Origin of the sequence: Pseudovibrio sp. Ad26 (genome assembly GCF_001623285.1) — a bacterium.
GTDB lineage: Bacteria > Pseudomonadota > Alphaproteobacteria > Rhizobiales > Stappiaceae > Pseudovibrio > Pseudovibrio ascidiaceicola.
Map to the genome: position 1 here is coordinate 1 of NZ_LMCE01000046.1, position 50,382 is coordinate 50,382.

The window sequence follows — 50,382 nt, forward strand, 5'->3', positions numbered from 1 at the left end:
GCACCGTGGAGCTTGCTGGAACTGTAATGCCTTTATGCTGCAGATAAGCGCAGATCTTTCGAGCGCCCCAAGCCGGGTAAGTATCACGTACTGATAAAACCCTCTGCTCCACCTCCTGTGGTGAACGCCCAGGGGACGTTCTGGGCCGGCGAGAGAGATCATTCAAGTCTTCTCCCGCACGCCACCGCCTCAGCCATTTATAGCCTGTTTGTGGGCTGATACCGAACCGGCGACACAAGGCACGCCGATTAGCATTGTCCTGATCTGCAAGTCGGACAAACTCTTCTCGAAGTTTCATTGTTGAACACTCTTGCCAAGGCATCCCGGTCCCTCCCTGAATGCCATGTTAATGTGTCAACCATCTCTCCGAACACCTGTCACCTATGTCTCCGGTATGTACACCCAGAGACCGGTCTGCCTGAGGGGACGTTCTGGGCGTGGGGGCTGGGAAATCAGGCCCTCATAGTGATCCCGGAATGGAATACGATTGTCATCCACCAATCAGACACCACTGAGTTCTTGAAGCGGTTCATATCATTGATCAGCAGTGAAAAAATGACTGGTGAAGAGGCTATCGAGCAGCTTATTCTTTCCTGTCGCGAAGCAGCCACCCGTGAAACCGAGTATTGCATCGAGCATCGCTTTATCTCGCGGTGCGAGTTCAAACAGCTAATATCGTTAGTCGTTGCCGCACGAGAATAGAGTAGCTTATCGGTGTGAGACTTATTCGCTTTCCGAGAATAGTCCCAAGGTGCTGGTGACTTCTCAAAACCAATCTCTAGTATTTCTCAGCGGTGTTCGTAATCCCCCCGTTGCGAACAATCTCAACCCTAGATGGAATCGCTCGAATTTCCGCAAATGGCCCGAAATTCTAGTGAGTTCTGACATATTATTGTTGCCCATAACTACCATTTGCCTCGATTCGGGGTGCCCGCTTCAGAACAAAAAAATTCAAACTTAGGTTGCTCTTATTTAGTATGCTGCTGCGAGCATTTAGTGACCTATGCAAAGTTAAGATGATAGTGCTAGGCATGTCACGCTGTCAGCCCAAAACAGCCTTGGCGTTGAATTGATGTGCCGTGATTGAAATAGGGGCATGACCGCTAAGTCCCCACTCCAGTCGTAAAAGCAACCATCCCAGCCGCTACCGCAACCTCTCACCATCCGGCTTGAACAGCAAGGCCCGCGAAGTGGGCAGCGTTAGTCGTAGCGTCTCTGAACCCTGCTCAAGGCGGTTGCCGCGGCTTTCTGCGATCACCTGAACACCGTCCGGCAAGGTGCAGTAGGCGTAGCTGGTTTCGCCGAGGTTTTCGACAAGTGACACGCTCACATTCGCGCCAACGCCGTCTTCATCCGAGCCAACCACAAAGTGTTCAGGGCGAATGCCAACGCTCACCATTGCACCCTCCACTATGGAGGAGGTGACCCCCGGCACGACCAACGTCTGCCCGTCAAAACCGGATACGGAAATCTCCAGCCCTGCACCGGTTGAACGCACAGCCTTACCACTCAGGAAGTTCATCTTGGGAGAGCCGATAAAGCCCGCCACGAACTGGTTTGCCGGATTATCGTAAAGCTCCAGCGGCTTGCCCACCTGCCGGATGTAACCACCTTCCAGCACCACAATCTTGTCAGCCAGTGTCATGGCCTCCACCTGATCGTGGGTCACGTAGATCATCGTGGCTGCCACGTCCTTGTGCAGTTTGGCAAGCTCAATGCGCATTTGCACGCGAAGCTCTGCATCAAGGTTGGAAAGCGGTTCGTCAAAAAGGAAGACCTTCGGATTGCGTACAATCGCCCGCCCAATCGCCACGCGCTGCCGCTGACCACCGGAAAGCGCTTTGGGGTGACGGTCCAGATACTCTTCCAGTTTCAGAATACGCGCCGCTTCATCCACCTGCCGCTTGATCTCGGCTTTGGGGTGTCCGGTCATCTTCAGGCCAAAGCCCATGTTCTCCGCAACGGTCATGTGCGGGTAGAGCGCGTAGCTCTGGAACACCATGGCAATGCCGCGTTGGGAGGGATCGATGTCTGTCACATCTTCATCCGCAATGTGGATGGTCCCGCTGTTGCTGGTCTCCAACCCGGCGATGGTCCGCAGCAAGGTGGATTTTCCGCAGCCAGAGGGTCCAACGAAAACAACAAACTCGCCCTCCTCAATGTCCAGGTCAACACCGTGGATCACCTGCGTGTCGCCATAACTCTTCTTTAGATCGCGCAACACAACTGCGGTCATCTGTTCCCCTCCCGAAAAATATCTTCAATATCTGAGCAAGGGCCTCCCAAAGCCCCGCAAATCAAACCCCCAGTGCAATCTGAGCGTTCTCTGAAATCTCATTGGTCGCCGCCTTCATGGCAGGCAAATAGGTTTCGACCATGGTGTCGAGTGAGGTCACATAGGTCGTGCTGGTCACGGAAAGCGCGCCAATCGGCTCCCCGCGCTTGTTCAGGATCGGCAAGGCCACACAAATGATGGTGCCTTCATGCTCCTCATCATCATAGGCATGGCCGCGCGTGCGAATACGAGCCAGCTCATCGCGCAGCATTGTCTCGTTCACCAGCGTCTTATCTGTGTGGGGCTGGAATGATTGCGCCTTGATCGCCTCAACAAGCCGCGCCTCAGGAAGAGCAGAGAGCATTGCTTTGCCCACGCCAGTGCAGTAGGCCGGGCCAATCTTGCCAGGGCTGGAGAACATGGAAACGCTGCGCGGCGGCAATCGCTTGTCCACGTAAAGCACCTGATTGTTGTCCAGCACAGCCAGATGGATGGTCTCCGGAATCTGCGTGCTCAGTATGTCCAGCGTATCCCGCGCCACACTGGCAAGGCTGGCACGGCTCCAGGCCGAATGGGCCAGCCGCAGCACCCGCATACCAATGCTGTAGGTCTGATGCACCTCATCATGCACCAGCATGCCTTCCTTCACCAATTGCCGCAGCTGACGGTGCAACGTGGCCCGGCTCAGCGGCAAAGCATTCAAAAGCTCTACGAACCGAGGGGGTGATTCTGCCATTGCAACCGCGTCCAGCACCACCAGTGCCTTGGAAATGGGACTTGTGAGGTCTTGCTCGGTTTCCTCAGAGATACTCAGGGTTTGTGCGCCCATTTCCTGCTGTTTCCTTACCCGTTCCGGAAATCTGCAATTTTCATACAGATCCCTTCCTAGTTCCTTTGGTTGACAATTATGCACTAGCACGTAACTATTTCAATGGTCAAAACGAAGTTTCATTCAATGGAACTTATTTCTTGGCGATATTGGGAGGTTTAGGTGTTTAATTTTAGCAAAGTAGCTGCGGGCGGTTTCGCTGCAGCATTTATGATTTCAAGTTCCGCATATGCCGCTGGCGATCTGATTATCAATCTCGACCAGACGGATCCGGCTCCAAAAAAAGCATTTGAAGACATCGTGGCTGGCTTCTCCAAGGAGAACCCGGATGTGAACGTCATCGTCAACACGATGCATAAGGAGGGTTATAAAACCTCCATTCGCAACTTCCTCACAGCAGACGCGCCGGACCTGGCAACATGGTACGCGGGCAACCGCATGGCACCCTTCGTCAATGCCGGTCTGTTTGAAGACGTCTCGGATGTCTGGGAGGAAAATGGTCTCAATGAGCAGCTGAAATCAGCAGCGGCATCCATGACCATTGATGGCAAAAAATGGGGTGTGCCCTACACGTACTACCAGTGGGGTATCTACTACCGCAAAGATATCTTCGAAGAGAAGGGCATTGCTGTTCCAACCAGCTGGGACGAGCTGGTTGCAGCATCCGCAAAGCTCAAAGCAGCTGGCATTGACCCGTTCACAATCGGCACAAAAGCACTTTGGCCAACAGGCGGCTGGTTTGATTACATGAACCTGCGCGTCAACGGCTACGAGTTCCACATGGACCTCACCGCAGGCAAGGTGCCTTACACCGACCCGCGTGTGAAAGCGACCTTCGACAAGTGGGCCGAGTTGGTCAAGCCAGGCTACTACAACGCAAACCATGCAGCTTTGGACTGGCAGGAAGCTGTGCCAGCACTCGTGCAGGGCAAAGCGGCAATGTACCTGATGGGCAACTTCGCGGTTGACGTGTTCAAGAACGGTGGCCTGAAGGAAGAGCAGATCGGCTTCATGCAGTTCCCGGAAATCACACCGGGCATTCCAATGGCTGAAGATGCTCCGACCGACACCATTCACATTCCGGCAAACGCCAAAAACAAGGAAGATGCGAAGAAGTTCCTTGCTTACATGGCGCGTGCAGATGTGCAGACAGCAACAAACGTCACACTCGGTCAGTTGCCAGTAAACTCCGGTGCAGAGCGCCCTGAAGAGCGCATCCTGCAGCAGGGCTTCGACATGCTCTCCAATGCGTACGCGCTGGCGCAGTTCTACGACCGTGATGCTCCGGCAGCAATGGCAAAGGCTGGCATGGAAGGCTTCCAGGAATTCATGGTGAAGCCAGAGCGGGCTGACGCCATTTTGGACCGTCTCGAGAAGATCCGGACCCGTGTCTACAAGTAGTAGATAGGCGGAATTCTTAAGTAGGGTGGCGGAAGATTTCGCCGCCCTATGCTCTAGGAATAAACAGCGCAGAAGCATGATCTTCTGCAGGAGGACATAGATGAGCGAGCAGGCCTTGGCTCCTGTATCTTCCGGAAACTCACCAAAGTTTTCTGGAGGACCTGCCACATCAGGCGCCAGCAAAACCAGATCGGCAAAGTGGATTGCCAACCAGCGCAAACTTGCACCCTGGCTGTTTTTAGCGCCGGGTGTTGTGATGTTTCTGGTCTATGTGATCGCGCCAATCGGCCAGTCACTCTGGATCAGCTTGTATGAGTGGGATGGCATCGGCGTCAAAACCTTCATCGGCATTGCAAACTATATTGAGCTTATAGATGACGAGGCGTTTTACACCGCGCTGTACAACAACGTGTTGTGGCTCGTGCTGTACATGCTGGCGGTGCCTGCCGGATTACTGATTGCGATTTTCCTCAATCAGACTGTGACGGGCATTCGTATCTATAAGTCTCTGTTTTTCTTCCCATTTGTCATCAGTCAGATTGTCGTCGGCCTCATCTTCTCGTGGTTTTATGCCCCCAACTTCGGTTTGTTCACCAAGCTGCTGGAGTTTATGGGCGTGGAAGGCATTGCCATCCTTGCTGATGAGCGCTTTGTCACCTATGGCATCATCGTCGCTGGCCTTTGGCCGCAGATCGCATATTGCATGATCCTGTACCTGACGGGCCTCAACAACGTCTCACCAGACCAGATTGAAGCGGCGCGGCTGGATGGGGCAAAAGGCTGGAAGATGCTTTGGTATGTTATCATCCCGCAGCTACGCCCAGCCACCTTCATCGCAGTTGTCGTCACAATCATCGGCGCGCTGCGCTCGTTTGATCTGGTCTCCATCATGACCAGCGGTGGCCCCTACGGGTCCAGTCGTGTGCTCTCCTATTACATGTACGAGCAAGCTCTGTCCGAATATGGCTTCCGCATGGGCTACGGCGCCTCCATCGCTGTTGTGCTCTTCGCCATCATGATGGTGTTCATCACACTCTTCATCGTGCGTATGCTGAAAGATGAAAGGGAGGGCTACTAAGATGTTCCCAACTCCCGTCGCAAATGCATCCGCACCAACCCGTGTCGCTTACAAGGTTGCACTGCCAATCTCCTTAGTGGTCTGGCTCTTACCGCTGATCGGCGTCATGGTCACTTCCATCCGCCCGGGCTCAGATCTTGCCATGGGCAACTACTTCGGTGTGCCATCCTCGTTTGAGCTGGGTAACTACCTGACCGTTTTCCAAAACACGCCCATGGGCCTGTTCATCATGAACTCGTTCAAGGTCACCATTCCTACCGTGATTGGTGCCATAGCTTTGTCATGCCTGACCGGATACGCGCTGGCGACCTACAAGTTTAAAACCAATCTCTGGCTGTTCTTCATGTTCGTGGCTGGCAACTTCGTACCCTTCCAGATCCTTATGGTGCCGGTTCGTGATCTCACGCTCAAGATGGGCCTTTACGACACGGTGACAGGTCTGGTGCTCTTCCATGTGGCCTTTCAGACGGGCTTTTGTACGCTCTTTATGCGTAACTTCATCAAGGCACTGCCAAGTGAACTGATCGAAGCCGCCCGCGTGGAAGGCGTCTCGGAAATGCGCATCTTCTGGTTCGTTGTGCTGCCACTCATGCGGCCTGCCATCGCGGCTTTGTCGGTGCTCATCTTCACCTTCATCTGGAATGACTTCTTCTGGGCCACCGTTCTGGTGCAGGGCACGCACGCCATGCCGGTCACAGGTGGCATCATCTCGCTCAACGGTCAGTGGGTTGCTCAATGGCATCTGGTATCAGCCGGGTCCGTCGTTGCAGCCATGCCGCCGGTCATCATGTTCTTCCTCATGCAAAAGCACTTCATTGCAGGGCTAACGCTGGGGGCGACCAAGGGCTGACAGAATACCGGAAGCAGGAATGTCCCAAGCAATCCTGCTTCCAAAAATCCATCAATGCCGAAGGCGCTTATGAAGTGCCTAAAGCTAATAATAAACATAAAAGGGAACAGGGGGCATAAGTGAACCAAGTGGCATCGCCAAATAACGACCTCCGTCAGATCACAAAGGCAAGCAGCTGGGTCGCCGTTGATTGGGGGACCTCCAGTCTTCGCGCATGGCTGATTGACGAAAACGGTGTAACGCAAAACAACGCAAAATCAACGCAAGGTGCGGGAACACTGCAACCTTCTGAATTTGAAGGAGTTTTGCTGGGTCTGATCGGAGACTGGTTACACAGCAACGCAAAACCAACGCAAGTGTTCATTTGCGGCATGGCTGGCAGCCGTCAGGGCTGGCAAGAGGCAGAATATGTGCCTGTGCCAACCAAACTGACAGAACTGCACCAGCATCTGGTTGCACCCAAAACAAGTAATGCCCTCATCCAACCATTCATAGTGCCCGGTCTCTGCCAAAAATCAGAGCAGCAGCCGGATGTTATGCGCGGAGAAGAGACACTCCTGCTCGGCATTCTGGACGAGTTATCCGACAAATCCGGCGTCTTCTGCCTGCCTGGTACCCACAGCAAATGGGTGGAGATGGAAGAGGGGACAGTGACGCGCACCTCCACCTTCCTGAGTGGTGAGTTATTCGCGCTGATCGCCAAACAATCTATCCTGCGCCATTCACTGGACACAGAAGCAGAGCTGGACAGGGATGTCTTCCTCTCCACGCTGGATCAGCTGAAAAATCAGGAAGCTACACTGCTCGGCAACCTGTTTGGTCTGCGCGCCGGACAACTGCTCAACGACACCAGCACACAGGCAGGCGCTTCCAAACTTTCTGCACTTGTTATCGGAACAGAGCTTCTCGACATGCTCGCAAAGTGCGGGGACAACCCACCCAAGCAAGTCCACCTCGTCGGTGGCAGCAAACTCGCTCAAAATTACGCGCTCGCCCTGCAACATCTCGGCTTAACGCCGATCGTGCATGATGCAGACAAAGCAGCGCTCAAAGGACTTTCCGCCGTCAGACAAGGGGCACTCAATGACAACAGTTAAACAAACACCAGAGCGCAACCTCATGGCTATCCTCCGTGGAGTAAAGCCTGCTGAGATTTTGGATATTGTGAAAGTGCTTATAGAAGCAGGATTTTCACAAATTGAAGTGCCGCTCAATTCGCCAGAGGCACTCAAGTCTATCACCATGGCACAAGACAAGTTCGGCAAGTTATCCGCCATCGGCGCGGGGACAGTTCTCACCGCAGAGCAAGTCAAACAGGTTCGCGCAGCAGGCGGAACCTTCATCGTTTCTCCCAACTACGATGAAGACGTTATCCGCACCACCAAAGCAGAAGGCATGGCCTCCTATCCGGGAGTTCTCACCCCGTCAGAATGCTTTGCCGCGCTGAAGGCAGGGGCTGATGCACTCAAGATCTTCCCGGCCTTTCAGGTGGGAGTAAAAGGCATTCAGGCAGTGCGTGCAGTCCTGCCAAAAGAAACTCTGGTCTACGCCGTTGGCGGTGTCGGCCCTGCGGAATTTGCGCAGTATGTGGAAGCAGGCTGTCAGGGCTTCGGCATGGCAAGTAACCTGTACAAACCGGGCTTTACAGCGGTGCAGGTTTCTGAAAACGCAAAAGAAATGGTTGCAGCATACGATGCGCTCAAACTCGGAGAGAGTGCATGAGTGAGCCCTATGTTTTCGCTAAAACAGAATGCAGCTTAGGGGAGGGCCCTCTTTGGAGCGCCCGCCATGACGCGCTGTTTTGGGTGGACATCAACAATCATCTGGTGCTGAAAAAGGGTATAACCGGCGACCTTGAGACATGGAAGTTCGATGAGCCGGTCTCCGCCTTTGCGCAGATCCCAAGCAGCGATGACTTCATGTTATCCTCTGCAACAGGTCTGTATCGCTGGTCCCCGGGAACGCACAGTCGCAACCTTATCCTCCCTGTCGAGGACCAAAACCCCATCACCCGCTCCAACGACGCCCGCACCGACCGTACCGGCGGGTTCTGGATTTCCTCCATGGGCCACAAAGCAGAAAAAGGCGCAGGTAGCCTTTATCGCTTTTTCAAGGGGGAATTAGCGAAGGTTGCCAGCGACATCACAATCCCGAATTCCCTTTGTTTCTCGCCAGATGGGGACACTGCGTACTTTTCAGACACGGTGACATCTCAGATCATCAAATGGTCACTAAATGCGCAAACTGGCCTGCCAGAAGGGCCCGCGGAGATATTTGCTGATATCTCCGGGACAGGATTTGGCCCCGACGGTTCCGTGGTTGATGCTGAGGGATATCTCTGGAACGCTCAATGGGGCGGATATAGAGTCGTTCGCTATAAACCTGATGGAATGGTGGATCGCATTATTGAGATTGACGCAAGTCAGGCATCTTGTCCTGCGTTTGGTGGGGCCGACTACAAAACGCTGTTCATTACCACGGCTCGCGAAAACCTGAGTGAGGAGCAATTGGCGAAAGAGCCTCTCGCTGGATCGGTTTTTGCAGTCCCTATTGATACTCCAGGTCTGCCGGACCCTGAACTACAAATGTGATCTCATGAGCGATAAGAAACACTTAGGTATCTGTTACTACCCAGAACATTGGTCAGAGGACTTATGGCAGCAAGACGCCAAAGAAATGGCCGAGCTGGGCATTACCTATGTGCGCATCGCTGAGTTTGCATGGTCGCGCATAGAGCCGGAGCCCGGGCGTTTCTCATGGGACTGGTTGGACAGCGCAATTGAGACTCTCGCAAGTGCGGGTCTCCAGATCGTGATGTGCACCCCAACCGCGACCCCGCCGCGCTGGATGGTGGATAAACACCCGGACATGCTCGCCGTTGACGAGAACGGCCACCCCCGAAAATTCGGCAGCCGCCGCCACTACTGCTTCTCCCACGAAGGCTACCGCTGGGAATCCCGCCGGATCACAGAAATCCTCGCTGAGCGATTTGGTAATCACCCTTCTGTCGCAGCTTGGCAAACCGATAATGAGTACGGTTGTCATGAGACTGTCCGCTCTTGGTCTGGCTCCGCCCACAAGGCTTTCCAACTCTGGCTGGCACAAAAGTACGGCAATATCAAAGCCTTGAACGAGGCTTGGGGCAATGTGTTCTGGTCAATGGAATACAACAGCTTTGAGCAAGTCGACCTGCCAAACCTGACGGTGACAGAGAGTAACCCGTCTCACAGGCTTGATTTCAAACGGTTCTCATCAGATCAAGTCGCTGAGTTTAATGGCGAGCAGGTAGACATCCTGCGTAAGCTCTCTCCGGGTCGCCCAATCCTCCATAACTTCATGGGCAACACGTTTTCCTTCGACCACTACGAGGTCGGAGACCAGCTCGATATCTCCAGTTGGGATTGCTATCCCCTTGGGTTCCATAGCCAATATCAGATGGAGAACCCACTGGGCACACCTGATGGTTACTGGGAAGACTATTTCCAGCAAGGTGATCCCGACTATCAGGCCTTCCACCACGACCTTTACAGACAAGCTGGCCATGGCCGCCTCTGGATCATGGAGTTGCAACCCGGCCCCGTGAATTGGGCGCCGTATAATCCGATCCCACTGAAAGGAATGGTGCGTCTGTGGAGTTGGGAAGCTTTCGCTCATGGTGCTGAAACCACAAGCTATTTCCGCTGGCGGCAAGCTCCCTTCGCTCAGGAGCAAATGCATGCAGGGCTCAAGCAGACCGATAATAAGCCAGCGCAGGCGTATGTCGAAGCCGCTCAGGTTGCCCGCGAAATTGAGGAGCTGGGCGCGTTCACCCCGTCAGAAGCTCCTGTTGCACTCATTGTTGACTACGAAAGCCACTGGGCACACGAAACTCAGCAGCAGGGTCAAGACTTTAGCTACTTCCGTCTTGTCCTCTCCTACTACCGTGCGCTGAGGCAGAAGGGTGTTGATGTCGAGATCATCAGACCAGCCTCACAGGACTTATCCCCCTACAAGCTGGTCGTTGTTCCTGCACTTTATGCAATGAGTGAGGAACTCTCAGAAAACCTCAAAGCCTATATTGAGTTTGGAGGTGTTGTCCTCGGTGGCCCTCGTTTGGCCCAAAAAGACAAGAACTACCAGATTTCTCAAAAGACTCTGAATCTTGCTGAACCCTTTGAAGGCGTTGAGGTTCTGCGTGTCAGTACCAGCCCGAAAGCGTTCGCGACACCTGTCTCCGACCTTGCGGATCAGGAACGCGGCAAAGCCTATGTCTGGCAAGAAGAGGTCACCACCAGCTTGCCAATCCTGTTCGAAGACGAGAGCGGCCAACCGATCTTCATGGGCGAAAACAACATCTACTACGTCTCCGCCTGGGCCGACCCAACACTCATGAGTGCCATTCTGGATGAGGTCTTCAAACCTGCGAAAATTGATAAGGTGGAATTGCCGAGTGGATTGAGAAGAAGCAAAACATCTGTCGGCACTTTCTACTATAACTATTCGAAAAATAAGATGAATTTGAAAGCGCTGCGTCTCGCTGATGCAGCGGAATTGGATGGATTGGAGTTACCTCCAGCAGGGGTTGCTCTGGTTCGGGAAGGAACTGAAGAGCTATGACTGAAGCTCCAAAAACAAAACTCCGCTCACAAGAGTGGTTTGACTCGCCAGACGATCCGGGCATGACCGCACTGTATCTGGAGCGTTACCTGAATTACGGCATTACGCGTGAAGAGCTTCAGTCTGGCCGACCGATCATCGGTATCGCCCAGACGGGATCCGACCTATCCCCGTGCAACCGCCACCACCTGGTGTTGGCAGAGCGTGTACGCGAAGGCATCCGCGAAATGGGCGGCATCTGCTTTGAGTTTCCTGTCCATCCTATTCAGGAAACCGGCAAACGCCCAACAGCAGCGCTTGATCGCAACCTTGCTTATCTCGGTCTTGTTGAAACGCTTTATGGTTATCCTCTCGATGGTGTTGTTTTGACCATCGGCTGTGACAAGACCACTCCAGCGCTGCTCATGGCTGCCGCAACCGTCAATATTCCCGCCATCTGCTTGACTGTCGGGCCAATGCTCAATGGCTATCACAAGGGAGAACGTGTTGGCTCTGGAACAGTTATCTGGAAAGCCCGTCGGATGTATGCGACTGGCGAGATTGATTACAAAGAGTTTATGGACATGGTTGCAGACTCTGCACCATCAGTGGGATGTTGCAACACCATGGGCACTGCCTCAACCATGAACTCGCTTGCAGAAGCATTGGGCATGAGCCTGCCGGGTTGTGCATCTATCCCCGCGCCATATCGCGAACGTGGCCAGATCTCATATGAGACTGGCAAGCGCATCGTGCAGATGGTGCATGAAGATCAAAAACCGTCAGATATTCTCACTCGCGAAGCCTTTGAAAACGCAATTGCCGTGAACTCAGCTATTGGTGGCTCAACCAACGCTCCAATACATATCAACGCAATTGCACGACATATCGGCGTTGAGCTGCACAATGATGATTGGCAAAATCACGGCCATAAGATCCCACTGCTCGCCAACGTCCAACCTGCGGGTGCTTACCTCTCAGAAGAGTTCCACCGTGCTGGCGGCATTCCTGGTATTTTCTCAGAGTTGATGAAACACGACCACATCCATAAAGATGCGATCACCGTTTCAGGAAAGACCACGGGTGAAATCTATGGCGAGAGCGCTGTCGCTGATTACGACGTGATCTATCCCTATGACAAGCCGATGATGAAGGATGCTGGGTTTCTCAACCTCAAAGGCAATCTCTTCAAGTCTGCGATCATGAAAACCTCTGTAATTTCAAAGGATTTTAGAGAGCGTTATCTGTCTAATCCGGATGATTTGGATGCCTTTGAAGGCAAGGTCGTGGTGTTTGATGGTCCTGAAGAATACCACCACAACATCAACAATGAGGCTCTCGGTATTGATGCCAACACCATTCTTGTCATTAGAGGGACCGGTCCGGTCGGCTATCCAGGCGGCGCGGAAGTTGTCAACATGCAGCCACCGGATGAGCTCTTGAAGCAAGGTATTGACGCACTGCCATGCATTGGTGACGGTCGTCAGTCAGGCACCTCAGGTTCACCTTCTATCCTTAACGCATCCCCGGAAGCTGCCGTCATGGGAGGCCTCGCTCTGCTGCGTAACGGAGATATCGTTCGTCTTGATCTCAACAAAGGTGAAGCGAACGTATTGATCTCGGAGGAAGAACTGGTGAAACGCAAACAAGAGCTGGCTGAAAGCGGTGGCTATGAGTTCCCAGAACATCAAACGCCATGGCAAGAAATCCAACGTGGTATCGTGGATCAGTTTGATGAAGGCATGGTGCTAAAGCCTGCCGTCAAATACCAGCGCATCGCGCAAAAAGGTCTTCCACGTCATAGTCATTGATAGTGGTTTAAAACGAAAAAAGCCGCCTCGGCTGAGGCGGCTTTTTTGTTGTTTCAAAGTGACTTAGTCTTCTGTCGCGGCAAGCAGGCTCGCGTTACCACCAGATGCTGTTGTGTCGATGCACAGATGGCGCTCCAACTGATAACGCTCCGGCTGGTTACGTTCCATGATCAGCTGCATCAGTGCGCCGTCACGCTTAGCAAGCTCAGCCTTCATTTCTTTCAGCTCTTGCTCACTGTGGTTGGACGCAATCGCATCAACGCCTTGAACTTCAGTCAGTGCACCAACGGCCAGATGACCTTCCAAAGCGACGATTGGAGCGGAAAGAGCACGCAACTTCACAGCCAGCTTCTCGGCGCCTTGCCCAACTGCAATGACGCCATTGCCAGCAGCAAGAGCCAGAGCCACCTGATGCTTCAGGCTCTCGGTATCCGGGCCAAGGCAAAGCACAGTGCCACGTGGTGCAGCATAAAGGCGGTTGGATTCTCCAGTCGGCCCAGGCATGTCGTGAGCATGATCAGCAGCGATACGGTTCAGCAGACCTGTTTCCTTCTCAAAAAGAGTTGCCAGCTCAGTGAAGCGACCGAAGTTGCCTTCCCATGTGCTGGTGCGTAATGCCCCTTTTGCTTTGAAGATATCCCCGGCAGTAATGGACTTGCCAAGCGTCACACTTTCCGCAGCTGACGTATCAGCCAGACGGAAGCGAGCCACATAGTGAGGACCACCTGCTTTCGGTCCGGTACCAGACAGGCCTTCACCACCAAACGGCTGAGATCCAACAATCGCGCCGATCTGGTTTCGGTTCACATAAAGGTTGCCCACCTTCACACGCTCTACAATATGCTGAACACGGCTATCAACACGAGTGTGCAGACCAAATGTCAGGCCAAACGCTTTTGTATTGATCGCATCAATCGTCTGGTCGATTTCTTCTGCCTTGAAAGTCGCAATGTGCAGAACAGGACCAAAGATTTCCTCGTCCAGCTCTTCGATGCCTTCAAGTTTGATCAGTGTTGGAGCAATGAAGTGACCTTTGGCCGGTGCTTTCATCTGTTTGATGACGCGACCTTTTTCAGCCCACTTTTCGCAGTGTGCCGCAATTTTCTTCTGCGCAGCTGCATCAATCACCGGACCAACATCGGTTGATAAAACAGCAGGATCGCCCAGTTCCAGCTCACTCATGGCACCCAGGAGCATCTCTTTGAAATCTTCAAAGATGTCTTCCTGAACATAAAGCATGCGCAGCGCAGAACAACGCTGACCTGCACTTTGGAAGCTGGAAGCAATGACATCACGAACAGCCTGCTCAGGCAGAGCCGTGGAGTCTACAATCATGGCGTTGAGACCACCTGTCTCCGCGATCAGTGGAGCAGATGGAGAAAGCGCTTTTGCCATAGCACGGTTGATGTGCTGTGCAGTCCCAGTGGAACCAGTGAAACAAACACCAGCTACACGACTGTCAGATGTCAACGCAGCGCCAACTTCACCAGCACCCGGCAGCAACTGCAGAGTCTCGATAGGAATGCCAGCTTTGTGCATCAAACCGATAGCAAACGTTGCGATCAGCGGAGTCTGAGGAGCAGGTTTTGCAAGTACTGGGTTTCCAGCTGCAAGAGCAGCAAAAATCTGACCTGAGAAGATCGCCAGTGGGAAGTTCCAAGGCGAGATACAGGTGATTGGACCGCGAAGGCCGCCCTTGCCATCTCGCTCATCAAGGCGGATCGCTTCGTTCGCGTAATAGCGTGCAAAGTCAACCGCTTCACGCAGCTCATTAATGGCATCCATGTAAGTCTTGCCAGCTTCGCGTGTGAGCAAAGCAAAGATCTCAGGGGCATTCTCTTCAAACAGGTCTGCTGCTTTGCGCAGGATGACAGCACGGTCTTCCGCGCTCTTGTCTGCCCACTCAGCACAGCCGTTATGGGCGGTTGTCAGAGCAGCTTCAATCTGCTCAGGCGTCGCGGTTGCTACGCTACCAACGACATCTCGCAGATCTGCTGGATTCTTCACGCTCACCGCTTCAGCATTTTCGACGGAAGCTGCAATGACGGGATGGCCGTTCCACTTGGTTGCTGAGAAGGACTTCAGGTTCTCAATATACTCAGCTTCCTGACGCGGATCACTCAAATCCCAGCCTTTCGCGTTTTTACGTCCTGCGCCGTAAAGCTTTGGTGGAAGTGCGATTTTTGCATTCGCGACGTGCTCACCATACTTTTCGATATGAACGAGTGGATCCTGAGCAATAACCTCCGGAGTGACGTTCTCATCGCGGATCTGATGAACGAAGGAGCTGTTTGCACCGTTCTCCAACAGGCGTCGAACCAGATAAGCAAGCAGGTCTTTGTGTGCACCGACCGGTGCGTAGATACGGCAGTTGGAACCATGCTTCTTCATGGTGCGCTCGTGAAGCGCTTCACCCATGCCATGCAGACGCTGGAACTCGTAGGAGCTCAGTGGGAGGTTTTTACCCAACTCCAGAATAGTTGCAACACTGTGCGCATTGTGAGTTGCAAACTGCGGATAGATCCGGTCCGTCATACTCAGCAGTTTTTCAGCGCAAGCGGTATAGGAGATGTCAGTGGATACCTTGCGGGTGAAGACCGGATAGCCATCAATACCGAGGGTCTGCGCACGTTTAATCTCGCTATCCCAGTAAGCGCCTTTCACGAGACGGACCATGATCTTGCGATCATATTTCTCAGCAACAGCATAGAGCCAGTCGATCACGTGTGCTGCACGCGGGCCAAACGCCTGCACAACAATCCCGAAACCATCCCAGCCCTCAGTCGCTGGATCTGCCAGCAGTGCTTCAATCACGTCGAGGGAAATGTCGAGGCGATCCGCTTCTTCTGCGTCAATGTTAAAGCCCATATTGGAGGACTTCGCGAGCATGATAAGTGAGAGGGTGCGAGGCACCAGTTCTTTCATCACGCGCTCGCGCTTGGCAAACTCATAACGTGGGTGCAGGGCAGACAGTTTGACTGAAATGCCTGGATTTTCGCGAATGCTTGCCTTCGTGCAGTTGCTGGAAAGCGCGGTAATCGCTTTGGAGTAGGACAGATGATAGCGCTTCGCATCAGCCTCGGTCCGTGCAGCTTCGCCAAGCATGTCGTAGGAGTATGTGAAGCCGTTGCCTTCCTCAGCACGCGCATTGCGCATCGCTTCGCGGATGGTACGGCCAAGAACGAACTGGCGACCCAGTTCTTTCATTGCCTGTGCAACAGCGGTACGAACCACTGGCTCACCAAGGCGCTTCACAACACCGCGAATGGTGCCAACGAGCCCCTGATCATCTTGCGCCAGAACTTTACCAGTCAGCAGCAGCGCCCATGTGGACGCGTTGATCAGTGTGGAAGAAGACTGACCCAGGTGCTCTCCCCAGGCACTTGGAGTAATCTTATCCGCAATCAACGCATCAATTGTCTGGGCATCAGGCACGCGAAGCAAAGCTTCCGCAAGGCACATCAGCGCAATGCCTTCCTGAGTTGAGAGGCCGTATTCGCCGAGAAAACTCTCCATGATTGTTGGAGAAGTGTTCGCCCGCAAATCTGAGATCAAATCTGCCGCTTTATCAGATGCCCGCTTACGCGAAGCCTCATCCATTTGCAGGGATGAAATGAGCTCCTGAACCACCTGATTTTCGTCAGGAAGGTAGTTATCTCTGATTTTGTTGCGGATGATCTCCGGCGTAGCCTCTGATCCCATGCCGTGCTCCCTACTGTTAAATACCTATTGTTGAGCTGACATTAGCAAAATACCCATAGGGATGTTTCCTGTATTTTTTGATGGTAAAGACTATTCGACTTTGATATTCAGTCGAAATGGTCGTTATGAATAATAAAATGGCATATCATGGAGAAATTGGACGATTTTGATCGTAAGATTGTAGAAGAACTGCAAAAATGCGGGCGCATCACTGTCACTGACCTTGCGAAAAAGGTAGGCCTCTCTAAAACGCCTTGCCAAATTCGCATGAAGAAACTGGAGGATGCAGGATACATTCTTGGCTATCGGGCAGAAGTCGATCACACCAAGTTAGGTGCTGGTCATATCGCGTTTGTACAGGTCAAACTTAACGACACGCGCTCACGCTCACTGGAAGCTTTCAACGCAGCTGCGCGGGAAATTCCGGAGATCGAAGAATGCCACATGATTGCAAGCGGATTTGATTATCTGCTGAAAGTGCGAACCAAGGATATCGGAAGTTATCGCCGCGTACTGGGAGAAAAACTCTCTGAAATGCCTTATGTAGCGCAGACATCCACATTCGTTTGTATGGAGCAGGTCAAAGACAGGCCGTTCTAGTCGACACCACGCTGCATGTAGTGTGCGTTCGCTCCATACGCTCTGAGTTTTTCCTTGAGTATTTGCTCGTGAATTGCTCGAAAGCCACGAGCCTGCCAAAACTCGAAGGCGGTGTCGAGGGCAACCAGTGCAAACTTGTTGATGTATAGACTGCGGGCGACCTGGCTCAACTGCTCAAGAATAGCCAGGGCAGCGCCAATGCCTTGTGCTTCAGGCAACAGTGCAATGTCGTGAATGTAATAGACTTCAGCCTTAAAGGGCAGGGCACCCAGTAAGCTGGAAAGCGGCGGGATGCTGCGATTTTCCCATGGATGTGAGATGATATAGCCGAGGATGGCCTCTTCATCGTTTTGCCGCAGCACATGACAGCCATGAGGGAACAGTCGCACACGTTCCCGAATACAGTCGATATCCTCTGGCAAATGTGGATAGGTTTGCTGCATGATCTGGTCTATCTCCGGCAGATCATCTTCTTGCATCTGGTGCCAGCTAAAATTCTTCATGGCGGTGCTGCATTTCTTGCTTATCAGGCTTCTTGCTCATCATCCGGCAACACAATACGCTCAGGTTTGTGATCTGTCATTGTCAACATCCGCCATCCCATCACAGCAAACATAACTGTCAGTATGGGACTGACGATATTGAAGAAGGCAAACCCGGCAAATGCCAGAGTTGGAACACCAAGCGTAGCCGCCATATAAGCCCCACAACTGTTCCACGGAATCAGAGCGGATGTCACTGTTGCGCTATCCCCAACCGCACGAGACAGAACCTCAGGCCGCAAACGGCGTTGGCGGAAAGATTTGCGATACATCCGACCCGGAATAACAATCGCAATGTACTGGTCTGCAGCCAGAATGTTAGTCGCGATTGCAGTTGAAACCAGTGACAGTACCAGCGCACCAGTGGTCTTGGCTGCGTGCAGGATAGGGCCAATAATTCGATCCAGAATACCAGCTTTCTCAACCACGCCACCAAACGCCAGAGCGGTCATGATCAGCCAGATGGTCGTCAACATATTGCCCATGCCACCACGGCTTAAAAGAGCATCGATGGAAGGGTCTCCTGTGACGCTCACATAGCCGTTGGACATCGCGATCCAGACGCCTTTGATCACCTCAAGCGAGTAGGGCAATGCCGGAGATGCGGCAAGACCAATCACTTTGTCTGGATCCATGATGACTGCAAAAAAACCACCCGCCAGCGCGCCAATAAAGATAGTTGTAAACGGAGGATAGCGGATCATTGCCAGTCCTAAAACCAGCAGGAGCGGAAGGAAATTAAGCAAGGTAATGTCGTAATGCTGTTCAATGCTGGTCAACGTACCTTGTGCCACAAAATCTCCAGGTTCCCCAAGCCACCAGAAGAGGGCCAGCGAAATAATGAGTGCAGGTATGGAGGTCCAGAGATTTTCCTTGATGTGCGTATAAAGGTTGGATCCCGCCGCTGCTGTCGCCAGATTAGTCGCGTCAGAAAGTGGGGAAGACTTATCGCCGAAATAAGCGCCCGACAGGATAGCGCCGGCAGTGATGGCGGGATCGAGACCCATCTTCGTTGAAATCCCCATCAACCCGATGCCAATGGTCCCTGCAACAGTCCACGAGCTACCGATGCTGACTGAAACAAGGGCGCAAATAATGACAGTCGTGAAGTAGAAGTAGTTTGGGCTAAGGAGCTGTAATCCATAATAAACCATGGCCATGATAGTGCCCGACATAGCCCACGTGCCGATCAGCGAACCCACTGCAAACAGAATGAAGATCGCATGAAGGCCGGTGCTCACACTATCAACGACAGCGTCCTTCAGTTCATCAAAGTGAAAGCCATGAAACAGCGCCACAAAGCTGGCGATCAGGGCACAAAACAAGAGCGCAATCTGGTTTGGTCCTGAGGAGGCTTCATCTCCAAACAGATAGTAGGAAAGCGCAAGCAGGATAACGAGCGAGGCAACGGGAATGATCGCTCCGGCCAGCGACATTTTTTGAGAATATGGAGCTGGCACTTTGGCCATATGCAATTCGTCCTTTGTTTTCCTGTTGTTTTGATGGGCAAAATGAAGCCCAAGGACAATCAAATGCATTTGAAAACAGGAACGCCCCAAAGCTCACTCAGCTTCGGGGCGTTCATCTCAGTAAAACGTGGTGTCACCAGCCGCTGTGGTAATCGAAGTCCCTTTCTCTCCCAAAATTGCTTGAGGCACTTCAGCGAGTGTGCATATGACGGATTTTTTTCCGGTTTGCCGCGCAAAAGTCTGTGCTGCTTCTACCTTTGGTCCCATAGAACCTGCGGCAAAACCATATGCATCCAGCGCATCTGGAGAAGCCGATTTGATCGCGCGTTGGCTTGGTGTACCCCAATCCAGATAAACGGCATCCGCATCTGTCGCCATAATGTAGACGTCAGCATCAATCTCTTTGGCAAGAAGGCCTGAACACCGGTCTTTGTCGATCACGCATTCCACACCAACGAGCTTCTTTTCTTCGTTGTACATAGTTGGAATGCCGCCCCCACCTGCTGCGATGACAAGCACATCATGGTCCAGAAGCCACTTGATTGGCCGGATCTCAAAGATGTGTTTGGGTAATGGACTTGGCACAACTCGCCGCCACTTATCTCCATCTTCTCGAATGGACCAGCCTTTCTCATCGGCAAGTCTCTCCGCTTCCTCTTTGGAATAAAGCGGACCAATGGGCTTGGTTGGATCTTTGAAAGCAGGATCGTTTGGGTCAACTTCAACCTGCGTGAGGATCGTGGCAAATGGCTTTTCAAAGGGCAGGAGGTTCCCAAGCTCCTGCTCGATCATATAACCAATCATGCCAACTGTTTCTGCGCCAAGCACATCCAGTGGATAGGCCTCAACCTGCTCGTAGGCTGCTCCCTGCAAAGCCAGCAAACCGACCTGCGGGCCATTCCCGTGAGTGATGACCACCTCATGGCCATCATCATAAAGTGGCGCCAGCGCTTTCGCGGCGATCCGCGCATTCTTTCGTTGGTTTTCGGCAGTCATTGCCTCCCCGCGTCGGAGAAGGGCATTCCCGCCAAGAGCGACGACAACACGCATTATCGACCTCCAATCGTCGCAACCATGATGGCTTTAATAGTGTGGAGCCGGTTTTCAGCTTGCTCAAACGCTAGGTTGCGATCCGATTCAAAGACATCATCGGTCACTTCCAGCTCGGAGATACCGAACTTCTGGAAGATCTCTTCACCCACCTTGGTCTCCCGGTTATGGAAGGCTGGCAAACAATGCATAAAGAACGTGTTCGGGTTGCCGGTGCCTTCAATCAGGGCCTTGTTGATCTGGTAGTCACGCAACAATTTGATCCGGCTTTCCCAGACATCCGGCGGCTCACCCATCGAGACCCAGACATCTGTATGGATGAAATCAACACCCTCAGTACCTTCTTTGACATCATCCGTAATTGTGATGCGTGCACCATACCGTTTTGCATTGAGTTCGGCTGCTTTCAGCACATGCGGTTCGGGGTGCAGCTCTTGCGGGCCAATAATGCGAACATCACAGCCACATAGAGCGCCCAACATCAGCAATGAGTTGCCCATGTTGTTGCGAGCATCGCCCAGATAGGCAAACGAAATCTCATGCAACGGCTTGGGGCTGTGTTCGGTCATTGTCAACATGTCAGCGAGCATCTGGGTTGGATGCCAGTCATCAGTCAAACCGTTATAGACCGGGACGCCGGAATACTCCGCCAGAGTTTCAACGGCCTTTTGCCCGGAACCACGAAACTCAATGGCATCGAACATCCGACCCAACACACGCGCGGTATCCTTCATGGATTCCTTGTGGCCGATCTGAGAGCCGGATGGATCCAGATAGGTGACATGCGCTCCCTGATCGTGAGCGGCAACCTCGAAGGCGCAACGGGTACGGGTGGAGGTTTTTTCGAAGATCAGGCAGATGTTCTTATCGACAAGTGTCTGCCGTTCTGTTCCAGAGTATTTGGCTCGTTTCAGATCACGGGCCAGATCCAGCATGTAAAGCACTTCGCGTTGGCTGAAGTCTTTGAGCTTGAGGTAACTGCGACCTTTCAGATTGAAAGCCATTTTTCTTTACTCTCTATCTCTTGGATGTTTTTATTGTTCAACGGAGTTTGAAAAGACTAGAACTCCACGGCCTCACGCACTGTTGGACAGGTCATGCAGTGTCCACCACCGCGACCACGGCCCAGTTCAGACCCGTCGATGGCGATAACCTCCACACCGGCTCGTTGGAGTTTTGAGTTTGTGTAGGTATTTCGGCGGTACCCAACCACGACACCAGGTTCGATGCAGACAACGTTGTTGCCATCATCCCATTGCTCGCGTTCCTGATCATAAGCATTACCGCCTGTGGTCACCACATGCAGCTTCTGCATACCAAGTGCATTGGCGATGACATCGAACAAATGTCTTTCATCCTGCCTGTAATCTACGCTTTCCGATTTGTCTCCCGGACGGATCGAGAAACAGATAATCTCATCACAAACGCCTGAGAACGCCGTTGCTTTGTCACGATCAAGAAGGGTAAAAACAGTGTCCAAGTGCATCGCTGCGCGGCTCTTTGGCATCTGGCAGGCAATGACGCGAGTTGCCGCCTTATTGCGGAAAAGGGCGCGCGCCACCTGGCCGACTGCTTGAGGTGTGGTGCGTTCACCCATCCCAATTAAAACAACCCCATTGCCGATTGGCATGACGTCGCCGCCTTCCACGGTTGATTCATGGAAGTCCTCATCCGGATCACCCCACCAGAAGTTGACCTTGCCCTTGAAGTGGGGGTGGAATTTGTAAATTGCAGTGGTGAGGAGCGTCTCGTTCTGGCGCGCCTGCCAAAACATCGGATTAAGCGTAACGCCGTTATAGATCCAGCAGGTCGTATCGCGGGTGAACAGTGTATTCGGCAGAGGCGGAATGACGAAGTCGTTCGGGTCCAGATAACTCCCAAACACACCTGTTGGTTTAAAACCCAACTCACACCGTGCAATGCCGCCAATCAGATGATCCGCGAGGAATTTCTCGGGTTGCTCGTAAAGCCAGGCTCGGAGATCCTCGGCCATGCCATACCCAACGCGGTTGTGCGTGATACGGCGTTCCAGCAACCACTTACGAGCTTCCTGATCCTCCAGCGTCTCCTTCAGCAGAGTGTGCATTTCCAGCACGCTCACACCGCGCTCTTCCATTCTGAGGCAGAAATCGTAGTGGTGTTTTTGTGCTTCACGAACCCAGATTACATCATCAAACAGCAGCTCCTGACAATTGCCGGGCGTAAGACGCATGTGAGCAAGCCCGGGACGGCAAACCAATACTTCTTTCAGTTTGCCAACTTCCGAATGAACACCAAATTCAGTCATGTTGCAGACTCCGTTCCAGAATTCTTGTTTTGTTAGAGATCAGCATCTCTATGTTTGGTTCAGAGGTTTAATTTGTGCGCTGCAGAGGCATATTTGCCTCTGCAAAGATTGAAGAAACCGCCCCTAAACGCTGAGCGACAGCGCAAGTGAGATCAAAACGAACAGAATGATCACGAGTGGGATGGCAAACCGAAGCCACTTGTCATAAGGCACCCGTCCAATCGCAAGGCCGCCCATCACAACGGCAAAGGTTGGGTTGAACAGGTTCAGCAGCCCACTGGCGGACTGGAAGGCTGTGACCACATATTCTGCACCAACGTTTGAGAAGCCTGCCAGCGGAGCCATAATCGGCATGGACAGCACTGCGAGGCCCGAGGATGAGGGCACGAAGAACGACAGCACCAGCTCCAGCCAGAACATCACATTGATAAAGGCTACTTTGCTGAGACCACTGACCGCCTGCTCGGACCAGTAAAGGATCGTATCGGTAATTGAACCAGCATCCATCACCACAACGATACCGCGGGCAACTCCGATGATCAGGGCGACACCAAGCAGATCACGTGCACCATCCAGGAAGTTGTCAACGAACTCGTGTTCACCTTGTCGGGCTACGATGCCCACGAGAATAGAGGCAGCAAGGAAGAGGGCAGCCATTTCGCCCATCCACCAGCCAAGGACAGCAACACCGTAGATCAGCAGTCCGAAGGTGACGACGAAGATGGCCATGATCCAGCCGTGCTTTGCCGTGAAATCGGGAATATCGTCCGTTGAAACGCCTTGCAGGAAATGTTTCTCGTTTTCTTCCTTCATTTCTGAGACGAGAGAAGAGGTGTGATCCGCTTTCACTTTTGCAGCATACCGCATGACCCAAGCCACACAGACCAGCCAACCAACAATCAGAATAAGGAAGCGAAGGCCGATGCCGTCGGTAAACGGCACGCCAGCAGCGTTAGAGGCGATGACGGTTGCAAACGGGTTGATGGTTGAGCCAAGCGTTCCTATGCCTGCACCCAGAAGGATAACGGCCACACCTGTCATCGAGTCATAACCTGCGCGGATCATAACCGGGATGATGAGCGCGTAAAACGCAAGACTTTCCTCCGCCATCCCATAGATCGTGCCTCCAGCCGCAAAGAAGGCCATCAGTATGGGGATCATCAGGTTCTCTCGCCCCTTCAACCCCGTCATAATCTTGGCGATCCCTGCATCAATTGCACCTGTTCGGGTCACAACCATCAAGAAGCCACCAATCACAAGAACAAAGACTGCAACATCGATCGCATTCGCCGTGTAGGAGATCGGGTCATAAAGACCCGCAATTGGAGCCATAAAGACTTCAACAGGGCCTTGAGGATTAGCCTCCACCAGATGATAGGTGCCGGGGACCGGAACTTCCTTATCTAGGATTGGGTTGATCACCCGATCATATTTACCAGCAGGGACGAACCAGGTTGCAATTGCAACAAGAATGATGAGGGCAAATAGAATTGTAAACGCGGTAGGAAACTTGAACTTCGACATTTGCTTTTCCGCTTGGTTATGTGTCGAATGTAAAAATGCTCCTGCTACCTAATATCTATGCGTATACTTACGTCAACATGTCTTCTGCTTCTTGATTAAGCGTCATCACAAATGAAATATTGCAAAGCGTTGGGGTGTTTTTAAGTAAAGTTGAAGATGATGTTTGAGGTGACCTAACTATGTAACCGTGATCAACCTGGGATAGGGTAAAGCAAGCTACTGCAAATCATCTGCTTCTGTCAGATGGTGTGCTGCGAAAGGCATAAATTGTCAAAATACAGTGAGTTAACTGAACGAAAAAGACTTCAGAGAAAACTCAGTAACATGCAAACTAGTTTTTCCGGGTCGTAATAAGGAACCGAATACGTGCTTGTCAGATCAGCACCAATCAGGGAAATGCCTTGAGCTTCCAGCTCAGCCCAATCAAACTCAGCAGCATGTTTTTCATCTGTGACGATAAAGTTGAGCAACTTGTCTGTTGGCGTATCTGCCCCCGCATCAGCGCGCAGATGTTTCAGGAGTGCGTCCACTGTCTCGTTCGGACTCATCCCGAACTGCTCAGGATCATTGCCAAGGTTGGGTACATAAACTTTCGGGTTTGAGCTACGTGCAATAGACTTGCCCACGCCCTTTGGCAGAAGATTAGCGATCAGGCTGCTGTGAAAGCTTCCCGGAGGATAGCAGATCATGTCTGCAGTCTCGATAAGATGCTGCTTTTTAGGAGAGACCTCAATCTCCACCGGATCACCGCCAGCTAGGGAGCGGGTCAGATAGGTCCTCTTAATCCGGCTCGCGATGGGTGCTGTTTCCTTGCCAGTCATATTATGTTGACCAACAATGATCTCACCAGAATCCAGCTCAACAGCCAGATGCAGACGAGCATCAACTGTTGCTAGAACGGTGCCGAGCGTGTTCACCAGCTTGGAGAACAGGAAAATAATTGGATCAAGCTTCTGATTGTTGTTCAGATATCCGCCAGCAAGGATCAGGTTGCCGATACTGGCGCCTCTCAGATCAAAGTCCGATGGCATTGCATCATGAAAAAACGCGAGCTGATGCCGGATCAGGCGTCGCATTGGATTGGGAACCCGTGCGATCAGCTGATCATGCCCTTCCAGCAAATCCACCAGTTCGCTGTGTAGGTCCTCAAGAGAAGCTGTTTTGGGAAATCTATGTGTGAAGAGACGGTAGATTTCGGACTGCCCAAGAACGCTTTCATCAGCCAGAGCAATCAAACGCGAGCGCAGGTCTCCAATTGCGGGCATGCCAAAGGCATGACGCAAAACTGCAGAACTTCCACCGCTATCAAACGGTGTCATCAGGTGAATGGAGTTGTGGGTGTACTGCTTCAAAGCGCGAGCAGTTGGGTTAAGCGCGCTTCCACCGCTGAAAAACAGGAGGGCAGGGCCAAGTTCTGGCAGGCGCTTATAGCGACTGATGCGAACAGGATCTGGTAGATTTAGACCGCGCGTAACACTGAACTGCTGCATAAATGAACTTGCCCGACTGAGTAACTCTCGATCCCCGTTACCATAGGAGGTCTATTCTTTTGGTTTACCGCTAAATTGCAGAATCCACTCAACTAAATAAGAAACATCCCCAAAGAACTCTTTGGATGATGATTAATCTTTAATGCCTCTAAGAAGCATTGAAGTATATCTCCAATTAGATATATCAGAGATTCAGTAAAATCTCTGTCAAATCAAAAATGAATATTCGTTGCTCATGAACCAGAGAGAAGAAAATAAGAGAAAATACCTGTAGTTCTTGTGGGTTTGATGGGTATTCTTGGTATCTGTATTTGACACCAACAAATTCAGAGGATGTAAAGCTCTGGAATTAATAAAAATAGAGAGAATAACATGAGTTCGCAGGCCCAGCCCGTTGCTCAAGAACAAGCTCAAAAAGCGTTTAAGTCCATTCCCAAAGCATTCATGGAATCTGTCGTACGCCTTGCTGATAAACCAGCATACTTTGTCCGTGGGAAGGATGGATGGGAAGCAACGAGCTGGACCGAATATGGCGAGCAGGTACGTAACGCTGCAAAAGCGCTGCTCGCACTGGGCGTCAATCCTGGTGATGCTGTTTGCATTCTAAGCTACAACCGTCCTGCATGGACCATCATGGACGTGGCTGCCATGATGATTGGGGCTGTGCCAACAGGCATTTACTGGACAGCAGCAGCACCCGAGATCAACTACATTCTGCGCCACTCTCAAGGCCGCATTCTGCTTGCTGAAACCAAAGCCCAGCTCAAAGGTATTGGTGAGCAGGCGGAAAACATGCGCCATCTGCGTAAAACCATTCGCTTGGATGGGCGCGTAGAAAATCCAGATCAATATACATGGGCCAGCTTTATGTCCTTAGGGGAGAACAGCCCGGGACTGGATGCAGAACTTGACCAACGCCTCAATGATATCGCGGCAGAAGACATTGCGCTCCAGATTTACACCTCAGGGACGACAGGCTTGCCAAAAGCCGTGCAGATCAGCCACCGCGCAATCCGTGCAGAATCTGATGCACTGAATCTGGCCTTTAAGCCGACACCAGCTGACCGCTATATTTCTTATCTGCCAATGGCTCATATCGCAGAGCAGTGTGGCACCATTATTCAGGCTTGTGACACTGGCTACCCAGTTTACTACGCCAAGTCCGTAACCAGTCTGGGCGAGCACTTGCCAGAGGTGAGGCCGACTGTAACCTTTGGGGTTCCGCGGATTTTTGAGAAGATCAATGAGAAAGTTGAAAAGCAGCTCAGCAAAGAGAAAGGCTTCAAAGGCAAACTCATCCAATGGTCTCTTCAAACGAGCAAGGATTGGTACAAAGAAAGCATCAACGGCAAGTCTGCTGGCTTGGTACTGAACACTAAAAAGAAGATCGCGAACCGTCTCGTACTTGATAAGATCAAACACAAGATCGGCCTCGATAAAATGCGCATGTTCGTGAGCGGTGGTGCGCCTGTATCCAAACGTGTGTTGGAGGCCTTTACGGGACTGGATATTGTTATCCGTGAAGTCTACGGCCAGTCAGAAAACTGTGGTGGTGCGACCATCAACATCATTGGTGCAACCCGTCTGGGTTCTGTGGGTAAGCCGATGGAGGGTGTCACGATAAAGATCGCTGCAGATGGTGAGATCCTCTGTAAGGCAGGTACAAATTTCTCTGGTTATGCGCATGACCCTGCTGCAACAGATGAATCTCTGCGCGATGGTTGGCTTTACAGCGGTGATATTGGCTACTTCGACAAGGAAGGTTATCTCTTTATCACAGGCCGTAAAAAAGAGCTTATCATCACCTCTGGAGGTAAGAACATCTCGCCTGCCTTGCTTGAGCAAGACCTGATGGAAATTCCATTGGTCGAATATGCAGTTGTTGCAGGCAACAATCAGAACTTTTTAAGCGCTCTGATCACCATTGATGGTGCAATGGCACAGCGATTTGCGACCGAGAACAATATTAAGCCGGAAGATGTTCTGAAATCAGAGCAGTTGCGGAGTGTGATACAGGCCGGCATCAAAAAAATGAATGCGCGTCACTCACGGGTTGAGCGTATTCGCAAGTTTGAGATCTTACCGGACGGCTTCTCGATTCAGACCGGCGAACTGACGCCAACACTCAAGATCAGGCGCGCAAAAGTGCTGAATAACCACGCCGGCGCTCTTGAAACAATTTACAAGCACGACGAGTAAAACAGGTCTCTGATATTAGAAACCCCTTGGTCCAGAGGCATGGTCCAAGGGGCTTCATGGGATAAAGCAGGGGCCAAAGCTTACCTACTTCTCATCAAGGAACCAGTTTGCTGCATTGTTGTAGCAAACGTCCCTGATCATGCCTCCCGCAAGCTCAAAATCACCCGGAATATGGCCTTTATCCATCCATTCACCAACGATCCTGCAAAGCAAGCGACGGAAATACTCGTGTCGAGGGAAAGATAGGAACGATCTGCTGTCTGTCAACATGCCGAGAAACTGAGAAAGCAAGCCCATCTGTGCAAGTTGTGTCATCTGGCGTTCCATGCCGTCCAACTGATCGTTGTGCCACCAGCCTGTTCCAGCTTGAATTTTGCCGCCGAAGGAACCGTCCTGGAAATTTCCGGCTGTTGTTACGACAACTTCGTTCTTGGTTGGATCAAGAGAATAAAGCACAGTTCTGGGCAATGCTTTCTCGCGATCCAACGTGTCGAGGAACTGGTTGAGTGGATTAGCGAGCTCACGGTCATCAATGCCATCACAGCCGACGTCTGGCCCAAGAGCTTTGAACATGCGGCTGCGGTTGTTCCGTGTCGCACCAATGTGCATTTGCATGACCCAACCACGTTTGGTGTATTCCTTGCCAAGGAACACCTGAACAGCTGACTGGAATGCAGTTACATCATCAAGACTTAGAGTTGCTCCGTTTTGTCCCTCTTTGAAGATACGGTTCAGCTCAGTACCGGACGGAACCGGACAGAACAGCATGGAATCCAGGCCATGATCTGCGGCACGGCAACCATTTCGGCCAAAGTGATCCAGCCGCATGGAAAGTGCTTCAAGCAGGCGTTCATACTTGTCGATATGGAAACCAACGGTTCTACTGAGTTTCATGATGTAATCAGGAAAGGTCGGCTTATCGATCTTGAAAGCTGGATCTGGACGGAAAGTTGGGCGGACAACCATGGTTGAGGTTGGATCCTGAGCAATCATCTTATGCCAATGCAGATCATCACAAGGATCATCAGTCGTTCCCAGCATCTTTACGTTCTGCATTTGTAACAGGCCGCGAGCTGAAAAAGGTTTGGTCGCAAGCTTCGCGTTACAAACCTCCCAGACAGTCTCAGCAGATTTCTCTGAGAGGGTCACACCTTCCAGCCCGAAGTAGCGATACATCTCCAAATGCGTCCAATGGTACAGTGGATTCCCGAGAAACTTCGGCATCACGGAGGCATAGGCGAGGAATTTCTCTTTGAAGTTGGTGTCTTTGCCGGTGATCAGGCTCTCATCAATCCCTGCCCACCGCATAGCGCGCCATTTGTAGTGATCGCCCTCCAGCCAGACACGACCAATGTCATCAAAGCGACGGTCTTCAGCAATGGTCTGCGGACACAGATGGTTGTGATAGTCCACGATTGGCATTTCTGCGGCGTAGTCGTGGTAAAGCTTTTGTGCTGCTTCAGTCTCGAGGAGGAAGTCTTGTCCAAGAAATGGCTGCATCGTTTTTGCCCTGAAAGTGGTGGGATCAATCCTATGATCAACCCCTGAGTTTGAGCGTTTGCTCAGCCTGAGGCCGAGCAAGATTTTCCTTAAAACCTAGTCAGCCAAATCAGCGACAGCCTGCGCGGCACCTTTTTCTGCCACTGCTTGGTAGGCCTTGTGAACCGCTTTCTTGAACTCATCGTTAGCAACAAGTTCAGATGGGAACACAGAATGCACAGCAAGCAGTGTATCGACATAGGTTGTCGCGTTGCCGCCGTCTTTGGCGACAATTTCAGCAAGCTTCTCCTTCATCGGGTCAATCACTTCATAGCTCTCGCCATTGCGATCTGCGCGGATGTAATTCATCCAACCACCAATACCCAGCAGCAGATGACGGCAGTCGGTGCCCTTTGCCAGGTGGAATTTCACTGAATTTAGCCAGCGCTGAGGTATCTTCTGCGTTCCATCCGCAGCAATCTGCCAGGTGCGGTGTTTCAATTTGGAGTTGGAATAGCGTTTGAGCAGCGAGTCAGCATAAGCCTCCAAATCCACATCGCCCGGGACATCCAGTGTGGGCAACTGTTCATCCACCATCAGCTTGCGCGCTTCTGCGTAAAATACAGGATCGGCAGCGCAATCTGCAATGGTCTCCTTGCCAGCAAGGAAGCCAAGGTAGGCAAGGAAGGAATGAGAGCCGTTCAGAGTGCGAAGCTTCATCTCTTCAAACGGTTCAACATCCGCAACAAGTTGCGCGCCAGCAAGCTCCCACTTTGGTCGTCCAGCTTTGAAGTTGTCTTCAATCACCCACTGGCGAAACGGCTCACATACGATGCCGTTCAGATCAACTTGTCCGCCAAGGCTGTCACGGATGAGGTCTCGAGACTCGTCAGTCAGCGCAGGCACAATGCGGTCCACCATGGTGGATGGGAAAGATACATTGTCCTCAATCCAAGCCGCCAACTCTGCATTCTGCTTGGCAGCAAACTCACGAACGGCAATCCCGCAGAGCATGCCATTATGAGGTAGGTTATCGCAAGACATCACAGTGATTGGACCATTGCCAAGTGCCCGGCGTTTCGCAAGGCCGGCAACGATCAACCCAATTGCGGTTTTGGGAGCCGAAGGGGAAGCAAGGTCTTGCTGGATCATCGGATTGTCCAGATCCAGCGCCCCGTTCGTAACGCAATAACCTTTTTCGGTAACTGTTAAAGAAATGACCTGCAGCTGTTCTTCTGCAAGCCCATCAATCAGAGCCGCTACACCATCGCGTGCCACATGCTGTGTTTCGCAAACAGCGCCGAGGAGCCGTGTGTTTGTGCCTTCATCAGCTGTCTCAACCAGCGTGTAGAGGTGATCATTCTCGGCCAACTTATCGAACAAGTCTGGCGTGCCGAACAGCTCAATCACCCGCAAGCCCCAATCACCACCAGCGGCAGCAAGTGTTTCGTGCAAATGCATTGCAACGTGAGCACGGGCAAAGGCACCAAAACCGATATGAGCAACACGCGGCTTCAACGTAGTACGATCGTAAGATGGCACGGCAACATCACTTGGAAGCGCGTTGAGGTCGAGTTTCTTAAAGTCAAAAGTCATAGGAAGCGGCCTTATCAAAGCTCATCAAAGGAAAAAATCAGAGTGTCGTCCTTAACCGGCTGCCCGTTCACGACCACAGTCGAGGTGAGGCCATTTGGAGAGCTCCCCTTGATGTGAACAGAGAGCTTCCGTCCATCAGTTCTGAGGGAGCCACTGCGGCATAGAGTTAAGGTCTGCTCATCGGACGTGCTGCAAAGAACGAGATGCAACGTACTGTGTTCGCCTTCTAGCCAATTATGGCTGATGCCATCATCCTCAAATACAGCAAGCTCTCGCTTTCCGGTGCCTTGGAACGGGAAGATCGCTAAGGCTTCAAGATGGCACTCAGTAGTGTTCTTCGCTGTTGGTTTCGCAAGCGGAATGACGGTACCAGCACGGACGAACAGAGGTAGGCGTTCCAAAGGCGCATCAACCACAATGCTCTGCCCGCCCTTGTGATACACACCTGTACCGAACTCGTACCAGCCATCGCCATTATCTGGCAGATAAACCTCACGTGTTGTCGCACCTTGCTCAATCACAGAAGCTACCAGTAGGTCCTTGCCAAGCAGATAGTCATCCGTTTCCGCAAAGGTACGTTCATCGCTCTCATGGTCAAGGAACGTTGGGCGTAAAAGCGGCTCATCCATCACATGCATGTCGTGCAGCATGGTATAGAAGTAGGGCATGAGATGCTGGCGCAGCTGAATGGCATTGTGGATGAGGGACGTCACCTCTGGATACATCCAGGCTTCATTGACTGTTGCATCATCATTCCACGAATGGATTGTGAAACGCGGATGCATGACACCATTTTGAACCCATCGAACAAACAACTCAGGATCAGGACGAGCGCCTGAGAAGCCACCCACATCGTGGCCAACATTGTAGATACCTGACATCGACAGGCCGAGACCCATCTTGATGTTGTATTTCAGATTGTTCCAGCCAGTTCGGTTATCGCCAGTCCACGTCTGCACATAGCGTTGTAAGCCGGGGCAGCCACTGCGAGAGATAAGATGAGGGCGTTCGTCTGGCGCATACTCCACCTGTGCTTCATAAGAGGCACGCATCATCAGGAAAGAATGAAGTGGACGAATGAGCCCGACGTCAATCTCTTCACCAAACCCCTGACAGCGAGCAGAGAAATCCCAGATCTCATACTCGTTATTATCGTTCCAGGTGGAACCGATACCACGCTCAAGCAGCTGCTCGGTGACGTTGGCTTTCCACCAGCTCACAGTATCTGGATTGGTGAAGTCGAGGTGAGAACCTTCATCATCCCAGAACAGAGACCGTTCTGGCTGATCAGCCTCACTGTCTTGAATGAACAGGCCTTTCGCTGCCACATCACCATACATAGGATGGTCCTGTAGTAGACATGGCTTGATGTTCGCAGCGAGATGAACGCCAGCATCCAGAAACTTTGAGGTCATGGCCTTTGGATCAGGACATTTCTCATAGTTCCAGTTGAACACATAGCGCTTGGAGCCAATTGATGTGTAACCGGAGGAGAGCTGGAAACTGTCGCAAGGAATGGCGTGCTCTTTGATCAGATCAACAAAGCCTTCCAGCTGTTCCTGGGCATTCTCCGCATCGGTGTAATACATGGTCGAGCCGGAATACCCGAGGCTCCACTTCGGCGGAAAGATATGTTTGCCAGTCAGCCAAACCTGCGTCTTGGTCACCTCCAATAGGGAAGGGCCAAGCATAAAGTAATAGTCCAGATCTCCGTCTTCAGCACGGTATGATCTGTAAGGCTGATGATAATTGTCGATCTCATTGCCAAGATCAAACCAGCAGCTCACCAGGTTATCGTAGAACACGCCATAAGAGACACCAGAACCCGTGCGTGTCAGCGTAAACGGCAGATGTTTGTAAAGAGGGTCGGTGGTCTCTGCATCATACCCCATCGCATCCAGATTACGCATTTCATAGCGGCGACCATTGCGCAGCAGATTGCCAGCCTTTTCACCAAGACCATAAATCCGGTCATCTGCAGGTTGGCTGAAGAAATGCGAGTTCTTGTGGTCTTTGACGCCTAGCATATAAGCGCCTGTGGACCGTTCGCTGGCGATAACCTGGTAAGACCCGTCTTCGCATTTTGTCTCCCAGATTATCTGAAGCGGCGTTTTCACGCAGACGCGCAAAGCCCGCGTCTCCAGTGTAAGTGTGTCCTCTGCAAGCTCCTGCTTAAACTCTGGCAGCGAGAAACCTTCGACAGAAAGACGAGACCGACCTTCAAACGGCACTGGCGTTTCTGCCGGAGTTACGGACCACGTCCGTCCTTGTCGGAACTCACCATTCTTGCGCAAAAGAACCCGAACAAGCTTGTCTTCAAGAACGAACAGAGAAAGCAGATGCTTGTTATCTACAAGCAGGTCAACCCGGTTCTGTTCGGTCTCGATGTAGGACCACTTACTTAGCGTTTTCATTATGCTTCAACCAGTTTTGTTGGGTATTGTTATGGTTGCAAAGTGTCTGTCTGTTATCCGCCGTAACCAAGAATGACCCGCGGCAGGAACAGGCTGATTTCTGGAATGAAAGTCACCAGCATCAGGATGGAAATCACCGCTACATAGAACGGTAGCATTGGCTTGATCAGATCCTGAATGGCAACCTTGCCCACAGAGCAGCTGATGAACAACGCGCTGCCCACTGGCGGTGTGATGATGCCGATGCACAGGTTGTAGGTCATCATGATACCGAAGTGCACAGGGTCCATTCCAAGCTCAGTCGCAACAGGCAGGAAGATCGGTGTGAATATCAGCAGCGCAGGGGTCATGTCCATAAAGGTGCCGATTACCAGCAGGCAGATGTTGATCACCAACATGATGATGAATGGGTTCTCAGAGACATTCGCCAGAGCTTCACCAATTGCGTACGGAATGTCAGAGAAGGTCATGGCCCAGGACATGCCGATAGAGCACCCGATCAGCAGCAACACGATGGAGCTAGTAATAGCACTTTCAAGTATGATGGTTGGCAGGTCGGTGACTTTAACTTCCCGGTAAATACCAACTGCGAGCAGCAGAGTATAAACAACAGCAACAGCAGAGGCTTCGGTCGCAGTAAAGACGCCGCCAATAATACCGCCCATGATGATGAAGATGAGCAACAATGGCAGGAAGGCATCCGCTATCTTGAAGAGGATCTCTTTGAAACTCGGTAGCGGGATCAGTGGGTAGCCACGTTTCGCTGCAACGATACCAGCAACCCCCATAACACCAAGTCCCATCAGAATGCCTGGCAAATACCCTGCAACGAATAGCGTTGCCACGGATGTGCCACCAGAGATCAGAGAGTAAACGATCAGGGTAGAGGAGGGAGGGATCAGCATGCCAGTTGGGCAAGAGGCAGCATTCACTGCAGCAGAAAAGGCAGGGTCATAACCTTCTTTGCGCTGTAACGGAGACATGATGCCGCCGATTGCAGCGGCAGAGGCCACAGCAGAGCCGGAAATGGAGCCAAACAGCATGTTCGCCAGCACATTGACGTGTGCCAGAGCCCCCGGCAAGCGCCCCCCGACGATCTTAGCCAGCTCAATCAAACGGCGTGCGATACCGCCAGAGTTCATGATGTTGCCAGCCAGAATGAAGAACGGGATCGCCAACAGCGTAAAGCTGTCCAAACCACTGGCCATCTTCTGCGAAACAACAAAAAGAGCCTGATCAAACGAGATCAGGAAGGTGATTGTCGCGGTGGCAGCCAATCCGATGGCAAAGGAAATCGGCACACCAAGCGTGACAAGAATGCCAAACACGCCAAACAGAATAAGACCGCTTTGAAGCTCACTACTTAAAAATTCCATCAGACTTACTCTTATTTAGCAGCAGGATCAGCAGCGTCAGGTATCTGGTCGTTTGGACCTGTACCTGTGCCATTGATGAGACCAATAAAGAACTCAACGCAGTAGAACAGCATGATGCCGCCAGAGAACGGAATAGCTGCGTAGATGTAGCCCATTGGGACGCGAAGAGCGGGCGAGACCTGCCCATTGGCGAGTGTCTTCAGGACCAACTGTCCGCCGCCGTAAAGCATGACAACACCTGAGAAGAAGGCGATCGCCAGAATGATGAAGTAATCTGAGAATAATTTCCGTTTGCCGACCAGAGAGCCGGTTAAAAGGTCAATTGCCAGGTGTCTTCGCATTCCAAGCGTATAGGCCGCACCAATCAGGCCGATCCACATAAACATGAAACGAGCAAGTTCATCGGTCACGGTACTTGGCGTGCCAAGAACGTATCTCGAAAAAACCTGCCAAACCACACACACCACGAGCACGACAAAAACCGACACCGTGACGGCCTTGAGGATCGTGTTAACTATTTTGGTCAGCGCTTGCATTTTAATTCCCTAATCCAGGTGAAGGCGCGGGCTTAGTATGCAGAAAGAATCTACAGTGGGCGACCAATTTCTCCTGAGGGGTTGCTCAAGAGACCTTGAATTCGTGAGAGGGTTTCAATTGGAGATCTGCAGATCTACGGATACCCAATGAATCTTATTAAATTACCTCTCTCCTAATTAATTGCTGATTTTTGATTATTGGTCAACCAATATGATAAAATGGTTTGACAATGTCGCAGTTTTGTACAAATGTGACATATGTGGAGAGAGGTTTGGTTGATCTCCTTTCTCCACATTTCAAAGTTACCAGTGGAAATGCTCTGACCTCTTGTTTTTAAAAGAAGATGTGGAGGCGGGCGAGGTGCAAACCAGCGGTAGTATGTTGAAAGATGTATTCAGAGGCGAAGGAAAGGGGATAAAACTCTCAATAAGCTATTTAAACTATTTATAACAGTAGCTTGAGAGTTTGGGTTGTTGGTTTGATACATACGTTGTGGAATGACGGCGCTCTTTGAGTGTAGAGAAGTTCCGGTGTGACGGTTTTCAACTCAATGACGTAATCACCTTGTTTGTTCAGATACACCTAAATAGGTCGACCAACTCGGACTGAGGTCCCAACAACGACGAAACCAATATTGGTCAACGAGGATCAGTGATGCTTGAGCGGATGGAAGGTGCCGATAATGGCCTGGCTTGCTTGCATGATGAGGATTATGACGTCCCTTTCAATAAGCAGAATCTGAACAGCAGCACGCTGATTTTCACAGGTGGCCGTAAAGCTGAGTCGCTAAACGGAGAGTGGAACTTCTGCGTTGACCTGCTGGATACCGGCCTGCGCCAAAAATGGTTCTCTTTCACGCCAGAAGCACCAGAAGATAAGATTGAGCCCTACGATTACGATCCTTATGCAGGCGAAACCGTTCCAGTTCCTTCGTGCTGGTCCATGCTTAAGGACAAATGGTACTTCTTTGAAGGCAGCGCGTGGTATACCCGCCCGCTAGATCTGGAAGAACTGCCGGAAGACGGGCGCTTGTTCCTAAGAGTTGGAGCAGCGCAGTACGATTGTAAGGTATTTTTGAATGGGGAGTTTCTCGGCAACCACTACGGCGGGTCCACTCCCTTCAATGTCGAGCTAACCGATCACGCAAAACCGAGACGCAACTGGTTGATGCTGTGCGTGAACAACACCCGCACCCTCGACCGCGTGCCAATGCGCAACACAGACTGGTTCAATTACGGTGGCATCTATCGGGATGTTGAACTCTATAGAACCCCGAAAACATTCATTTCAGATTTCTTCGCCTACCTAGTCCCCGACAGCTCCTACGATAAAATCGCAGTTGAGCTGCAAGTCAGCGGTCCAGGCAGGGCATCCGTAACAGTCGAGTTCAAAGAACTGGGCATCAAGACTGAGGTTTCCGTCGATGAAGACGGCTTCGGAAAACTGGTCATCCCAGCTAAGCCAGAACTGTGGTCACCAGAGCACCCACGCCTCTATCAGGTAACAGCCTCAGTCGGAGAAGATCGTGTTGAAGACATGATCGGGTTTCGCCAGATAGAGCAAGTAGGAACGGACGTTCTGCTCAATGGCAAACCAATCTTTTTCAGAGGCATCTCCGTGCATGAGGATGACGAGTTCACCGGCAAAGTCCTACGTGATGAAGATCTGGAGCAACGGTTCCAACACGCCAAGGAGCTGAACTGCAACTTCATGCGGTTCGCCCACTACCCGCATGATGAGCGCGCCGCCAAAATGGCCGATCGTGAAGGTCTTCTTCTTTGGGAAGAGATACCGGTTTACTGGGCAATCGACTTCAAGAACCCGGATACTCTCAAAGATGCTCGCAACCAGCTTCAAGAGCTGATCAAACGTGATCGAAATAGAGCATCTGTCGTCATCTGGTCTGTTGGCAATGAGAACCCGGACACTGACGAGCGCCTTTCGTTCATGAAGCAACTGGTCGATACCGCAAGAGACATGGACCCAACACGCTTGACCTCGGCTGCCTGTCTCGTAAACCATGCCAAGAACCGGATTGAAGATCGCCTGATCCAATACATCAATGTGATCGGCATCAATGAGTATTACGGCTGGTATGAGGAGAACTTCGAAGACCTGATCGATTTCCTGGACAACTCTGAGCCGGGCAAACCTGTGGTCATCTCTGAAACTGGTGCTGATGGTTACATCGGTGAGGGGAAACTGGAAAAGGGCTTCTTTAGTGAAAGCTACATGGCTGAGGTCTACCGCAAGCAAATTGCAACCTTGCGCCAGCGAGAATTCGTGAAGGGCATCTCACCTTGGATTCTCTATGATTTCCGTGTCGAACGTCGACAGAATATGTTCCAGCAAGGCTGGAACCGCAAAGGCTTGATTGCCTCAGACAAGAAAACCAAGAAAACAGCCTTCAAACTTCTTGCAGATTTTTATGCAGAGCTGAAAGCGAAAAACTGATCTGGATTGCACCATGACATTAGACTCGAACAGAAGACGTTATCAGGATGTGGCAGAAGAACTGGTTCGCGATTTGGCGAACGGTGCATTTGCCATTGGTGACAAGCTCCCCACAGAGCGCAAGATTTCTGAAGATCTGGGCGTCAGTCGGTCATTGGTAAGAGACGCGATGATCATGCTGGAAGTGCAGGGCCTCGTTGATGTGCGCAAAGGCTCGGGTACTTATGTTCTTCGTCTCCCGGGTGATGTGACACCAGACAGTTCATTGGAACAGGACATTGGCCCGTTTGAGCTGCTGCAGGCACGCCAGCTTCTGGAAAGTAACATCGCAGCATTTGCCGCAACAATGGCAACAAAAGCTGACGTGATGCAGATGCGCGAGACGCTGGCAAAGGAGCGGGTTGAGATCGAATCCGGTTCTGGAAGCCATAAGGCTGATGAGGAGTTCCATCGACTGGTTGCGCAGGCGAGCCAGAACTCCGTGTTGACCGAATCTGTTGAGCACCTTTGGACATTGCGCAAGCGTTCCCGAATGTGGGAGCAACTGCACCAGCGCATTTTCGACCAAGGCTATCAAATCAAGTGGTTGGATGATCACCAGGCAATCCTAACTGCGCTGCAATGCCGGGACCCACAAATGGCGCGACAAGCCATGTGGCAGCATCTGGAGAATGTGCGGATGACATTGCTGGAACTCTCCGATGTCGATGACCCTGCATTTGATGCGTACCTGTTTGATACGGATCCGCTGGCTGCGGTGAACGATCTCAAAAAATAACCGAAGTGAAATGTTAAACCGGGCCTTGGCCCCAAAATTTGAAAAGCAAAGAGCTAAACATGGAACAGACTTGGCGCTGGTATGGCCCACATGATCCGGTCACCCTCAAAGATGTTCGGCAGGCAGGGGCAACGGGCATTGTCACTGCTCTCCACCACATCCCGAATGGCGAAGTGTGGCCAGTTGAAGAAATTCAAAAGCGCAAAGATGAGATCGAAGCTGCCGGTCTCGTCTGGTCTGTTGTCGAAAGTGTTCCGGTACATGAACATATAAAAACGCGCACTGGGGATTTCGAAAAGTATATCGAGACCTATAAGCAGTCCATCCGCAATCTGGTGGCCTGTGGCATCACCAAGATTTGCTACAACTTCATGCCTGTACTGGACTGGACACGAACAGATCTGACCTACGAACTGGAAACCGGCGCGACCTGTCTTCGCTTTGACGCAGATGTCTTCACAGCCTTCGATATCTTCATTCTTGAGCGCCCGAGCGCTAAAGACGAATACTCAGCAGAAGAAGTTGCACGCGCAACTGCTGTCTTTGAGGGGATGTCTCAGGAAGACAAAGATGGATTGGTCAAAACGATCCTTGCAGGACTTCCAGGCTCAGAAGAATCCTACACAGTTGCAGACATTCGCGCCCACCTGGAACGCTACAACGGCATGGATGCCGATAAACTGCGAGAGCATCTGGCGTTGTTCCTCAAAGAGGTCATTCCAGTGTGTGTAGAAACCGGTGCACTTATGGCAATCCACCCGGATGATCCTCCACGTCCTCTTTTGGGCTTGCCGCGGGTTTGCTCCACTGAATCTGATTACGAATATATTTCGAAGGCAGTCGATGTACCTGAGAACGGCTTTACATTCTGCACTGGCTCTCTGGGTGTTCGGCCTGATAATGATCTTGTAGGCATTGTAGAGCGATACGCGCAGCGTATTCATTTCGTCCATCTGCGGGCGACCAAACGTGAAGACAATCCGCTGTCCTTCCACGAAGCAGATCATCTGACCGGCGACGTTGATATGGTTGGTGTGATCTCAGCTTTGGTGAATGAAGAAGAGCGCAGAAAAGCAGCGGGTTCTGATGATCTAATCCCGTTCCGGCCAGATCACGGCCATGCCATGCTCTCAGACCTGCAAATGAAATCTGCACCGGGTTATCCGGCGGTAGGTCGTCTGCGCGGCCTTGCAGAGTTGCGCGGTGTTGAAACGGCTGTCCGGGCAATGCGCGAACCTGCATAAGCGAAACTCAGAAAATCAAGCATCAAATAGCCGGGGCATTGCTCCGGCTTTTTTGCACTCACTGTGAAATCAACGAATATTTTATTTGTGTAATATTATTACATAACATATAAAAGCCATCCCCTTCGTGGTGCTGCCCACGGTGAGTTGAGGTGCCTATTGTGCAATTGATTGAGATGGATGGAGTTGGGATCAAACGACAAGGTCGTTGGTTGATCCAGAATGTGACTCTGAGTGTGAAAGCTGGTGAGATCGTCACGCTCATCGGGCCGAATGGCGCTGGTAAAAGCACGACTGCAAAAACCGCATTGGGCGTGTTGAAAGCAGATGCCGGAAAGATCAAACGCAAACCCAACCTCAAAGTTGGCTACGTTCCTCAAAAGCTTGCCGTGGATTGGACAATGCCACTGACCGTCCGCCGCTTGATGAGCCTGACCGCCAGACCCTCGAAGATAGAGATTGATAGAGTGCTGGAGAAAACCGGTATCTCCCATCTCATCGATTCCAATGTGCAGCAACTTTCGGGTGGTGAATATCAAAGAGCTCTGTTGGCAAGAGCAATCCTGCGCAGCCCAGACCTCCTCGTTCTGGATGAGCCAGTGCAGGGTGTCGACTATTCTGGCGAAATCGCTCTTTACAATCTGATCCTCAAAATTCGCGAGGAATTGAACTGCGGTATCCTGCTCATTTCACACGACCTGCATGTGGTGATGGCGCAAACAGATACGGTGGTCTGCCTCAACGGCCATGTGTGCTGCAGCGGTGCACCAGAACATGTGGCAGCCTCGGATGCCTACAAGCAGCTCTTCGGAGATGCGGCGTCACAGTCTCTTGCGATCTACCACCACCATCACGACCACAGCCACAAGGCCGACGGGACAATCGTTCCTTCCAAAGGGGATTCTGGAGACTGCTGCAATCATGGATGATTTTATTCTAAGAGCTATGTTGGCCGGGATTGGACTTGCTCTCGTCAGTGGACCACTCGGCTGTTTCGTTGTCTGGCGTCGGATGGCCTATTTCGGGGATACCATGTCCCACTCAGCGCTCCTCGGCGTTGCACTTGCCTTCCTGTTGAACATCAATCTCATGGTTGGCGTGCTGGGTGTGACAGTGACGGTTTCCTTGTGCCTGCTCATCTTGCAAAAACGCGGCTCACTTTCAACCGATGCTTTGCTAGGGCTGCTCTCGCACTCTGCCCTTGCGCTCGGCATGGTCCTGATTGCCTTCATGAGCTCTGTGCGCTTCGATCTTCTCTCATTGCTGTTTGGCGATATCCTCGCTGTCGGCAATGAAGACGTCATTGCAATTTACGTTTGTGCCGCAGTCATTCTCGGTTTGATGTACTTTCTCTGGCGCCCATTGCTGGCGTCCACGGTCAATCGGGAACTGGCGGAAGCTGAAGGTTTTAATCCAGACCTGACACAGCTCGTCTTTATGGTCATGATGGCAGCAATCATCGCCATTGCCATGAAGATTGTCGGTGTTTTGCTGATCACAGCGCTTCTGATTATCCCAGCAGCGACAGCGCGCTGGTTTGCCAGAACACCGGAGCAAATGGCCGTTGCTTCGTCTATCATCGGTGTGGCGAGTGTTATCCTTGGTCTGGAAGGCTCATTGCAGTTTGACAGCGCATCCGGTCCATCCATCGTTGTGGCCAGCCTGTGCTTATTTTTGCTTTCATTGTTTGCATCCCGGCTGATAAACAGAGTATTGGGAAAGGAGCGAGGGCAGTAGAGCGTATTCCCCAAAAGTGGTTCCGGTTTTTGGATAAGAAGACGCTTGAGAACAAAGTGTTCTGGCTTGATGCGTGAATGCATAGGAACGCAACAAGCTTTGGAGTGAAAGAAGTGGCAATGGCAACTGCAGAAGTGAAGCTCACTAAAAATCAGCGTCTGGTTCTGGATTTGCTGTGCGCTTCAGATGCACCTATGAGCGCGTACTCCATTTTGGATCAACTTCGCTCTGAGGGACTTCGCGCACCATTGCAGGTCTACCGTGCTCTGGACAAGCTCATCGGGCTGGGCCTGATCCATCGTCTCGAAAGTATGAACGCTTTTGTCGCGTGTGCACATCCCTCATGTCATTCTGTAGAGATGGTTGGCTTTGCGATTTGTGAAGCTTGTGGCAAAGCACTGGAATTTGCTGACAATGATGTCGCGGAAATTCTGAGCGGTTGGGCAAGCGCGAATGGTTTTGATGCCAAATCAACCTCCATCGAGATTAAAGGCACCTGTGCATCCTGCCAAGAAAAGTTGGAAAGCTCCTCAGGAGCTGAGTGAGAACCTGCGCCGTAGATCAAAGAGGCTGGGTACATCACTCTCTGTGTGGTGCAGTTCTGAAGGTTCGATCAGTTCTCGCGAAATCCAGTTTGTCGTGTAAAGCAAAGGTTTCTTCTGTTGGCGCGACGTTGGCTGGCCGCCAAACCCGCTGCCATCGACAAGAATAAGATCACTTGGAAGTTTTCGCCGAAGTTCAGAGAGGCTGGAAAACAGCAGGGATCGGTTCTTACTACACACCTGTAATCCAGTAGCTCGTTCTGCAAGTCTTGCAAGGATATCCGGGAAGGAACGAGTACGTTCACTCACCACGTACCTCAGAAAGATGCCGGGTGAGTAATCCCCAAACAGACTTTCAATGTCGTCCTCCGGATGCACTTCGCTCCAATTGCGAAACGGAACATACAGCGCATTTTCGTTGTTATAGAAGGCTTCATGGCTAACTGTGTTGAAGTGGCCTTGATGTTTGGACGAAAACACAAGGTTCAACTGGTTCTGCTCAGGCGCGGCAGCTTCGTCTATAATGCGGAGCCCACCATTATAAAGCGGATCTCCATAGGCAAGCACAAGTGCTCCAGAAATACGTTGAAACGTCTGGTCAAACTCTCTGTCCGGTGAGGGACCGATGCTTAAGAGCAAATCAGAAGCAACAAGGGTGCGCGTGGGGATCGGACATATACCGCCATGATCGCTCCAAATGACCTCAAGGTCGCTCAAACTGGCAAAATCGCTTGGCTGCACAGTTTTCTAGTCCTCTGAAAGATTGAAGCCGGGCCTTGGGAGCCTACAAAATCAATAATGAGGAAAAGTTGACGCAGCGGCAAGTGCGTGTAAGGCGCAAATAGTCAAACTGGAAAAACAAATTGCTTGCTGTGGCAAGAGCGCTACAGCAACGCCACCTGTTGGACTGGTCGTTGCTGTAACACCCGTAAAAGGAAGGAGAATAAACTGCGGCGAGGGAGCGGTAATCTCGCCACAGGTGTGTCAGTTCCGTTTAAGGAGCTGCAACATACGTTGGCTGCAATGTGGAGGATGGTGTCACACCAGCACCCGCGCCTGAGATTTTGTAGCCATTGGCTCCGCGGCGTGCATTGGTCTTGGCACGCGCCGCTTTGCGGTTGCCGCCACGATAATCCACGTTGATGCCCAACTCATTGATCATTGCGACCAGCTGAGAGCGGGAATAGAAGCCCAGGGTGCTCAGCAGTGCAGAAACATGATGCTTCACAGTCGCTTCGGAAATTCCGAGCTCATGAGCGATCTGTTTGTTCAACTTACCTTCTTTCAAGTAAGTCAAAATGGTTGCCTGACGGCGTGTCAGATTGGCCAGACCTTCATAAAAGTCGATACCAAACGCGTTCTGTGCATCTTCGGATTCTGTGGTCACCTCAACAGTGCCGCCGGTCAAAATCGCTTTGAAGACAGAAAAATCAGCAGTCTTTGGAACAGCTGCACTTGCACCACGGGCAATGAAGTAATCTGCAAGGCCCGGATTGTCTTGCTCAAGCAGCATGACAAGGCTGGAAATCTCATAGGTCTCCAGCAGTGCGGATGCCGTGCCGAGTCCTGGTGCCCCCTTCATACGAGGGTTCACAAGTACCACTGCGGAAGGGTGAAGTTCTACCCAAGTCTGCAACTCGGAAAAGCTTTTTGTCACAAGTACATTCACGCCATGACACTCATTGGAGTAGATACTCGCAAGTGCTCTGGAAAATGCCGGATGTGGATCACCAATAATAACAGTGTGCATGGAAACCTTCTCCCTTAGGGTTCCAACAGTGGACTGACGCTCCCGATACATAATTTCTCCTCCCTAAACTATGCACTACGTGTTTCGTCTTATCTCTTGAAAAAAATACATGCATATGGTTTTTTTACAAGCGTTGATGTGAGGCTCCATGGAAAATAATTTTCAAGATACCGGCGAAACGCGAAAATCTACTCAGGCAGAGAAGAGTGACCGCATGCGTAAGGAGATCCTCCTTGCGGCTATCAGCTGTTTGCACGAATTTGGCTATCACCGTGCATCTATTAAGAAAATTACCGAAAAGACCAGATTTTCGCAGGGTGCGCTGCAGCATCATTTCCCGACTAAAGAAGATCTGATGGTCTTTGTTCTGGAAAGGTTGCTCGCCAAATCCGTTCGGTTGACTTTGGAGTGGTTGAACGAAATCGGTGAGGATAAAAGCAGAATTTCTGAGCTGACTATCAAATGGTGGACGAATCAGGCGAACTCTCCTGAGTACCTCACCATGGTGGAAATTCTTGTTGCAGCGCGAACAGAAGACTCGCTGCGTCGCCGTATCAAACCTACCTTCGATAACTTCGCAAAAGTGACTGATGATCGAATTCTGGCAATTTTTGATAGTAATAAAATAAGCCAAACAATCGCGCGGACGCTCATCACAGCCTCACGTCAAATGATGACAGGCCTGATCAGTTCGGATGGTTTGTTTATGAAGGAAGAAGATAAGCAGGCTTACATCGAGCACTGGGCGATGTTTTTGCAGCAACTTATCGAGCATAGAATGCAGGAATCTGCGTAGACTTTAGTCTATGTGGCATCCGGGCCGTGGCCCGAATGCACGATCTTTTAGCAGCTGAGATTACATCAGCTGGCTAAGTTTCATTGCAACGCTCATGTCACCATCAATTGTGAACTTGCCCTGCATGAATGCCGCTGTTGGGTCCAGATCGCCAGCAATCAGAGACTGAAGGTCTTCAAAGGTAACGCCGATTGTGCAATCAACGTCTTTGTTGTCGGTGGAGATGGAATTGCCATCAATCACCAAAACACCTTCGTCACCACAGTCAAACTTGATTGAGCTGTCAAAGTCGCTGGATTCTACGCGGCCTTTCAGGTCATTCAAAAGTGCGTCCATGCTCATATTTGTTCCCTCCATCTGTTAAATTACAGTGTTTGAAAAATCCGGGCAGATGCCTAAGGTGTCCTAGGTAGCGCACTACGTATTACGCATCAGGCATCGTGTTAACGTAAGCGTAATTCAGCATGCGTTGAATGTAAAGACACCAGATTCCGCTTATTCGGGATTAGCCCTGCTGCCTTAGTAGGGCGTTATGCCAGCTGATCTGCCAAAGACTTCGTCTTCTCAGTCACAACATCGCCCGTGTGCTTTGTAGCGACAGGTTCGATAAGCACGATCCAGCATTCCTCTTGAGCAACCGGGTTGTGCATTTTACCTTTGGGGACAACATGAAAGTCACCCTCATTTAGGGTAACAGCTTCCTCTTCGTACTCAATAATGACACTGCCTTTTACAACATAGAAGAGCTCATCTTCCTCATCATGCTTGTGCCAGGCGAGATCTCCTTTGACCTTGGCGACCTTAACATACTGGTCGTTCACTTGAGCGACGACCCGAGGAGACCAGTAGTCAGTGATCTTTTCAAATTCAGAATTAAAATTGCCAATCATAGGAACCTCATAAAAACAGGATACTGACGGTTATATGGGGCCGTTGCAGTCTCGTACAACACAGACTGCTCATCCGTTGACGTTTGCTTACAAGCCGTTATAAGCCCCTCCATGAACACTCCGAGCCCATCCTTTATCTACGCTCCGCCCATGGAGCCCTTCCTTGATGTCGTCCATCAGGATGAGCAGCTTCTGGTCCTCAACAAGCCGAGTGGTTTGTTGAGTGTCCCCGGTCGCGCAGAAGAGCATAGGGACTGTCTGGAAAGCCGCACTCAATCCATCTATCCAACAGCAACAACCATCCATCGGTTGGATATGGATACCTCTGGCCTGCTTGTGATGGCCATGAACAAAGACGCGCACCGTCATGTCGGGCTTCAGTTCGAAAAGCGTATGACGCGAAAGACTTATATTGCCCGTGTGTGGGGACATGTCTCTGAGGACCAAGGGGAGGTTGACCTCCCTTTAAGGTGTGACTGGCCCAATCGCCCAAAGCAGATGGTTGATCATGAGCAGGGCCGTTCAGCACTCACGCGCTGGGAAGTTGTCCGCCGTGAGGAAGCGACGACCCTTGTAAAGCTGATGCCAGTCACAGGCCGCTCTCACCAGCTCCGCGTACACATGCTCGCGCTTGGTCATGTCATTGTGGGAGACCGCTTCTACGCAGATGGAGAGGCGCTGATGTTCTCAGAGCGATTGCATCTTCACGCGCAGACGCTTGAGCTGCGTCATCCCATAGGTGGTGAATACAATACCTTTACAGCTTCCTGTCCGTTTTGGGATCTGTAAGTCGCCAATACCTGCCAGACTCATGGGACTTGTAAAAATGAGTCACATTAAATACGGGTAATATCGTATTTTGTGCAGCCAGAGCGCACTATTCACAAGCACTAGGTGAAACTACCGTCAAATTATTGCAGAAAAAGAACTTTCGCACAGTATAAGACAGAGTACTTGTCCTATAAGCAAATCGCTTGCTACCTCTCAGTCATATGCCTACTTTCGTGTGTCATTAAGTTATTGAAATAAAAATGTAATATCACTGACTTCACCAGTGAAAACTGTATGCAATGCTATGCAATAAATGACAAGTTTGGCTTTTATGGTGATTCCAGTCTCTGAAAGCAGCCTTCAGATGGCCAGTTTTATGACATCCTATTCATATATCTCTGATTTTTGACTTAAGTCATGCGCCTAAAGTACAATGTGACCCAATAATATCTGTGTCGAACAGAAGAGCGGTTTCCTCCCTAGAGCTGTTTTGTGACAACTACGGATAGTCTGTCACGTTTCTGCTTCGGATCTTGCCTACGGAGAAGAGAATGCCTGTCACTAATCGCGAAGAATTAGACGCCCTGGTTGCTCGGGTTAAGAAAGCGCAACGGACTTACGCTACATACACACAAGAGCAGGTAGATAAGATTTTCCGTGCGGCGGCTTTGGCTGCTGCGGATGCTCGCATCCCACTCTCCCGTATGGCGGTTGAAGAAACCGGTATGGGCGTCATGGAAGACAAGGTTATCAAAAACCAGTTTGCTTCCGAATACATCTACAACAAATACAAGGATGAAAAGACCTGCGGTATCCTCGATGAAGATGACACCTTTGGTACCATCACCATTGCAGAACCAACAGGCATCATCTGCGGCATTGTCCCAACCACAAACCCGACCTCTACTGCGATCTTTAAAGCACTGATCTCTTTGAAGACCCGCAACGGTATCATCTTCAGCCCGCACCCTCGTGCAAAGCTGGCAACCAATGAAGCTGCTCGCATTGTTCTGGATGCAGCAATCAAAGCTGGTGCGCCAAAAGACATCATCGGCTGGATTGACGTTCCAACAGTGGAACTCTCCAACGCATTGATGACACACGATGAGATCAACCTGATCCTCGCAACCGGCGGTCCGGGCATGGTGAAGGCAGCTTACTCTTCCGGTAAACCAGCCATCGGCGTGGGCGCTGGTAACACCCCGGTTGTGGTGGATGAGTTTGCAGACGTGAAGCGCCTTGTTGCTTCTGTCCTCATGTCCAAGACATTCGATAACGGCGTGATCTGCGCATCTGAGCAGTCTGTCATTGTTGTCGAGGAAATCTACGAGCAGGTTAAAGAGCGCTTCTCCAGTCACCAGGGCTACGTGCTGAAAGGCAAAGAACTTCAGGCTGTTAAAGATGTACTGCTGAAAAATGGCGGTCTCAACGCAGCTATCGTAGGTCAGCCAGCACCAAAAATTGCTGAAATGGCAGGCGTAAAGGTTCCTGCTGGCACCAAGATCCTGATCGGTGAAGTCACCGAAGCCAGTGAAGCCGAAGCCTTCGCACACGAAAAGCTGTCTCCAACGCTTGCTATGTACAAGGCAAAAAGTTTTGAAGACGCATGTGACACCGCTGAAAAGCTCGTCACCATGGGTGGCATCGGTCACACCTCAGTGTTCTATACAGATCAGGACCGTTGCGCAGACCGCGTGAAAGAATTTGGCCGTCGGATGAAGACTGCCCGTATTCTCATCAACTCTCCTGCATCCCACGGCGGCATTGGTGACCTTTACAACTTCTCCCTCGCGCCAAGCCTCACACTGGGCTGCGGCTCTTGGGGTGGTAACTCCATCAGTGAGAACGTAGGTCCAAAGCACCTGATCAACAAAAAGACCGTTGCGAAGCGAGCTGAAAACATGCTGTGGCACAAACTGCCTGAATCCATTTACTTCCGTCGCGGCTGTCTGCCAATCGCTCTGGGTGATCTGGAAGGTAAAAAGCGCGCACTGATCGTAACCGATGGGTTCTTGTTCAAGAATGGCTACGCTGATGAGACTGTTCGTGTTCTCAAAGGCCTGGGCATGGAAACAGATGTCTTCTACGAAGTAGAGGCTGATCCGACATTGTCCATCGTGCGTAAAGGTGCTGACCTGTGTAAGGCATTCAAGCCAGATGTGATCGTTGCAATTGGTGGTGGCTCCCCAATGGATGCAGCAAAGATCATGTGGGTCATGTACGAACATCCGGAAGTTGACTTTGCCGACCTGGCATTGCGCTTCATGGACATTCGCAAGCGTATCTATAAGTTCCCTAAAATGGGCGAAAAAGCCAAGATGGTTGCAATCCCAACCACTTCTGGCACCGGTTCTGAAGTAACCCCGTTCGCGGTGGTGACTGATGACGAAACCGGCATGAAGTACCCAATTGCGGATTACGAACTCACACCAAACATGGCAATCGTGGATGCGAACCTTGTCATGAACATGCCGAAGTCTCTGACAGCGTTTGGCGGCATTGATGCCATCACCCACGCAACAGAAGCTTACGTCTCTGTTCTGGCAAACGAGTACTCTGACGGTCAGGCTCTGCAGGCTCTCAAACTCCTCAAAGAGAACCTCGTAGAATCTTACGAAAAGGGTGCTGAATCCCCGAATGCACGTGAGAAAGTGCACAATGGCGCAACCATCGCAGGTATCGCATTTGCGAACTCCTTCCTCGGTGTTTGTCACTCTATCGCACACAAAGTAGGTGCAGCGTTCCACGTACCGCACGGTTTGGCCAATGCCATGCTGATCTCTAACGTGATCCGCTACAACTCAAATGACAACCCAACCAAACAGACCGCATTCTCTCAGTATGCGCGCCCTCAGGCAAAATGCCGGTACGGTGATATTGCTGACCATCTGGGCCTCACAGCAGCTGGAGACAGCCGTGAAGCAAAGGTTGAGAAACTGGTTGCTTGGGTAGAAAGCGTCAAGAAGGCTCTTGAGATCCCAGCAGGCTTCAAAGATCTGGGCATCACTGAAGAGCAGTTCATGGCAAAACTCGACGAAGTCGCAGTGGAAGCATTCGATGACCAGTGCACCGGAGCTAACCCACGGTACCCACTGATCGATGAGATCAAACAGCTCCTTCTCGATGGTTACTACGGTCGCGTCTACGTAGAGGGCCGCGCGGAGGATGTTGTAGATCTTGCGCAGGAAAAAGCGAAAAAAGCCTCTAAAGCGAAAGCTTAAGTCCAACGCCAATCCTGCAAGCTAAACATTGCGGCTCGAAAAAAGACCCCGGGGCACCTGCTCCGGGGTTTTTGCGTTTCAGGGACCAATTTATCAGGCTGATTCTAACTCAGTTAGCTCTACAGTTTTGAGCTCAGGTAGTTTACTGATAAAGCCGAACTCGCACTTATATCCCATGCTCCGTATTGTGGTGGCAGAATCCTTAAAACTCACCTTACTGAAAAATGGGATGTCCCGTTTTTGATTTTCACCAAGGATCAATGCGAATGAAACCGTAAATTGTGATGGATCGAAACTATCTAGGAAACTCAAATCCGTGAGGTCTTCTTCTAAGTATGTGTGGAAATTCGAACGTTCAACATCATCCGTTCTCATAATCTGAGCGCTAAAAGTACCCTGCCTTAAAAGATGGCTGATTTGAGGGGATGCCTTTCCTGGTTTTACATGTACGAAGCGCTTTTGCTCAGAGTCAAAAATGTCGCAAATCTCGTTCCCTGCGCTCTTGATCTTTTTATGTCTAGAACTGGAGTGCCCTAAGTCAAAAAGATGAAAGTGTTCATTAGAAGAGCAAGCAGTATAGTTGTAATCAGATTCTTTGCCATAGTTTGAATTTGCATCGGGTAGATGAATGTCCTTTACTAAATAAGATGCAAAGAAACTTGTGATATCATCATAGAATTTTCCGTCGACTTGATACCACTCTCCATCCGAAAGTACATACTTCTTACTATCTAGGTGAGTTTCCCATGATATACATCTTGACAGAGGCCAGCCATATCTATCATTTCCATCCTCGTCACGAAGAAATACTTTGCATTTCTTTCGTAGTTGGTCCTGATCCATCTGATCGATAAATGTTTTCCCATATTCTTTATAGAGGTCTGATATCTCAGGAAAAGAGTAGACTGTCTTTCTTCTTTTCTTGTCGCCCTTAAATACAAAACCATCAAATGAAAATATATTGCTAACAAGGTCGGGGGTGGAAATGGGTAATCCCCCCATTATTGGAGGAGCTTGGCGGTAGAGTTATGCAGCCAGTTTCAATTTCTTGGCAGGCGTGATGCCGCCGATGGCCATGTTGGGCCGTTGGTTATTGTATGTCCAGAGCCAACTTG

Annotated in this window: 41 protein-coding genes; 20 read left to right on the forward strand and 21 right to left on the reverse strand. The window is 51.2% G+C overall.

What is annotated here, in order from left to right:
* Positions 1-322 (reverse strand): helix-turn-helix domain-containing protein (locus tag PsAD26_RS28765; RefSeq protein ID WP_153041465.1); only part of this gene is annotated, 322 nt, incomplete at its 3' end.
* A gap of 29 nt (positions 323-351) precedes the next feature.
* Between PsAD26_RS28765 and PsAD26_RS06290 the strand changes: the two genes are divergently transcribed.
* Positions 352-702: a hypothetical protein gene (locus PsAD26_RS06290; protein WP_208985540.1), complete on the forward strand. Its 351-nt coding sequence runs from the start codon at positions 352-354 to the stop codon at positions 700-702.
* Between the two features lie 442 nt (positions 703-1,144).
* Here the strand turns inward: PsAD26_RS06290 and ugpC are convergent, their stop codons facing one another.
* Positions 1,145-2,236 (reverse strand): sn-glycerol-3-phosphate ABC transporter ATP-binding protein UgpC, encoded by a 1,092-nt coding sequence (gene ugpC, locus PsAD26_RS06295; RefSeq protein ID WP_063309725.1) that lies wholly within the window; start codon positions 2,234-2,236, stop codon positions 1,145-1,147.
* Between the two features lie 61 nt (positions 2,237-2,297).
* Positions 2,298-3,104, reverse strand: coding sequence for an IclR family transcriptional regulator (locus tag PsAD26_RS06300; RefSeq protein ID WP_063309726.1), 807 nt, complete (start codon positions 3,102-3,104; stop codon positions 2,298-2,300).
* A 210-nt stretch (positions 3,105-3,314) separates the two neighbouring features.
* Between PsAD26_RS06300 and PsAD26_RS06305 the strand changes: the two genes are divergently transcribed.
* The 8 genes from PsAD26_RS06305 to PsAD26_RS06340 all read left to right on the forward strand — a co-directional run bounded on the left by PsAD26_RS06305 (position 3,315) and on the right by PsAD26_RS06340 (position 12,819).
* On the forward strand, positions 3,315-4,505 hold the full coding sequence (locus PsAD26_RS06305; protein ID WP_063286964.1) for an extracellular solute-binding protein: 1,191 nt from the start codon (positions 3,315-3,317) through the stop codon (positions 4,503-4,505).
* A 100-nt stretch (positions 4,506-4,605) separates the two neighbouring features.
* Complete coding sequence (locus PsAD26_RS06310) at positions 4,606-5,583, forward strand: sugar ABC transporter permease (RefSeq protein ID WP_244271722.1); 978 nt, start codon at positions 4,606-4,608, stop codon at positions 5,581-5,583.
* Position 5,584: 1 nt separating this feature from the next.
* On the forward strand, positions 5,585-6,433 hold the full coding sequence (locus PsAD26_RS06315; RefSeq protein ID WP_063306444.1) for a carbohydrate ABC transporter permease: 849 nt from the start codon (positions 5,585-5,587) through the stop codon (positions 6,431-6,433).
* A 119-nt stretch (positions 6,434-6,552) separates the two neighbouring features.
* Positions 6,553-7,530: a 2-dehydro-3-deoxygalactonokinase gene (locus tag PsAD26_RS06320; RefSeq protein WP_208981707.1), complete on the forward strand. Its 978-nt coding sequence runs from the start codon at positions 6,553-6,555 to the stop codon at positions 7,528-7,530.
* Entirely contained in the window at positions 7,517-8,155 is a 639-nt protein-coding gene (locus PsAD26_RS06325) for a 2-dehydro-3-deoxy-6-phosphogalactonate aldolase (RefSeq protein WP_063301360.1), read from the forward strand. The genes PsAD26_RS06320 and PsAD26_RS06325 overlap by 14 nt, the downstream gene beginning before the upstream one ends.
* Positions 8,152-9,024, forward strand: coding sequence for an SMP-30/gluconolactonase/LRE family protein (locus PsAD26_RS06330; protein ID WP_063309727.1), 873 nt, complete (start codon positions 8,152-8,154; stop codon positions 9,022-9,024). The genes PsAD26_RS06325 and PsAD26_RS06330 overlap by 4 nt, the downstream gene beginning before the upstream one ends.
* Before the next feature lie 4 nt (positions 9,025-9,028).
* Positions 9,029-11,029, forward strand: coding sequence for a beta-galactosidase (locus PsAD26_RS06335; protein ID WP_063309728.1), 2,001 nt, complete (start codon positions 9,029-9,031; stop codon positions 11,027-11,029).
* Positions 11,026-12,819: an IlvD/Edd family dehydratase gene (locus PsAD26_RS06340; protein ID WP_063309729.1), complete on the forward strand. Its 1,794-nt coding sequence runs from the start codon at positions 11,026-11,028 to the stop codon at positions 12,817-12,819. The genes PsAD26_RS06335 and PsAD26_RS06340 overlap by 4 nt, the downstream gene beginning before the upstream one ends.
* 63 nt (positions 12,820-12,882) lie before the next feature.
* Here PsAD26_RS06340 and putA read toward each other — a convergent pair whose 3' ends face one another.
* Positions 12,883-16,521: a bifunctional proline dehydrogenase/L-glutamate gamma-semialdehyde dehydrogenase PutA gene (gene putA, locus PsAD26_RS06345; protein ID WP_063309730.1), complete on the reverse strand. Its 3,639-nt coding sequence runs from the start codon at positions 16,519-16,521 to the stop codon at positions 12,883-12,885.
* 147 nt (positions 16,522-16,668) lie between these two features.
* Here putA and PsAD26_RS06350 point away from each other — a divergent pair, with 147 nt between their 5' ends.
* Positions 16,669-17,121: an Lrp/AsnC ligand binding domain-containing protein gene (locus PsAD26_RS06350; RefSeq protein ID WP_063290746.1), complete on the forward strand. Its 453-nt coding sequence runs from the start codon at positions 16,669-16,671 to the stop codon at positions 17,119-17,121.
* Here PsAD26_RS06350 and PsAD26_RS06355 read toward each other — a convergent pair.
* From PsAD26_RS06355 to PsAD26_RS06385, 7 genes are all read right to left on the reverse strand, one after another.
* Positions 17,118-17,624, reverse strand: a complete 507-nt coding sequence (locus tag PsAD26_RS06355; protein WP_063309731.1) for a GNAT family N-acetyltransferase — start codon at positions 17,622-17,624, stop codon at positions 17,118-17,120. The genes PsAD26_RS06350 and PsAD26_RS06355 overlap by 4 nt on opposite strands.
* 23 nt (positions 17,625-17,647) lie before the next feature.
* Positions 17,648-19,132: a Na+/H+ antiporter NhaC gene (gene nhaC, locus PsAD26_RS06360; protein WP_063309732.1), complete on the reverse strand. Its 1,485-nt coding sequence runs from the start codon at positions 19,130-19,132 to the stop codon at positions 17,648-17,650.
* A gap of 117 nt (positions 19,133-19,249) precedes the next feature.
* Entirely contained in the window at positions 19,250-20,182 is a 933-nt protein-coding gene (arcC, locus tag PsAD26_RS06365) for a carbamate kinase (protein WP_063301355.1), read from the reverse strand.
* On the reverse strand, positions 20,182-21,186 hold the full coding sequence (gene argF, locus PsAD26_RS06370; protein WP_063309733.1) for an ornithine carbamoyltransferase: 1,005 nt from the start codon (positions 21,184-21,186) through the stop codon (positions 20,182-20,184). Before argF ends, arcC begins: the two co-directional genes overlap by 1 nt.
* A gap of 56 nt (positions 21,187-21,242) precedes the next feature.
* The gene (gene arcA, locus PsAD26_RS06375; RefSeq protein ID WP_063309734.1) at positions 21,243-22,469 is read right to left on the reverse strand and encodes an arginine deiminase; all 1,227 of its coding nucleotides are present in this window, start codon (positions 22,467-22,469) and stop codon (positions 21,243-21,245) included.
* A 123-nt stretch (positions 22,470-22,592) separates the two neighbouring features.
* Positions 22,593-23,993, reverse strand: coding sequence for a YfcC family protein (locus PsAD26_RS06380; RefSeq protein WP_063309735.1), 1,401 nt, complete (start codon positions 23,991-23,993; stop codon positions 22,593-22,595).
* A gap of 305 nt (positions 23,994-24,298) precedes the next feature.
* Complete coding sequence (locus PsAD26_RS06385; protein ID WP_063309736.1) at positions 24,299-25,483, reverse strand: GAK system CofD-like protein; 1,185 nt, start codon at positions 25,481-25,483, stop codon at positions 24,299-24,301.
* A 372-nt stretch (positions 25,484-25,855) separates the two neighbouring features.
* On the opposite strand from PsAD26_RS06385, the gene PsAD26_RS06390 reads away from it, so the two are divergent.
* Positions 25,856-27,682 carry a long-chain fatty acid--CoA ligase gene (locus tag PsAD26_RS06390; RefSeq protein WP_063309737.1) on the forward strand — a complete coding sequence of 609 codons (1,827 nt, stop codon included), beginning with the start codon at positions 25,856-25,858 and terminating at the stop codon, positions 27,680-27,682.
* A gap of 84 nt (positions 27,683-27,766) precedes the next feature.
* Here PsAD26_RS06390 and uxaC read toward each other — a convergent pair whose 3' ends face one another.
* The 5 genes from uxaC to PsAD26_RS06415 form a co-directional block, all read right to left on the reverse strand.
* Complete coding sequence (gene uxaC / locus PsAD26_RS06395) at positions 27,767-29,182, reverse strand: glucuronate isomerase (protein ID WP_063309738.1); 1,416 nt, start codon at positions 29,180-29,182, stop codon at positions 27,767-27,769.
* 96 nt (positions 29,183-29,278) lie between these two features.
* Entirely contained in the window at positions 29,279-30,757 is a 1,479-nt protein-coding gene (locus PsAD26_RS06400; protein WP_063309739.1) for a mannitol dehydrogenase family protein, read from the reverse strand.
* Between the two features lie 14 nt (positions 30,758-30,771).
* Positions 30,772-33,171 (reverse strand): glycoside hydrolase family 31 protein, encoded by a 2,400-nt coding sequence (locus PsAD26_RS06405; RefSeq protein ID WP_063309740.1) that lies wholly within the window; start codon positions 33,169-33,171, stop codon positions 30,772-30,774.
* 53 nt (positions 33,172-33,224) lie between these two features.
* Positions 33,225-34,547: a TRAP transporter large permease gene (locus tag PsAD26_RS06410; RefSeq protein WP_063309741.1), complete on the reverse strand. Its 1,323-nt coding sequence runs from the start codon at positions 34,545-34,547 to the stop codon at positions 33,225-33,227.
* A gap of 11 nt (positions 34,548-34,558) precedes the next feature.
* Positions 34,559-35,083 carry a TRAP transporter small permease gene (locus PsAD26_RS06415; RefSeq protein ID WP_063309742.1) on the reverse strand — a complete coding sequence of 175 codons (525 nt, stop codon included), beginning with the start codon at positions 35,081-35,083 and terminating at the stop codon, positions 34,559-34,561.
* Between the two features lie 655 nt (positions 35,084-35,738).
* Between PsAD26_RS06415 and PsAD26_RS06420 the strand changes: the two genes are divergently transcribed.
* The 6 genes from PsAD26_RS06420 to PsAD26_RS06445 all read left to right on the forward strand — a co-directional run bounded on the left by PsAD26_RS06420 (position 35,739) and on the right by PsAD26_RS06445 (position 41,842).
* The gene (locus PsAD26_RS06420) at positions 35,739-37,538 is read left to right on the forward strand and encodes a glycoside hydrolase family 2 (RefSeq protein WP_063309743.1); all 1,800 of its coding nucleotides are present in this window, start codon (positions 35,739-35,741) and stop codon (positions 37,536-37,538) included.
* A gap of 13 nt (positions 37,539-37,551) precedes the next feature.
* Entirely contained in the window at positions 37,552-38,316 is a 765-nt protein-coding gene (locus PsAD26_RS06425; RefSeq protein ID WP_063309744.1) for an FCD domain-containing protein, read from the forward strand.
* Positions 38,317-38,375: 59 nt separating this feature from the next.
* Positions 38,376-39,560, forward strand: a complete 1,185-nt coding sequence (gene uxuA, locus PsAD26_RS06430) for a mannonate dehydratase (protein ID WP_063309745.1) — start codon at positions 38,376-38,378, stop codon at positions 39,558-39,560.
* 176 nt (positions 39,561-39,736) lie between these two features.
* Positions 39,737-40,489: a metal ABC transporter ATP-binding protein gene (locus tag PsAD26_RS06435; protein ID WP_208985543.1), complete on the forward strand. Its 753-nt coding sequence runs from the start codon at positions 39,737-39,739 to the stop codon at positions 40,487-40,489.
* Entirely contained in the window at positions 40,482-41,297 is an 816-nt protein-coding gene (locus PsAD26_RS06440) for an iron chelate uptake ABC transporter family permease subunit (RefSeq protein ID WP_063309747.1), read from the forward strand. The genes PsAD26_RS06435 and PsAD26_RS06440 overlap by 8 nt, the downstream gene beginning before the upstream one ends.
* Before the next feature lie 119 nt (positions 41,298-41,416).
* Complete coding sequence (locus tag PsAD26_RS06445) at positions 41,417-41,842, forward strand: Fur family transcriptional regulator (RefSeq protein ID WP_057464805.1); 426 nt, start codon at positions 41,417-41,419, stop codon at positions 41,840-41,842.
* Here the strand turns inward: PsAD26_RS06445 and PsAD26_RS06450 are convergent.
* Together PsAD26_RS06450 and PsAD26_RS06455 are read right to left on the reverse strand one after the other, a co-directional pair.
* Positions 41,828-42,580, reverse strand: coding sequence for a hypothetical protein (locus PsAD26_RS06450; RefSeq protein WP_063309748.1), 753 nt, complete (start codon positions 42,578-42,580; stop codon positions 41,828-41,830). The genes PsAD26_RS06445 and PsAD26_RS06450 overlap by 15 nt on opposite strands.
* Positions 42,581-42,833: 253 nt before the next feature.
* Positions 42,834-43,640, reverse strand: a complete 807-nt coding sequence (locus PsAD26_RS06455; RefSeq protein WP_057464756.1) for a response regulator transcription factor — start codon at positions 43,638-43,640, stop codon at positions 42,834-42,836.
* Positions 43,641-43,737: 97 nt separating this feature from the next.
* Here PsAD26_RS06455 and PsAD26_RS06460 point away from each other — a divergent pair, with 97 nt between their 5' ends.
* Positions 43,738-44,385 (forward strand): TetR/AcrR family transcriptional regulator, encoded by a 648-nt coding sequence (locus PsAD26_RS06460; RefSeq protein ID WP_063309749.1) that lies wholly within the window; start codon positions 43,738-43,740, stop codon positions 44,383-44,385.
* A gap of 60 nt (positions 44,386-44,445) precedes the next feature.
* Here PsAD26_RS06460 and PsAD26_RS06465 read toward each other — a convergent pair whose 3' ends face one another.
* The gene (locus PsAD26_RS06465) at positions 44,446-44,727 is read right to left on the reverse strand and encodes an SCP2 sterol-binding domain-containing protein (protein ID WP_057464754.1); all 282 of its coding nucleotides are present in this window, start codon (positions 44,725-44,727) and stop codon (positions 44,446-44,448) included.
* A 188-nt stretch (positions 44,728-44,915) separates the two neighbouring features.
* The gene (locus PsAD26_RS06470; RefSeq protein WP_063309750.1) at positions 44,916-45,275 is read right to left on the reverse strand and encodes a cupin domain-containing protein; all 360 of its coding nucleotides are present in this window, start codon (positions 45,273-45,275) and stop codon (positions 44,916-44,918) included.
* Between the two features lie 150 nt (positions 45,276-45,425).
* Between PsAD26_RS06470 and PsAD26_RS06475 the strand changes: the two genes are divergently transcribed.
* Together PsAD26_RS06475 and adhE are read left to right on the forward strand one after the other, a co-directional pair.
* Positions 45,426-46,064, forward strand: a complete 639-nt coding sequence (locus PsAD26_RS06475; RefSeq protein WP_063309752.1) for a pseudouridine synthase — start codon at positions 45,426-45,428, stop codon at positions 46,062-46,064.
* Between the two features lie 533 nt (positions 46,065-46,597).
* The gene (gene adhE, locus PsAD26_RS06480; protein ID WP_063301337.1) at positions 46,598-49,267 is read left to right on the forward strand and encodes a bifunctional acetaldehyde-CoA/alcohol dehydrogenase; all 2,670 of its coding nucleotides are present in this window, start codon (positions 46,598-46,600) and stop codon (positions 49,265-49,267) included.
* Between the two features lie 93 nt (positions 49,268-49,360).
* Here adhE and PsAD26_RS06485 read toward each other — a convergent pair whose 3' ends face one another.
* Entirely contained in the window at positions 49,361-50,269 is a 909-nt protein-coding gene (locus tag PsAD26_RS06485; protein WP_063309751.1) for a DUF6119 family protein, read from the reverse strand.
* Positions 50,270-50,382 lie beyond the last annotated feature (113 nt).

Excerpts from the sequence above, each read along its gene's own strand:
- PsAD26_RS06405 (WP_063309740.1), bottom strand. The coding sequence starts at position 33,171 with ATGAAAACGCTAAGTAAGTGGTCCTACATCGAGACCGAACAGAACCGG.
- PsAD26_RS06400 (WP_063309739.1), bottom strand. The coding sequence starts at position 30,757 with ATGACTTTTGACTTTAAGAAACTCGACCTCAACGCGCTTCCAAGTGAT.
- PsAD26_RS06350 (WP_063290746.1), top strand. The coding sequence starts at position 16,669 with ATGGAGAAATTGGACGATTTTGATCGTAAGATTGTAGAAGAACTGCAA.
- PsAD26_RS06340 (WP_063309729.1), top strand. The coding sequence starts at position 11,026 with ATGACTGAAGCTCCAAAAACAAAACTCCGCTCACAAGAGTGGTTTGAC.
- arcA (WP_063309734.1), bottom strand. The coding sequence starts at position 22,469 with ATGACTGAATTTGGTGTTCATTCGGAAGTTGGCAAACTGAAAGAAGTA.
- PsAD26_RS06390 (WP_063309737.1), top strand. The coding sequence starts at position 25,856 with ATGAGTTCGCAGGCCCAGCCCGTTGCTCAAGAACAAGCTCAAAAAGCG.
- PsAD26_RS06445 (WP_057464805.1), top strand. The coding sequence starts at position 41,417 with ATGGCAACTGCAGAAGTGAAGCTCACTAAAAATCAGCGTCTGGTTCTG.
- nhaC (WP_063309732.1), bottom strand. The coding sequence starts at position 19,132 with ATGGCCAAAGTGCCAGCTCCATATTCTCAAAAAATGTCGCTGGCCGGA.
- uxaC (WP_063309738.1), bottom strand. The coding sequence starts at position 29,182 with ATGCAGCCATTTCTTGGACAAGACTTCCTCCTCGAGACTGAAGCAGCA.
- adhE (WP_063301337.1), top strand. The coding sequence starts at position 46,598 with ATGCCTGTCACTAATCGCGAAGAATTAGACGCCCTGGTTGCTCGGGTT.
- PsAD26_RS06485 (WP_063309751.1), bottom strand. The coding sequence starts at position 50,269 with ATGGGGGGATTACCCATTTCCACCCCCGACCTTGTTAGCAATATATTT.
- PsAD26_RS06465 (WP_057464754.1), bottom strand. The coding sequence starts at position 44,727 with ATGAGCATGGACGCACTTTTGAATGACCTGAAAGGCCGCGTAGAATCC.
- PsAD26_RS06310 (WP_244271722.1), top strand. The coding sequence starts at position 4,606 with ATGAGCGAGCAGGCCTTGGCTCCTGTATCTTCCGGAAACTCACCAAAG.
- PsAD26_RS06455 (WP_057464756.1), bottom strand. The coding sequence starts at position 43,640 with ATGTATCGGGAGCGTCAGTCCACTGTTGGAACCCTAAGGGAGAAGGTT.
- PsAD26_RS06470 (WP_063309750.1), bottom strand. The coding sequence starts at position 45,275 with ATGATTGGCAATTTTAATTCTGAATTTGAAAAGATCACTGACTACTGG.
- PsAD26_RS06440 (WP_063309747.1), top strand. The coding sequence starts at position 40,482 with ATGGATGATTTTATTCTAAGAGCTATGTTGGCCGGGATTGGACTTGCT.
- argF (WP_063309733.1), bottom strand. The coding sequence starts at position 21,186 with ATGGCTTTCAATCTGAAAGGTCGCAGTTACCTCAAGCTCAAAGACTTC.
- PsAD26_RS06420 (WP_063309743.1), top strand. The coding sequence starts at position 35,739 with ATGCTTGAGCGGATGGAAGGTGCCGATAATGGCCTGGCTTGCTTGCAT.
- PsAD26_RS06385 (WP_063309736.1), bottom strand. The coding sequence starts at position 25,483 with ATGCAGCAGTTCAGTGTTACGCGCGGTCTAAATCTACCAGATCCTGTT.
- PsAD26_RS06380 (WP_063309735.1), bottom strand. The coding sequence starts at position 23,993 with ATGTCGAAGTTCAAGTTTCCTACCGCGTTTACAATTCTATTTGCCCTC.
- arcC (WP_063301355.1), bottom strand. The coding sequence starts at position 20,182 with ATGCGTGTTGTCGTCGCTCTTGGCGGGAATGCCCTTCTCCGACGCGGG.
- PsAD26_RS06355 (WP_063309731.1), bottom strand. The coding sequence starts at position 17,624 with ATGAAGAATTTTAGCTGGCACCAGATGCAAGAAGATGATCTGCCGGAG.
- PsAD26_RS06305 (WP_063286964.1), top strand. The coding sequence starts at position 3,315 with ATGATTTCAAGTTCCGCATATGCCGCTGGCGATCTGATTATCAATCTC.
- PsAD26_RS06410 (WP_063309741.1), bottom strand. The coding sequence starts at position 34,547 with ATGGAATTTTTAAGTAGTGAGCTTCAAAGCGGTCTTATTCTGTTTGGC.
- putA (WP_063309730.1), bottom strand. The coding sequence starts at position 16,521 with ATGGGATCAGAGGCTACGCCGGAGATCATCCGCAACAAAATCAGAGAT.
- PsAD26_RS06475 (WP_063309752.1), top strand. The coding sequence starts at position 45,426 with ATGGAGCCCTTCCTTGATGTCGTCCATCAGGATGAGCAGCTTCTGGTC.
- PsAD26_RS06300 (WP_063309726.1), bottom strand. The coding sequence starts at position 3,104 with ATGGGCGCACAAACCCTGAGTATCTCTGAGGAAACCGAGCAAGACCTC.
- PsAD26_RS06330 (WP_063309727.1), top strand. The coding sequence starts at position 8,152 with ATGAGTGAGCCCTATGTTTTCGCTAAAACAGAATGCAGCTTAGGGGAG.
- PsAD26_RS06460 (WP_063309749.1), top strand. The coding sequence starts at position 43,738 with ATGGAAAATAATTTTCAAGATACCGGCGAAACGCGAAAATCTACTCAG.
- PsAD26_RS06315 (WP_063306444.1), top strand. The coding sequence starts at position 5,585 with ATGTTCCCAACTCCCGTCGCAAATGCATCCGCACCAACCCGTGTCGCT.
- uxuA (WP_063309745.1), top strand. The coding sequence starts at position 38,376 with ATGGAACAGACTTGGCGCTGGTATGGCCCACATGATCCGGTCACCCTC.
- PsAD26_RS06435 (WP_208985543.1), top strand. The coding sequence starts at position 39,737 with ATGGATGGAGTTGGGATCAAACGACAAGGTCGTTGGTTGATCCAGAAT.
- PsAD26_RS06325 (WP_063301360.1), top strand. The coding sequence starts at position 7,517 with ATGACAACAGTTAAACAAACACCAGAGCGCAACCTCATGGCTATCCTC.
- PsAD26_RS06425 (WP_063309744.1), top strand. The coding sequence starts at position 37,552 with ATGACATTAGACTCGAACAGAAGACGTTATCAGGATGTGGCAGAAGAA.
- ugpC (WP_063309725.1), bottom strand. The coding sequence starts at position 2,236 with ATGACCGCAGTTGTGTTGCGCGATCTAAAGAAGAGTTATGGCGACACG.
- PsAD26_RS06335 (WP_063309728.1), top strand. The coding sequence starts at position 9,029 with ATGAGCGATAAGAAACACTTAGGTATCTGTTACTACCCAGAACATTGG.
- PsAD26_RS06415 (WP_063309742.1), bottom strand. The coding sequence starts at position 35,083 with ATGCAAGCGCTGACCAAAATAGTTAACACGATCCTCAAGGCCGTCACG.